46 protein-coding genes and 1 pseudogene are annotated in these 51,013 nt (G+C 62.3%); 22 read left to right on the forward strand and 25 right to left on the reverse strand.

Going from position 1 to position 51,013, the window contains the following annotated elements:
• The first annotated feature begins 365 nt into the window (after nucleotides 1–365).
• Complete coding sequence (locus tag VL202_RS18595) at nucleotides 366–887, forward strand: hypothetical protein (RefSeq protein ID WP_325465567.1); 522 nt, start codon at nucleotides 366–368, stop codon at nucleotides 885–887.
• 72 nt (nucleotides 888–959) lie between these two features.
• Here the strand turns inward: VL202_RS18595 and uxuA are convergent, their stop codons facing one another.
• Nucleotides 960–2,135, reverse strand: a complete 1,176-nt coding sequence (uxuA, locus tag VL202_RS18600; RefSeq protein ID WP_325465568.1) for a mannonate dehydratase — start codon at nucleotides 2,133–2,135, stop codon at nucleotides 960–962.
• 117 nt (nucleotides 2,136–2,252) lie between these two features.
• Here uxuA and VL202_RS18605 point away from each other — a divergent pair, with 117 nt between their 5' ends.
• From VL202_RS18605 to VL202_RS18615, 3 genes are read left to right on the forward strand one after another with little or no spacing between them, the layout of a single operon-like run.
• Nucleotides 2,253–2,969: a FadR/GntR family transcriptional regulator gene (locus VL202_RS18605; RefSeq protein WP_325465569.1), complete on the forward strand. Its 717-nt coding sequence runs from the start codon at nucleotides 2,253–2,255 to the stop codon at nucleotides 2,967–2,969.
• Between the two features lie 20 nt (nucleotides 2,970–2,989).
• Nucleotides 2,990–3,775 (forward strand): SDR family NAD(P)-dependent oxidoreductase, encoded by a 786-nt coding sequence (locus VL202_RS18610; protein WP_325465570.1) that lies wholly within the window; start codon nucleotides 2,990–2,992, stop codon nucleotides 3,773–3,775.
• 21 nt (nucleotides 3,776–3,796) lie between these two features.
• Nucleotides 3,797–4,483 (forward strand): D-lyxose/D-mannose family sugar isomerase, encoded by a 687-nt coding sequence (locus VL202_RS18615; protein ID WP_325465611.1) that lies wholly within the window; start codon nucleotides 3,797–3,799, stop codon nucleotides 4,481–4,483.
• 306 nt (nucleotides 4,484–4,789) lie between these two features.
• Here the strand turns inward: VL202_RS18615 and VL202_RS18620 are convergent, their stop codons facing one another.
• Nucleotides 4,790–5,698, reverse strand: a complete 909-nt coding sequence (locus VL202_RS18620) for an AraC family transcriptional regulator (RefSeq protein WP_325465571.1) — start codon at nucleotides 5,696–5,698, stop codon at nucleotides 4,790–4,792.
• A gap of 97 nt (nucleotides 5,699–5,795) precedes the next feature.
• Here VL202_RS18620 and VL202_RS18625 point away from each other — a divergent pair, with 97 nt between their 5' ends.
• Nucleotides 5,796–6,551, forward strand: coding sequence for an SDR family oxidoreductase (locus VL202_RS18625; protein ID WP_325465572.1), 756 nt, complete (start codon nucleotides 5,796–5,798; stop codon nucleotides 6,549–6,551).
• A gap of 86 nt (nucleotides 6,552–6,637) precedes the next feature.
• Here the strand turns inward: VL202_RS18625 and VL202_RS18630 are convergent, their stop codons facing one another.
• The 7 genes from VL202_RS18630 to VL202_RS18660 form a co-directional block, all read right to left on the reverse strand.
• Nucleotides 6,638–7,396, reverse strand: a complete 759-nt coding sequence (locus VL202_RS18630; protein ID WP_325465573.1) for a hypothetical protein — start codon at nucleotides 7,394–7,396, stop codon at nucleotides 6,638–6,640.
• A gap of 108 nt (nucleotides 7,397–7,504) precedes the next feature.
• Nucleotides 7,505–8,875: an alpha-glucosidase/alpha-galactosidase gene (locus tag VL202_RS18635; RefSeq protein ID WP_325465574.1), complete on the reverse strand. Its 1,371-nt coding sequence runs from the start codon at nucleotides 8,873–8,875 to the stop codon at nucleotides 7,505–7,507.
• Nucleotides 8,876–8,896: 21 nt separating this feature from the next.
• Nucleotides 8,897–10,567 carry an ABC transporter ATP-binding protein gene (locus VL202_RS18640; RefSeq protein WP_325465575.1) on the reverse strand — a complete coding sequence of 557 codons (1,671 nt, stop codon included), beginning with the start codon at nucleotides 10,565–10,567 and terminating at the stop codon, nucleotides 8,897–8,899.
• Nucleotides 10,568–10,577: 10 nt separating this feature from the next.
• On the reverse strand, nucleotides 10,578–11,699 hold the full coding sequence (locus tag VL202_RS18645) for an ABC transporter permease (RefSeq protein ID WP_325465576.1): 1,122 nt from the start codon (nucleotides 11,697–11,699) through the stop codon (nucleotides 10,578–10,580).
• On the reverse strand, nucleotides 11,696–12,709 hold the full coding sequence (locus VL202_RS18650) for an ABC transporter permease (protein WP_325465577.1): 1,014 nt from the start codon (nucleotides 12,707–12,709) through the stop codon (nucleotides 11,696–11,698). The genes VL202_RS18645 and VL202_RS18650 overlap by 4 nt, the downstream gene beginning before the upstream one ends.
• 87 nt (nucleotides 12,710–12,796) lie before the next feature.
• Nucleotides 12,797–14,884, reverse strand: coding sequence for an ABC transporter substrate-binding protein (locus VL202_RS18655; RefSeq protein ID WP_325465578.1), 2,088 nt, complete (start codon nucleotides 14,882–14,884; stop codon nucleotides 12,797–12,799).
• A 276-nt stretch (nucleotides 14,885–15,160) separates the two neighbouring features.
• Nucleotides 15,161–16,633 carry an alpha-glucosidase/alpha-galactosidase gene (locus VL202_RS18660; RefSeq protein WP_325465579.1) on the reverse strand — a complete coding sequence of 491 codons (1,473 nt, stop codon included), beginning with the start codon at nucleotides 16,631–16,633 and terminating at the stop codon, nucleotides 15,161–15,163.
• A 212-nt stretch (nucleotides 16,634–16,845) separates the two neighbouring features.
• Here VL202_RS18660 and VL202_RS18665 point away from each other — a divergent pair, with 212 nt between their 5' ends.
• Nucleotides 16,846–17,766, forward strand: a complete 921-nt coding sequence (locus tag VL202_RS18665) for an AraC family transcriptional regulator (protein WP_325465580.1) — start codon at nucleotides 16,846–16,848, stop codon at nucleotides 17,764–17,766.
• A 3-nt stretch (nucleotides 17,767–17,769) separates the two neighbouring features.
• On the opposite strand, the gene VL202_RS18670 is transcribed toward VL202_RS18665, so the two are convergent.
• From VL202_RS18670 to VL202_RS18680, 3 genes and pseudogenes are all read right to left on the reverse strand, one after another.
• Complete coding sequence (locus VL202_RS18670) at nucleotides 17,770–17,946, reverse strand: hypothetical protein (RefSeq protein WP_325465581.1); 177 nt, start codon at nucleotides 17,944–17,946, stop codon at nucleotides 17,770–17,772.
• A 335-nt stretch (nucleotides 17,947–18,281) separates the two neighbouring features.
• Nucleotides 18,282–19,408 (reverse strand): annotated as a pseudogene (locus tag VL202_RS18675) (NAD(P)/FAD-dependent oxidoreductase).
• 291 nt (nucleotides 19,409–19,699) lie between these two features.
• Complete coding sequence (locus VL202_RS18680) at nucleotides 19,700–20,956, reverse strand: Xaa-Pro peptidase family protein (protein WP_325465582.1); 1,257 nt, start codon at nucleotides 20,954–20,956, stop codon at nucleotides 19,700–19,702.
• 132 nt (nucleotides 20,957–21,088) lie between these two features.
• Between VL202_RS18680 and VL202_RS18685 the strand changes: the two genes are divergently transcribed.
• The 3 genes from VL202_RS18685 to VL202_RS18695 are packed head-to-tail and all read left to right on the forward strand — an operon-like array spanning nucleotide 21,089 to nucleotide 23,739.
• Nucleotides 21,089–22,276 carry an acyl-CoA dehydrogenase gene (locus tag VL202_RS18685; RefSeq protein ID WP_325465583.1) on the forward strand — a complete coding sequence of 396 codons (1,188 nt, stop codon included), beginning with the start codon at nucleotides 21,089–21,091 and terminating at the stop codon, nucleotides 22,274–22,276.
• 19 nt (nucleotides 22,277–22,295) lie between these two features.
• Nucleotides 22,296–23,468: a CaiB/BaiF CoA-transferase family protein gene (locus VL202_RS18690; RefSeq protein WP_325465584.1), complete on the forward strand. Its 1,173-nt coding sequence runs from the start codon at nucleotides 22,296–22,298 to the stop codon at nucleotides 23,466–23,468.
• A gap of 40 nt (nucleotides 23,469–23,508) precedes the next feature.
• The gene (locus VL202_RS18695) at nucleotides 23,509–23,739 is read left to right on the forward strand and encodes a type II toxin-antitoxin system VapB family antitoxin (protein WP_325465585.1); all 231 of its coding nucleotides are present in this window, start codon (nucleotides 23,509–23,511) and stop codon (nucleotides 23,737–23,739) included.
• 9 nt (nucleotides 23,740–23,748) lie between these two features.
• Here the strand turns inward: VL202_RS18695 and VL202_RS18700 are convergent, their stop codons facing one another.
• Both VL202_RS18700 and VL202_RS18705 read right to left on the reverse strand, forming a co-directional pair.
• Nucleotides 23,749–25,206, reverse strand: coding sequence for an NAD-dependent succinate-semialdehyde dehydrogenase (locus tag VL202_RS18700; RefSeq protein ID WP_325465586.1), 1,458 nt, complete (start codon nucleotides 25,204–25,206; stop codon nucleotides 23,749–23,751).
• A 138-nt stretch (nucleotides 25,207–25,344) separates the two neighbouring features.
• Complete coding sequence (locus VL202_RS18705; protein WP_325465587.1) at nucleotides 25,345–26,613, reverse strand: 4-aminobutyrate--2-oxoglutarate transaminase; 1,269 nt, start codon at nucleotides 26,611–26,613, stop codon at nucleotides 25,345–25,347.
• A 267-nt stretch (nucleotides 26,614–26,880) separates the two neighbouring features.
• Here VL202_RS18705 and VL202_RS18710 point away from each other — a divergent pair, with 267 nt between their 5' ends.
• Both VL202_RS18710 and VL202_RS18715 read left to right on the forward strand, forming a co-directional pair.
• Nucleotides 26,881–27,126, forward strand: coding sequence for a type II toxin-antitoxin system RelB/DinJ family antitoxin (locus VL202_RS18710; RefSeq protein WP_325465588.1), 246 nt, complete (start codon nucleotides 26,881–26,883; stop codon nucleotides 27,124–27,126).
• A gap of 27 nt (nucleotides 27,127–27,153) precedes the next feature.
• Nucleotides 27,154–27,981, forward strand: a complete 828-nt coding sequence (locus tag VL202_RS18715) for a MerR family transcriptional regulator (protein WP_325465589.1) — start codon at nucleotides 27,154–27,156, stop codon at nucleotides 27,979–27,981.
• Between the two features lie 626 nt (nucleotides 27,982–28,607).
• Here the strand turns inward: VL202_RS18715 and VL202_RS18720 are convergent.
• From VL202_RS18720 to VL202_RS18730, 3 genes are all read right to left on the reverse strand, one after another.
• Nucleotides 28,608–30,002, reverse strand: coding sequence for a sensor histidine kinase (locus VL202_RS18720; RefSeq protein ID WP_325465590.1), 1,395 nt, complete (start codon nucleotides 30,000–30,002; stop codon nucleotides 28,608–28,610).
• Nucleotides 29,999–30,673 carry a response regulator gene (locus tag VL202_RS18725; RefSeq protein ID WP_325465591.1) on the reverse strand — a complete coding sequence of 225 codons (675 nt, stop codon included), beginning with the start codon at nucleotides 30,671–30,673 and terminating at the stop codon, nucleotides 29,999–30,001. Before VL202_RS18725 ends, VL202_RS18720 begins: the two co-directional genes overlap by 4 nt.
• Before the next feature lie 148 nt (nucleotides 30,674–30,821).
• Nucleotides 30,822–31,436, reverse strand: coding sequence for a hypothetical protein (locus VL202_RS18730; RefSeq protein ID WP_325465592.1), 615 nt, complete (start codon nucleotides 31,434–31,436; stop codon nucleotides 30,822–30,824).
• Between the two features lie 204 nt (nucleotides 31,437–31,640).
• On the opposite strand from VL202_RS18730, the gene VL202_RS18735 reads away from it, so the two are divergent.
• The 5 genes from VL202_RS18735 to VL202_RS18755 all read left to right on the forward strand — a co-directional run bounded on the left by VL202_RS18735 (nucleotide 31,641) and on the right by VL202_RS18755 (nucleotide 36,291).
• Complete coding sequence (locus VL202_RS18735) at nucleotides 31,641–32,702, forward strand: ABC transporter substrate-binding protein (RefSeq protein WP_325465593.1); 1,062 nt, start codon at nucleotides 31,641–31,643, stop codon at nucleotides 32,700–32,702.
• Between the two features lie 294 nt (nucleotides 32,703–32,996).
• Nucleotides 32,997–33,941 carry a tripartite tricarboxylate transporter substrate binding protein gene (locus tag VL202_RS18740; RefSeq protein WP_325465594.1) on the forward strand — a complete coding sequence of 315 codons (945 nt, stop codon included), beginning with the start codon at nucleotides 32,997–32,999 and terminating at the stop codon, nucleotides 33,939–33,941.
• Entirely contained in the window at nucleotides 33,938–34,429 is a 492-nt protein-coding gene (locus VL202_RS18745) for a tripartite tricarboxylate transporter TctB family protein (RefSeq protein ID WP_325465595.1), read from the forward strand. The genes VL202_RS18740 and VL202_RS18745 overlap by 4 nt, the downstream gene beginning before the upstream one ends.
• A gap of 9 nt (nucleotides 34,430–34,438) precedes the next feature.
• Entirely contained in the window at nucleotides 34,439–35,956 is a 1,518-nt protein-coding gene (locus tag VL202_RS18750; RefSeq protein WP_325465596.1) for a tripartite tricarboxylate transporter permease, read from the forward strand.
• A 35-nt stretch (nucleotides 35,957–35,991) separates the two neighbouring features.
• Nucleotides 35,992–36,291 carry a hypothetical protein gene (locus VL202_RS18755; protein ID WP_325465612.1) on the forward strand — a complete coding sequence of 100 codons (300 nt, stop codon included), beginning with the start codon at nucleotides 35,992–35,994 and terminating at the stop codon, nucleotides 36,289–36,291.
• A gap of 97 nt (nucleotides 36,292–36,388) precedes the next feature.
• Here the strand turns inward: VL202_RS18755 and VL202_RS18760 are convergent, their stop codons facing one another.
• The gene (locus VL202_RS18760) at nucleotides 36,389–37,450 is read right to left on the reverse strand and encodes a DUF475 domain-containing protein (RefSeq protein WP_325465597.1); all 1,062 of its coding nucleotides are present in this window, start codon (nucleotides 37,448–37,450) and stop codon (nucleotides 36,389–36,391) included.
• Between the two features lie 512 nt (nucleotides 37,451–37,962).
• Here VL202_RS18760 and VL202_RS18765 point away from each other — a divergent pair.
• Complete coding sequence (locus tag VL202_RS18765; protein ID WP_325465598.1) at nucleotides 37,963–38,886, forward strand: DMT family transporter; 924 nt, start codon at nucleotides 37,963–37,965, stop codon at nucleotides 38,884–38,886.
• A 13-nt stretch (nucleotides 38,887–38,899) separates the two neighbouring features.
• Here the strand turns inward: VL202_RS18765 and VL202_RS18770 are convergent, their stop codons facing one another.
• The 6 genes from VL202_RS18770 to VL202_RS18795 form a co-directional block, all read right to left on the reverse strand.
• Nucleotides 38,900–39,811, reverse strand: coding sequence for an SMP-30/gluconolactonase/LRE family protein (locus VL202_RS18770; RefSeq protein WP_325465599.1), 912 nt, complete (start codon nucleotides 39,809–39,811; stop codon nucleotides 38,900–38,902).
• A gap of 102 nt (nucleotides 39,812–39,913) precedes the next feature.
• A complete protein-coding gene (locus VL202_RS18775; protein WP_325465600.1) occupies nucleotides 39,914–41,515 on the reverse strand; it encodes an ABC transporter ATP-binding protein in 1,602 nt (533 codons plus the stop codon).
• A gap of 1 nt (nucleotide 41,516) precedes the next feature.
• Nucleotides 41,517–42,653 carry an ABC transporter permease gene (locus VL202_RS18780; protein WP_325465601.1) on the reverse strand — a complete coding sequence of 379 codons (1,137 nt, stop codon included), beginning with the start codon at nucleotides 42,651–42,653 and terminating at the stop codon, nucleotides 41,517–41,519.
• Entirely contained in the window at nucleotides 42,646–43,569 is a 924-nt protein-coding gene (oppB, locus tag VL202_RS18785) for an oligopeptide ABC transporter permease OppB (protein WP_325465602.1), read from the reverse strand. Before oppB ends, VL202_RS18780 begins: the two co-directional genes overlap by 8 nt.
• A 57-nt stretch (nucleotides 43,570–43,626) precedes the next feature.
• Nucleotides 43,627–45,225 (reverse strand): peptide ABC transporter substrate-binding protein, encoded by a 1,599-nt coding sequence (locus tag VL202_RS18790; protein WP_325465603.1) that lies wholly within the window; start codon nucleotides 45,223–45,225, stop codon nucleotides 43,627–43,629.
• A gap of 147 nt (nucleotides 45,226–45,372) precedes the next feature.
• Complete coding sequence (locus tag VL202_RS18795; protein WP_325465604.1) at nucleotides 45,373–45,711, reverse strand: hypothetical protein; 339 nt, start codon at nucleotides 45,709–45,711, stop codon at nucleotides 45,373–45,375.
• 147 nt (nucleotides 45,712–45,858) lie between these two features.
• Here VL202_RS18795 and fba point away from each other — a divergent pair, with 147 nt between their 5' ends.
• Both fba and VL202_RS18805 read left to right on the forward strand, forming a co-directional pair.
• Complete coding sequence (gene fba / locus VL202_RS18800; protein ID WP_325465605.1) at nucleotides 45,859–46,905, forward strand: class II fructose-bisphosphate aldolase; 1,047 nt, start codon at nucleotides 45,859–45,861, stop codon at nucleotides 46,903–46,905.
• A 182-nt stretch (nucleotides 46,906–47,087) separates the two neighbouring features.
• Nucleotides 47,088–47,927 (forward strand): fumarylacetoacetate hydrolase family protein, encoded by an 840-nt coding sequence (locus VL202_RS18805; RefSeq protein WP_325465606.1) that lies wholly within the window; start codon nucleotides 47,088–47,090, stop codon nucleotides 47,925–47,927.
• 59 nt (nucleotides 47,928–47,986) lie between these two features.
• Here the strand turns inward: VL202_RS18805 and phnF are convergent, their stop codons facing one another.
• Nucleotides 47,987–48,724 carry a phosphonate metabolism transcriptional regulator PhnF gene (gene phnF, locus VL202_RS18810; RefSeq protein ID WP_325465607.1) on the reverse strand — a complete coding sequence of 246 codons (738 nt, stop codon included), beginning with the start codon at nucleotides 48,722–48,724 and terminating at the stop codon, nucleotides 47,987–47,989.
• Between the two features lie 86 nt (nucleotides 48,725–48,810).
• On the opposite strand from phnF, the gene phnG reads away from it, so the two are divergent.
• From phnG to VL202_RS18825, 3 genes are all read left to right on the forward strand, one after another.
• Entirely contained in the window at nucleotides 48,811–49,278 is a 468-nt protein-coding gene (gene phnG / locus VL202_RS18815) for a phosphonate C-P lyase system protein PhnG (protein ID WP_325465608.1), read from the forward strand.
• Nucleotides 49,278–49,907, forward strand: coding sequence for a phosphonate C-P lyase system protein PhnH (gene phnH / locus VL202_RS18820; RefSeq protein WP_325465609.1), 630 nt, complete (start codon nucleotides 49,278–49,280; stop codon nucleotides 49,905–49,907). The genes phnG and phnH overlap by 1 nt, the downstream gene beginning before the upstream one ends.
• 2 nt (nucleotides 49,908–49,909) lie before the next feature.
• Nucleotides 49,910–51,013: carbon-phosphorus lyase complex subunit PhnI (locus VL202_RS18825; RefSeq protein WP_325465610.1), on the forward strand; the 1,104-nt coding region annotated here is incomplete at its 3' end.

The following is a 51,013-nucleotide window of genomic DNA, read 5'->3' on the forward strand; positions in this document are numbered from 1 at the left end:
CCCTCCAGCAGCCGGGCGACAAAACGCAGACGTTCCTCCATCACCGAAGTCTCTCTCCACGGCATCAACACCTCCCGCAAAAAGCGAAAAGTGTTACCGATGTCTCCGGTACAAAACGTCACCTATCTCTCAGGTCGGACAGTGCTATCTCCACGTTTTGATTCAGCTGGCTTTCGGACTGTCGTGCGAACGGGTTCCGTCCAAAGGTGTTCTATGCGTTGTTCGCCGAATTTGCCGAAGTAGTTGGACGTTCGTGCTTCCAATCCCGGTAGACACTGCGCCGCTGGGCTATCCCATCGTATCCGCCAGGCTGCTTCGGACCGGCGCGCCCGGCTGCAAAGGCCTTCTTCTGGCCGGGCATGTCTATGCTCCCGAAATGGCTTCTCGTCCTCGGCCAGTCCGATATCGATTGCAGTCGCCCGTCGGTGAATGCGGATCTGGCCGGCTGGAGCATCGGCCTCGTCGATCTGCGCAACATTCCGCAGTCGGGCTGGTACAACAGCACGCATGCGCAGGTGACTGCCTCGCTCGATATTACCCGGCAACCCGGCGTGGTCGTTGCGTCGATCTTCATCCCGCTGTTCGCCCCGCTGCTGATACCGCTCCTGGCGATCTGGCTGAACCACATGGAAGACGGTGTTTTCCAGGTCGATACCCATGAGATGGTCAACATCATCATCGGCTGCCTGTTCGCGGTCATTGCGCTGAATTTCGCCGTCTACAGCACCTATGTCGTGCTTTCGAGCGGCGACAATACGGTCAACCGGCTGCTTGCGCTGAACTACCTGACGCAGCCTCAGCGCTGTTCATCAACATCCTGTTTGCCCGCAATTTCCTCAGCCGGGTTCTCGGCCCCTCTGTGCAGGAACAGGCCTATATGGTGCTGATGTGGGCGATCCCCGGCCTGATCCTCATCCTGGCGACGGCCTTCATGCTGGTCGCCCGGGTCTGATCTGGCGTCAGGTCAGCTGGTCGACAGCGGCGATGACGCCGCGCAGTTCGGCCAGCCCCTTGAGCCGGCCAATGCACGAATAGCCGGGATTGACCTTCTTCTTCTGGTCGTCGATCAGCAGGTGGCCGTGATCGGGCCGCATCGCGATGACGCTATCCGCCCGCCCCGCCTTTTCGCGCCGGCGCTCCTCCATCCGCAGAACCGAGATCAGCGACACCATGTTGACGTCGCCGCCCAGATGTTCGGATTCGATGAACGATCCGTCCGGCTGCTTGCTAACATTGCGCAGATGGGCAAAATGGATGCGGTCGGCGAAGCGCTTGGCCATGGCGATGACGTCATTGCCGGCGCGCGAACCGTAGGAGCCGGCGCAGAGCGTGATGCCGTTTGCCGGCTCATCAACCGCGCTCAGCAGCGTCTGCACATCCTCTTCCGTCGAGACGACGCGCGGCAGGCCAAACAGTGAAAAGGGCGGATCGTCGGGATGAATGGCGAGCCGGACACCGTTTTCCGCCGCCACCGGCACGACCTCTTTCAGGAAATCGATCAGGTTGGCGCGCATATCGGCGGGCGAGGTGTCATCGAAAGAGGCGATCTCGGCGCGAATCTTCTCGCGGGTATGGCTGTCCTCGCCACCCGGCAGGCCAGCGATGATGTTCTTTTCCAGCGTCAGGATGTCGGCTTCGCTCATCCCGGCAAGGCGCTGCCGGGCCGTCTCGATCACGGCCGGACCGTAGCTCTCCTCCGCCGCGCGCCGCTTCAGCACGAAGACGTCATAGGCAACGAAGTCGATCATGTCGAAACGCAGCGCGTAGCCGCCAACTTCGGTCGGATACATCAGGTTGGTGCGGGTCCAATCGACCACAGGCATGAAATTGTAGCAGACGACGGGCACGCCGCCCTTTCCGAGATTGGCAAGGCTCTGCTTCCAGGCATCGAGGTAACGGCGCCACTCGCCGTCGCGCCGCTTGATTGCCGAATGGATCGGGATGGATTCGCAGACTGCCCATGTCATGCCTGCCTTGCGGACGATCGCCATGCGCTCGGCGACGTCGTCCGGAGTCCAGATGCGGCCGTCATAGATGTGATGAAGGGCGGTGACCACACCGTGGGCGCCTGCCTGGCGCGCATCCGGCAGGGTGACCGGATCCTGCGGTCCGAACCAGCGCCAGCTTTCGAGCATATCCCTGTCTCCTGTTATAATGTTGGACAATTAAGCGATATTTTGTCGCTGTGACAAGATATTCCTGTTGAATGCAGCATTATGTGGGGCATATTACAGGCTTCCAACCCAAGGATCATGATGAAGACGGCTCCTGAAGACGGCAATCGCGCATCGGCGGTCGATGGCATGGTGGCGCATATTCGCGGGCTGATTCGCGAGCGCGGCCTGACCGTCGGCGATGTACTGCCGAGCGAAGCGGAACTGGCTGTCATGTTCGACGCCAGTCGCAATACGGTGCGCGAGGCCTTCCGGACGCTGAAGGCCTATGGCGTCGCCGAATCACGCCAGAAGGTCGGGGCGGTGCTGACCGACCAGCATCAATCGGCGATGCGCGACCTCTTCTCCTTCGCCATGGATATTTCCGTCGATGCTTTTCGCGATATCCAAGGCTACCGGCGGCTCACCGAAATGAACCTGTTCGATCTCCTGTCAGAGCGCATCGACGAGACGGTGCTCTGCGAAATGGAGACGCTCAATGCCGGGATCAGAGAGGCGGCGACGCCGGAAGAGGCCTCGGATCTGGATTACCAGTTCCACAAGCTGATGGTCGACGCAGCCGGCAACCGGACGCTGTCGGAAACCTATGGCATGCTGAAACCGGTGATCAGCCGCCTGATGCTGGCGGGGAAATCGCAGCGCCTTGTGCGCGAGGGCGTGACGGCGGAACATGCCGATATCATCCAGGCCCTGCGCAACCGCGACCGGATCGGCTTTGCCTTTTACATGAACCGGCATCTGGACGCCGGTCTGGAATTCATTCCGCCGGCTGACGCGAAACACGGCCTGAAATGATTTTGGATGTGGGAGACGTCATGAGTGAGTTTGCAGGCAAGGTCGCGGTGGTGACCGGAACGACGGGGATCGGGCGCGCCGTGGCGCTTCACCTGGCCCGTGCCGGGGCATCCGTTGCCTCGCTCGGGATCGACCGGGCGGCCAATGCGGAGCTAGAGGCGCTTGCCGCACGGGAAGGGCTGCCGCTTGCCGTCTTCCACACGGATGTCTCCGTCCCGGACAGCGTGCGAACCAGCGTGGCTGCTGCGGTCGGGCGTTACGGTGGTCTCGATATCATCGTCAATGCGGCGGCGGTCCATCCCTATGGCACGGCAGAATCGACGCCTTTCGCGACCTTCATGCATTGTCTGGCCGTCAATGTCGGCTCGATCCATCTGACGGCGGAATACGGCGTGCCGGAAATACGCAAGCGCGGCGGCGGCGTCATCGTCAATCTGTCGAGCGTGCAGGGACATGCCTGCCAGAGCGGCGTTTCCGCCTATGTCGCCTCCAAGGGCGCCATTCATGCGCTGACGCGGGCGATGGCGCTCGACTTTGCCGCCGATCGCATCCGTGTCGTCTCGATCAGTCCCGGCTCCGTGCGCACGCCGATCCTTGAACTGGCGGCCCGCACCTTCGAGGGCGAGGATGCCGATATCGACAGCGTCTTCCAGCGTTTCGGGGCCGCGCATCCGCTGGGGCGGATCGGTGAACCGGAAGAGGTGGCGGCGCTTGCGGCCTTCCTCGCCTCCGACCGGGCCGCCTTCATCACCGGCTCGGACCACCGTATCGATGGTGGGCTGACCGCCGGGATTGGCGTACGTTAGGAGAACAGCATGAGCACCGCGATGAAACGTTCGGCCATCAATGGCATCATGTCGGAAAGCGAAGCCTTCATGCGCTCCTTCGGCTATATCCTGCCGCCGTTTTCGCGCTGGTCGCCGGACGAGATGCGGGCGCGCGGGCAAGAGATCGACGGCATTACCGGGGCAGCACTCGGCTGGGATATCACCGATTTCGGGCTTGGCGATTTCGAGCGGACAGGCCTGTTCCTGTTCACCGTCCGCAACGGCCGTTTCGCCGATCTGCAGCGCGGCCGCGGCATGCTCTACGCCGAAAAGGCCATGATCGCCCGCAAGGACCAGGTGACGCCGATGCACCGGCATCTGCTGAAGGCCGAGGACATCATCAATCGCGGCGGCGGCACGCTGGTAATCGAACTGTTCGGCGACAGCGACGGGACGTGCGACCGCAGTAAAGGTGTGCGGGTGGCGACGGACGGCATCTGGCGCGACCTGGCGCCCGGCCACAAGCTGCGCCTGTCCCCCGGGGAAAGCGTCACCCTGATGCCCGGCGACTGGCACGCTTTCTGGGGCGAGGACGCCGACGTCTTCGTGGCCGAGGTCTCAACCGTCAACGATGACAATACCGACAATATCTTCGAGGACCCGGCCGTGACGCGCTTTTCCGGCATAGAGGAGGACGAGGCACCGCTGCATCTGCTGGTGCCGGATTATGCGGCGTGGCTGCGGTAGGGGCGGCGCTTGGAGGTGCCGGTGCTTGTTGGCGCCTGGCCAGCCCCCGCATCCCGTCCTCGCCCTTGAGGCGAGGATCCATAGTCCGCACGGCGGTTGGGCGCTTGCCTCCTTGCACCGTTGGCGTTGCCGCCTGGATCCTCGGGCGAGGACCGAGGATGACGAAGGTTGGGGACGTGATGGAACCAAGCAACGGTATTCGGAGCAGGGATGCGTCTTTCCTCAAGGGACCTTGCCGCGTTGCCATGGACCCCTGCTCTCGATTGTGCGAACTCGTCTTCACTCCAAAACTTCAGCGCACCAACCCTACGATCCCCGCGCCTCCGTCCGTGCATAATGCGTTGGCGACAGGCCGACGAAGCGGGTGAAGGCGACACTGAAGGTGCTGGCGGAACTGTAGCCGACACGTTCGGCGATCTCGGCGATGCCGGCTTGCCTGCGGCGCAGCAGGTTCTTGGCGAGCGCCATGCGCCAGGAAAGCAGATATTCCATCGGGGCAACGCCCATGGCGCGGCTGAAGCGCTCGAAGAAGGCGGAGCGGGAGAGCGAGGCTTCCTTGGCAAGCTCGACCACGGTCCAGGCGCGGGTCGGCTCTTCGTGCATAAGGCGGATGGCGGCGGCGAGGCGTCCGTCGGCGAGACCGCGCAGCAGACCCGGTGACGCGCCCGTCCCCGCCGACGAGCGTAGCGCCTCGATCAGCAGGACTTCGAGCAGTCGCGCCAGGATGACCTCGCGGGCGGGCCGCCTCGCCCGTGTTTCTTCCGCAACAAGCTGGACGATGGTCGAAAGCCGCCGTTCGCCGCCGACATGGATGAGTTCGGGAAGCAGCGAGACGAGCAGGGCTGCGTCCGGAGAGCCGAAGGTGAAATGCCCGACCAGCATGCGGACATCGGGCTCCGCATCGGGCTCGCCGAGCCGCACGCCGCCCTCGACCATGGTGACATGCAACGGATCGTAGTGACCGGCGCCATCCATATTTCGGCTCGACACGGTGAAATCATAGGCCGCCGGAATGAGCACGAAGTCACCCTCTTCGAGACGCACCGGCTGCATGCCGTTCGCTGCCAGGAAGCAGGAGCCCTGCAGCACCACATTGTAGAAGGGCTGGCCGGTCTCCGACCGCTGCACGCGCCAGGCGCCGGCGGCGCTGACAGTTTTTGCCATGGGCGCGCTCGGCTGCAGCAGCGCGACGACCTCGGCGAGGGGATCGATCATAACCGGACTCTTGCGGATGTTTTAAGGACTTTGAACTGTAGAGAGTACGGATCGCGATGTCTATGTTCCGTCATCGCAAACACATGAAGGAATCCCCATGAAAACCGTTCTCATCACCGGATGCTCGTCCGGCTTCGGCCTGGAAACCGCGAAATATTTCCTCGACCGGGACTGGGCCGTCATCGCCACGATGCGCGCACCGCGCCCTGACATCCTGCCGCAATCGGAGCGGTTGCGCGTGCTCGCGCTCGATGTCACCGATGCGGCCAGCATCCGCGATGCGGTCGCGGCGGCCGGGCCGATCGATGTCCTCGTCAACAATGCCGGGATCGGCTTCCTCAACGCGCTCGAGGGGACGTCCATGGCGACGGCGCGCGACATCTTCGAAACCAACACGATCGGCACGATGGCGATGAGCCAGGCCGTGCTGCCGCAGTTCCGGGAGCGGAGGGAGGGCGTCATCGTCAATGTCACGTCCATGGTCACCGTGAAGCCGCTTCACCTGCTCTCCGTCTATACCGCCAGCAAGGCGGCTGTGAACGCCTTCACCGAGGTGCTGGCACTGGAGCTCGAACCGTTCAATATCCGCGCCAAGGTCGTGCTGCCGGGCCGGGCGCCGGATACGCGCTTCGGTGACAATGCGCGCGGCCGGATCGAGGCTGCCGGTGGTTTTCCGGATGCCTACGCCGATCTGGTGCAGAGCGTGTTTGCCGGTTGGGCTGAGCAGTCGGCATCCGAGATCACGCAGGCCGTCGATGTGGCCGAAGCCGTCTGGCGCGCCGCGACCGATCCGTCATGCCCGGCCTTCCTGCCGGCCGGCGCCGATGCCGTCGCGGTTTATGGCGAGCGTTAATTTTTGGGATTTTCGCCGCTGGTCTTCGGACTGGCGGCGGCATCTGTTCGCATGAAAACGGCCTAGTGAGGCGGCTAACGACGCTCTCATCCCTCCCGCGTCGAGATCGCCGTGACGGCCAGTGTGGTAAACCCGCTGATGGCGATGGCGGCGCGGGGTGGGGTGGGGATGGCGCCGCAGAGGCTGCCGGTGGTGATGATCCGGCCCTTGGCGACGGTGTCGGTCAGCGTATTGGCAAACAGCAGGAAGGCTGCGACCGGGTCGTCGTTCGGATGCTTGCCGGGGCCCTCGAAGACGGTGTCGCCGTTGACGGTAATGGTCAGCGGATAGGATTGGCCGGGTTCGATCAGCTTGGCCGGCAGTTCCTCGCCGCGCACATAACCGGCATTGCCCAGCCGGTCGGCCAGGAAGAGCAGGGCAGGCGACTTGCTGCCGTCATCCAGCCTGTGGCCCAAAAATTCGACACCGGAATAGATGCCGGCGACATGGTCGAGCAGCGTTTCGCGCGTGTAGGGGGTGGTGCCCGGGGCAGGCAGGTCCTTGCCGAGCACGAAGCAGATTTCCACTTCCAGCGCATCGACGGCGGGACGCTCGAAACCGGCGGTTCCCGATTCACTGGCATGGGTAATGTGCGCCATCGGCGCCGAGACCGAGCTGCCGTCCGGGCGGATCGCCACCTTGTAACCACCGGTCAGCCAGCCGTTCAGAGACAGCGTCTCGTGTTGCACGGCAAAGGCGTCCGCCGGCGTCGCGGGTTCCGAAAGCGAAGCGGAGGTCAGGCGGCGTCCTGCCTTGTCCGCATCCGACAATTGGCTGGCGAGCGAGGTGGAACTGGCGACGGACATGGGAATCTCCTGAAGGTGAGTGTCCGTTCTTTCGATCACAATCGCGGACAAAGGAAAACCCCGGAATTGTTATTCCGGGGCTCCTTGTCGCATAACGGGGAGGGGACGTTATGCGGCCTGAACCTTGTGGGAGACGCGGGCCCATTCCGGGATCCAGGTGCCGTGGGCGGCGAGCAGGTCGTCGGTCAGCGACCAGATCTGGTCGAGGTCGAGTTCGGCGGCGGTGTGCGGGTCCATCATGGCGGCGTGGTAGAGGTGTTCACGGTTCTGCGTCATCATCGCCGCGACTGTCAGTTCCTGCACGTTGATGTTGGTGCGGATCAGCGCTGTCAGTTGCGGCGGCAGGGCGCCGATATAGGTCGGCTGGATGCCGTTTTCATCGACCAGACACGGCACTTCGGCGGCGCAATTGTCGGGCAGCGAGGTGATGCAGCCATTGTTGCGCAGATTGCCGTAGATGACCGAGGGTTCGCCGGTCCAGACCGAATTCATGATCGAGGAGGCGTATTCCTTCGACTGCGCGACTTCGATCTTGTCGGCCGAGCGGAAGGCCGCGGCCTGGCCCTTCCAGCGTTCCACCTGCTCGATGCAGCGCTTGGGATATTCGTCGAGCGGAATGCCGAACTTCTCGATCAGGTCCTCGCGGCCTTCCTTGATGAAATAGGGCGTGTACTCGGCGAAATGTTCGGAGCTTTCGGTGACGAAATAGCCGAGACGGGTGAGCATTTCATAACGCACCTTGTTGGGGCAGCGCGGGTTCCAGGTCGGTTTCGGCGCCCGGCCTTCGCGATAGCCGCGCACCAGGTCCGGATAGAGATCGCGGTAGGAACCGTCGGGCTGGCGATGCTCGAACTTCAGATAGAAGGCCATGTGGTTGATGCCGGCAGAGCGATAACGGATTTCCTCGTAGGGAATGTCGAGATCGGCGGCCAGTTCCATCGCGGTGCCCTGCACCGAGTGGCAGAGGCCGACCTGCTTGATGTCAGGGTATTTCTCCGAGATCGCCCAGGTGTTGATCGCCATCGGGTTGACATATTGCAGCAGGATCGCCTCCGGGCAGACCTGCATCATGTCCTCGCAGATCGCCCAGAGATGCGGCACGGTGCGCAGGCCGCGCATGATGCCGCCGACGCCGAGCGTATCGGCAATGGTCTGGCGCAGGCCGTATTTCTTCGGCACCTCGAAGTCGGTGACGGTGCAGGGCTCATAGCCGCCGATCTGGAAGGCGACGACGACGAAATCGGCCCCTTCCAGCGCCTTTTTCTGGTTGGAATGCAGCTCGATCGTCGCTTTGGCGTCGAGCGTCGAAATCAGCTTGCGGACGACGACTTCGCTTTCTTCCAGTCGTTGCGGGTTGATGTCCATCAGCGCGATCTTGGCGCCTGCCAGTGCCGGACGCTGCAGCACGTCGCCGATAATGTTCTTCATGAAAACGGTCGAGCCGGCGCCGATGAAGGTGATCTTGGGTTGTCTCGTCATGATATGCCTCTTGTCTGTCGGTTATGCGGCTACGTCGAAGGCGGCGCGGACGAGCCGTTCGGTGTAGGCGGTCTTGGGATGGGTGAGGACGTCTTCGACCGGGCCCTCTTCGACGATCCTGCCGTGCTGCATCACCACGACCCGATGGCAAAGCGCGCGCACGACTTTCAGGTCATGGGAGATGAAGAGATAGCTCAGTCCTTTTTCGTCCTGCAGCTTGCGCAGCAGTTCGATGATCTGGGCCTGAACGGAAAGATCGAGCGCCGATGTCGGCTCGTCGAGCAGGATGAATTCCGGTTCGAGCGCAACGGCGCGGGCGATGGCGATGCGCTGCCGCTGGCCGCCGGAAAATTCGTGCGGGAAGCGTGACAGGATATTGTTGGGCAGGCCGGCGCTGTTCAGGGCCTCCTTCACCCGTTCCAGCCGCTCGTTGCGGGTGGCGCCGAGCTTGTTGACGATCAGGCCTTCCTCGATGATCTGGCCCACCGACATGCGCGGGTTGAGCGACGAGAACGGGTCTTGGAAGACTACCTGCATGCGCGAGCGCAGCGGACGCATCTCGTCGCGGCTCTTGTTCTGGATTGGCTGACCGTCGAACAGGATTTCGCCGCCATCTGCCCGGAGCAACTTGACAAGCGCCTGGCCGAAGGTGGTCTTTCCTGAGCCGGATTCTCCGACGAGACCGAGAGTCTCGTGCCGGTGGAGCTTGAGGCTCAGGCTATCGACTGCCACCAGTTCGCGCAGCTGAGGCTTGAAGAAGCCGCCGGCCTTCAACATGAAGGAAACACGCACGTTCCGCCCCTCGAGGATGGCGGCGGAATCGACCGGCATCGGATTGGCGATACCCTTCGGCTCGGAATTGAGCAGGTGGCGGGTGTAGGGGTGCTGCGGATTTTCGAACAGGGCCGTGGTGGTGTTGTGCTCCTTCACCTCGCCGTTCTGCATGACGTAGACATAGTCGGAGAACTGGCGAACGACGGTGAGGTCATGGGTGATCAGGATCACCGCCATGCCGATCGTCTTCTGAAGATCGCGGATGAGGTTGAGAATCTGCGCCTGTACCGTCACGTCGAGCGCCGTCGTCGGTTCGTCGGCGATCAGAACGTCCGGGTTGTTGGCGAGTGCCATGGCGATCATGATGCGCTGGCGCTGGCCGCCGGACAGCTGGTGCGGATACTGGTTGAGACGGTTTTCCGGATCGGGGATCTGCACCTGGCGCAGCAGTTCCAGTGTCCGCTGTGTCGCCTGCGACCGGCTCATCTTCTGGTGGACGCGGATCGCCTCGATGATCTGGGTGCCGATCGTATAAACCGGGTTGAGCGAGCTCATCGGCTCCTGGAAGATCATCGAGATGCGGTTGCCGCGCAGCGCCCGGCGCTGGCGATCGGAGAATTTCAGGACGTTCTGGCCGTCATATTCGATGCTGGAACGTCCGGAGACCGAGGCGCGCTTGGTCAGCAGGCCCATGACGGTGCGCGCCGTCACCGATTTTCCCGAGCCGGATTCGCCGACGACCGCGATCGTCTCGCCGCGATAAAGCTGGAAGGACACGTCCTTGACCGCATCGACGGTGCCGTGCTCGACCTTGAACTTCACCCCGACATGGCGAGCGTCGATGATGGGCTTGCCGACGGCGGCGGCATGGTCGTGCCTTTGTTCGGGGGCGAGCAGGCTGATATCCACGAGTGCCATGGTCGTCTCCTCAGTACGGGTCGACGGCGTCGCGCAGGCCATCGCCGAGCGCATTGAACGCAAAGACGGTGATCAGCACGAAGGCCACGGGGGAAAGGATCCAGGGATAGGATCCGATGACGGAATAGGTGGCGGTATCCTGCAGCATCAACCCCCAGGACATCAGTGGCGGCTTCACCGCAAAGCCAAGGAAGCCGAGGAAGGATTCGAGCAGCACGACGTTGGGGATCGCCAGCGTCACGGCGACGATGACGTGGCTCATGACATTGGGGAAGATGTGCTGGAAAATGATGCGCCGGTCGGTCGCGCCGATCGCCATGGCGGCGCGGACATAATCGATCCGGGCGAGCGCCAGCGTCTTGCCGCGGACTTCCCGCGACATCTGCGCCCAACCGAGCGCCGACATGACGAAGATGACGAAGGCGAGGAAGACATTGGTGGGCGCCGTCACCGGGATCAGCGAGGTCAGCGCCAGGTAGAGCGGCAGTTGCGGAAAGGCGAGGACCAGTTCGACGAAGCGTTGCGTCCAGGCATCGAAACGGCCGCCGAAATAGCCTGACACCATGCCGACCGTGGTGCCGACGACGGTGATGATGAAGACCACCGTCAGCGCGATCATCAGCGAGACCCGGGAGCCATAAAAGATGCGCGAAAGCACGTCGCGGCCGAACTTGTCGGTGCCGAGGAAGTTGACCGGCGTGCCGTCGACAGCTCCGAAGAAGTGGCGCTCGGTCGGGATCAGCCCGAAGAGCCGGTATTTGAAGCCCTTGACGAAGAAACCGAGATTGTGCGGGTTTGCATAGTCGGGACCGATGATCGGCTGGAAGGTGATCGGATCAAGCTCGGTGCCTTCACCGACAGTGTAGGTACGCGGCCAGACGAGGCTGCCGTCCTGATCGGTGATGCTGATCGTCTGCGGCGGGGCAAAGCCGACGCCGGTCAGCTTCGGATCGACGGGTGAGAAAAATTCGGCAAAGATCGTCATCAACATCAGCAGGCAGACGAGGATCAGGCCGGCCATGCCCGTCCAGGAGTGTCTGAGGCGGCGCCAGACCAGCGACAGATAGGTCTCGTTGCCATGATGGGATGCTGGAACCGGAATGGTGGCGGCTGTTTGAACATCTGCTTTCATGCGTGTGCTCCTCCACCAAGCCGGACGCGGGGATCGAGCATGGCGAGCAGCATGTCGGCGATGATGTTGCCGACGATCAGCGTTGCCGACAGGACCAGCATGAAGGTGGCGGTGACATAGACGTCGCCCACCCACATGGAACCGACGATGGCCGGACCGACCGTGGGCAGCGCGAAGATGATGGCGGTCTCGATCTCGCCCGTCAGCATGTAGGGCAGGACGACGCCCTGGTACATGATGAGAGGGTGAAGCGCGTTCGGCACCGCATGGCGCATGATGACGGCGCGTTCGGACAGGCCCTTGGCGCGGGCGGTCTCGACATATTGGGCGTTCAGCGTATCGAGCAGATTGCCGCGCATCACCCGCATATTGTAGGCGAGGCCGCCGAAGGTGGCGATGGCGATGACGGGCCAGACGTGTTTCAGGAGATCGACGAACTTGCCCCAGGACCAGGGCGCGCCGCCATATCTGGCGGAATTGAAGCTGTTGATCTCGCTGACGTTGAAATGGAAGACCAGCACATAGACGATGATCAGCGCCATCAGGAAGCGCGGCACCGTCATGCCGAGAAAGGAAATGCCGGACAGGAGGCTGTCGACCCAGGTGTATTGGCGGGTGGCGGCGAGAATGCCGAAGGTGATGCCGATGACGGACGCCAGGATATGGCAGACGAGCGCCAGGGCCAACGTGCGCGGCAGACGTTCGCCGACGACATCGGCGACGGGCTTGTTGTAATAGAGGCTGTGACCGAAATCACCGCGGGTCAGCATGCCGGTGATCCAGTTGACGTATTGCATCGGCAGCGGCTTATCCAGCCCGTTGGCGATCTTGTAGGCCTGGGCCTGGGCGTCGGCCTGCTCGAAGCTGGCGCCGCCCTGGTTGATCGCCTGGGACCGGATGTAATCGCTGTAGTCCCCCGGTGGTGCCTGGATGATCGCGAAGGTCACGACGCTCAGTACGAAAAGAACGGGTATGGCGGACGCTATGCGCACAAGCAGAAATCGGAACATGGCTGTTAGGTTCTCTTGTGTGTTTCGGGGTGTCCGTCTCCGGCCGTCTTGAGGGGACGGCCGGAGGGAGGGGTCAGATCGATCGGATCAGTTCGACAGGCCCTTTTCGCCCGGCTTGCCGGGGAGCTGGTCCTTGAACAGTTCGTAATCGGCCTGCTTGTCGGCGGCGACGAAGACGCGCTCGCGGATGATCGTGTCTTCGGCCCAGTTGAACATGTAGATCGGCGCGCCGACCGGGATGTTCGAGAAGCGCTTGTTGATCATCAGGGCACCCGGATATTCGGTCAGGCCGACAGCATCGATATTTTCCGTCGAGACCTTCTGGTACTGCTTCATCAGATCGGCGCGCTCGTTCACATCGTTCGAGGTCACGAACCTGTTGACGATATCAACCATCTCCTGCTCGAACGGCATCAGGTCGAGGGAGCCGTCCGTGCCGCCACGATGATGCCAGCTGGTGCGGGGGCCAGTCGCGGCGAGCTGCGGCGTGTTCTGCACCACGGAGGCGATTTCCGAACCGTTGCGCAGCACCATCCAGTCGAAGCGGCCGGCGTCGCGGGCCGCGTCACGCTTGACGCCATCGATGGAGTTCAGAACGACCTTGACGCCAAGCTGTTCCATCTGGCCGATCACGCCTTCCGCAAGGTTGCGGTCCGTCGTGTAGTCGGAGCTGGCGAGCAGCACGACCTGCACGTCCTGGCCACCGAGCGTTTCGGCCGGGAAGTTGACGAAGCCGTTGCCGTCGGTGTCTTTCAGGCCGGCCTTTTCGAGCAGGGCCTTGGCGCCATCGAGGTCGAACGGATAGTAGACGGTCGACTGGCGGTCGTAGAAGCTGGTGCCCGATGACAGGCCGCCCGGATAGATGGCGGTGAACGGACCCTTGACAAGCGAATCGCCGATCTTCTTGCGGTCGAGCGCCATGGAGACCGCCTTGCGGAAGTCGAGGTTGCGGTTGAGCTCGCGGACCGCCTTGCCCCGTTCGTCGGGCTCGCCCCAGCCGTTGCCGGAGAAGTTCAGGTGCAGGTTATAACCGATCAGGCGGGCGCCGAAGGCGAGGCGGGCCGGTGCGCTTTCCTGCGCGGCGCGCTTCAGCGATTCGACGAAGTTTTCTGGCTGCTCGAGGTTGGAGATGTCGCCGGAGCCTGCGATCGTCTGCACGTCGCGGTCGGCCCAGGTCGACAGCTTGTAATGCAGTTCGTTCAGATAGGGCAGCTGGTTGCCGTTCTCGTCCACCTTCCAGTAGTAGGGATTGCGGCGCAGCACGATGATATCGTCCGGGCGATATTCGACCGGAATCCAGGCGCCCATTGCGGGAATATTCATGTATTCCGGCGGAAAACCATTCTTGTACTGGTCGTAGGTGAAGTCCTTGGCGTATTTCGGATGCTTGGTCTTCAGGATATGCGCCGGGCCGGGGCAGAACGTGCCGTAGGCCATCGAGTAGAGATACTGGCGCGGGAAGGCTTCCTTGAACGTCCATTCGACCGTGTTGGCGTCGATCGCCTTCAGCGTCGTGCCTTCGCCGAAAGTTTCAGGCGAAGCGCCGTTCAGCGGCGTGACATTGGGATCGACGATATTGTCTTCCCAATGGAACATCACGTCTTCGGAGGAGAAGGGCATGCCGTCTGACCATTTGGCGCCTTCGATCAGGTGCATGGTCAGCTTGTGGCCGTCTTCTGACCATTCCCAGCTCCTGGCGAGGTTCGGCAGTGGTTCGACGTCCTTTGCCTCGACCTGATACAGCGGCGCGGTGCGCGTCAGGCATTCCGAGATGCCGATGTCGATGCCGCCCCAGCCTTGAGTCTGGCCGGCGGAATAGTTCCAGCCTTCCGGGCGGCCGCCGATCACGTGGCGCATCGTGTCGCCGTAGACGCCGACGCCATCCGGCATGTTGCCTGTCTTGAAGACCATCGGCTCCTTGGGCAGGCGCTCGGCCACCGGCGGCAGCTTGCCGGTCTTGACGAATTTCTCGGTGACCCATTCCGGCTCGTGATATTCCGGCAGAGCCTTGAATTCCAAGATGGAATCGCGCGGGACATAGGTAATCTTGCCCTGCGCCGGAAATGGCGGCTGCTCGGGCACTTCGGTCGGCTCGGAAGCCCAGGCATGCAACGCGAAGGCGGAAACGCCGAGCATCAGCGCGGCTCCCAGCTTCATACGGCGATTGGTTCTCATCGTTTCTCTCTCCCTCATGCTTCATGCCGTACCGAGATGGAACGGCTTGCTCCTCAAGCATTTTCTCTGCAGCTTCCGCCTGACGCGACGCCCGGTCTACAACCTTGGTAAATTCACTTCAGCGAACCATACAGTCAGATCATTGTTGTTCACGCGACGGGTGGCCCACTCTCCGTCATCCCTGTGCTCGCCACAGGAACGACGGAGGAGGTGGCGGCTCCCGTTTTTCGGCAAACACTGACAGGAAGCCACACAACCACGATCTCCAAACTCGGCTCAGCTCGCGGCCTTGAGCTTCGTTGCTTCCTTTTCGGCACGCAATTCGTCAATCGAGCGAACCTCGCGGCGGGCAACGCCCTTCCAGTCGCGGGTCTTGACCGTCGATTTGCTCAGGCGCTCCTTGGCGGCCGGGACGGCATGGGCATATTGCGGCAGCCACTCGGACTGGGCCACGACCATCTCGTCGACCATCTGCCAGACTTCTTCCGGCGTGCAGATGGCGCCGACCAGCGGGTCATGCAGCACAGCCAGTTTCAGGAGATCGATATCGCCGGAAATGGCCGCGTGGACCGACATGCGCTGGACATTGATCGAGGAAATGCAGGTGGCGGCGCAGGCTTCCGGCAGGGTGATGCCGGCAACCATGTTGATGCCGAAGCGATCGACGAAGCCGGGCGATTCGATGATCGCATCCGCCGGCAGGTTGGTGATGACGCCGTTGTTCTTGACGTTGAAATGGCCACGATAGACCCGCCCGGTTTCCAAGGCTTCCAGGATATGGCTGGCATGCTCGTTGGAGCGGCGGGCCGGATCGATCGGCTTGCCGGCATCTTCGAGGAACTGCGGGAACTCCGTCTCGAACCAGTTGCGGGTCTCGGTGGAGTAGCGCAGATAGCCGCCGGTTTCGCCGTGGATCCAGTCGGACATGTCGATCCAGCGGGTAATTTCCTCCGGCCGCTTGCGGTACCAGGGCAGGTATTCCGACAGATGGCCGTTGCTCTCCGTGGAATAGACGCCGAAACGCTTCAAAACGTCGATGCGCAGCTTTTCCTGCTGCGAGAAAACCGGGTGCGTCTCGAAGGCTGCGATCAGTTCTTGCCTACCGATCTTGCGGCCCTTGACGCGGACATCGGTGAACCAGGTCTGGTGGTTGATGCCGGAGCAAATGTAATCCAGCTCGCCATCCTTGGCACCGAGGATCTCGGCGATCTGTTCGGCGCCGTGCTGGACGCCGTGGCACAGGCCGATCGTGTCGACCTTGCCATATTCGATCGCTGCCCAGGTGTTCATCGCCATCGGATTGGCATAATTGAGGAATTTCGCGCCGGGCTCGGCCAGCTCGCGGATGTCCTTGCAGAAGTCGAGGATGACCGGGATGTTGCGCTGGCCATAGAGAATGCCGCCGGCGCAGATCGTATCGCCGACGCACTGGTCGACACCGTATTTCAGGGGGATGCGGATATCATCGGCGTAGGCGGCGAGACCGCCGACGCGCACGCAGGAAATGATATAGCGGGCACCCGTGATCGCCTCGCGCCGGTCGGTCGATGCGGTGACCTTGGCGGGCAGATTGTTGGCTTCGACTATTCTGTCGAGGATCGCCTTGATCATGCCCAGATTGTGCTCGCTTAAGTCGGTGAGCGCGAACTCTACGTCGCTGAACTCCGGCACGCAGAGAATATCGGTGAAGAGTTTCTTGGTGAAGCCGACGCTGCCGGCGCCAATAATGGCTATCTTGAAGCTGCTCATGCTGTCCTCGTCGCTAGGTCGTTGGCCGGGAAGAGCGGGCAGGGTAAAATCAATGCGCGACAAACGAAGCATTTCAATGCTTTTGGCCGCCCGCCTCTCCCTGTTGATGCCGCTTCAGCCCCGCTTATTTTCCCTTATTGAAGGGTATCTTGCTTTGTTGAGGGGCATTATGCGTATAATACCGGCCGTCGCCAGAGAGGTATTGTGCTTTCGTGGGTAATTCTGTGCTGAAAAGACTGATCGAAAATGGGCCGGTGATGCGGACGGTTTCGTTGCCGCGCGGACGCCATAGCCTGCACACTATGCCAACCAGCACGGGCTACGAGATTCGCACCGATGCGAGCTATGACTGGGACGGCAGAAAGCGCGGCCAGACGCCGTTTACCGTGCTGCAGCACACGATCGCCGGGGCTGGGAACCTGCGTTATGAAAGCCGCAATTATCGTGTGCGCGAAGGCGAAACCCTGCTCGTGCTTGTGCCGCACAATCACCGTTACTGGCTGGAGCAGAACGGCCGCTGGGAGTTTTTCTGGATTTCCATGAATGGCGAGGAGGCGCTGCGCATCCACCGGGCGATCCTTGCGACCACTGGTCCGGTGCTCAACCTGAAGCCGGAGACGGTCGAACGGCTGGCCGATTGCAGTTTGCGGCTCATATCCGGCGGCGCCGATGCGCCGGGCAGCGCGTCGGCCATCGCCTATGAGGCGGCGATGGTGCTCTATGACGATGTCTTCGGTTCCCATCCGGTCTTCAGCCAGGAATACCGGACGATGCAGCACGTGCTCGACCATATCAATACCCATCTCGAACAGCCGCTGCCGGTCGAGAAGCTGGCGGAGGTGTCGGGCCTCAGTCGGGCGCATTTTTCGCGGGTCTTCGCCATCAGCGAGGGTATGCCGCCGGCGGAATTCGTTCTGCGCAAACGGTTGCAGCGGGCAACGAAGCTTTTGACCAAGGCGGCGCATCTTTCGGTGAAGGAGGTGGCGATCATGTCCGGGTTCGAGGACCCGAACTATTTCGCCAAGGTATTTCGCCGCTATTTCGGCGCCAGCCCGACGGAATTCCGCACGACGGGCATGTATTCCAGCATTGCGACCGGCAGTCGGACCTCGGTGAGTTCGGCCGCCGGATAGGCTTCAGTAAAATAGATGCCAGGGTGTGATGAAGGTCTGGCTTGCCTGCTGATCGCGTTCCTGGTCGATTGCGATCGCCTCTTCCCGGGCCTTGCGCGCTGCGATGTCCACCCGAACCGGCTTTTCCGCCTTCGGCGGAGGCGTGAGGTAACCAAGCGTCATTCCACCGTGATAAAACATTCCGTTCTCCGACTTGAGCCAGTGACCTGTTACCCGGTCTTGGCCACAATCCTGACATAATCGGCGCCGGTGTCAATAGTCTATCAAATCTATGCCTTATTCACCTTTTGTTTGCTATCCGGCCGCTGTCCGAGTTGGTGTAGAACCAGATCGAATTGCTTTCCTTCTCGACGAAGGGCGCCATCGGCTGCATATGCTGGCCGGATTCCTCCACGCCGAGGCGGGGCGACGAGCCGAAGAAATGGCGCGGTTCCGGGCGGACTTGGCCAAGGTTGCCGCATTCAGTCGAACGGCGCAGACAGATGTGCAGCCGAACCGGCCCGTGTCAGCAGACCTTATCCGGGGAACCGGAGCGGGCTGAAGGTCTGCGGATCGAGCGCCCGCGTCTTGAATTCATCGGGCTCTGGATTTCCGGTCAGAAGGCTTGCCGCCAGAGTGCCAAGTGCCGGGGAGGTCAGGATACCGAAGCCACCCTGCCGGCCAGCCAGAAGAAATCCGAGTGGTCACGGGCAGGGCCGATCACCGGCAGCTTGTCGGGCGAGAAGCTGCGCATGCCCGCCCAGCTCTTGGCGATGCGGTGGACCGGGATTGTCGTGGCTTCCTCGACATAATGGGCGGCCCAGGCGATATCGATTTCCTCCGGCTGCACGTCGCCCGGTTCGCACGGTGTCGCGTCGGCTGGGCATGCCAGCAGGCGGCCGGCATCCGGTTTCATGTAGAAATCCTCGTCAAGCTCGTTGATCTCCGGCATGGCCGAGATATCGATGCTCGGGGGCGGATCGATGAGGATGGCGGTGCGGCGATGTGGGACGATGCCGAGTGGCTTGACCCCGAACAGGGCCGCCGTCTGGTCCGCCCAGCCGCCAGCGGCATTGACGACGGTTCTGGCACGGATGGTGCCGGTGGGCGTTTCGATCGTCCAGACGCTGCCGTCGTGGCGGGCCGAGAGGACGCCGTGGCGTTCGCGGATGTCCACACCGCTTCGGCGCGCGCCCCGAACATAGCCCTGCAGCAGGCTCTCGACCTCGATATCCCAGAAATTCGGATCGTGAAAGCCTGCAGCCGCGTAACCGGGCTTCAGGATCGGCAGGCGTTCCAGCAGTTCTTCCTCATCCAGGGGTAAGAGTTCCGGCGTGAAGGCGAGTTCGGAGCGAAAGACCGCATCCAGCCTCGCTGCTTTTTCCGTCGTTGCGATCGTCACGCCGCCGCGCCGCTTCAGAAGTGGGGTATCCGAAAATCCGTCAGGGGGACTGTCGAAGAAATCCTTGGTGATGGCAGCAAGCTGGCAGACCTCCGGCGCGTTGTAGCGCAGCACGAATTCGGCGGCGGAACGGCCGGTGCTGTGATAGCCGAGCGTCGTTTCGCGTTCGAGCACGACGGTGGAGCGGTGGGACCTAAGGAAATAGGCCAGCGACAGGCCGGCAATGCCGCCGCCGATGATCGCCACGTCGAATGTCTGCATGTCGCCCTGCCTTTCGCGGTGTTGCGGACGTGACCGTAGAGGCGAGCCGGTTTGTGTTCAAATTTATAGTCTCGAAGTGGACTATAAGCCGGATTGATCGGCGACGCCTGTAATCAAGAGCCTCGCCAGCCGCTTCAGCGCCATGCTGACGGCGGGTTGCTGCACAGGAGAAGCCGGTTGGCGGCGGCCGTGATGCTGCCTCCTCGATGAGCACGACGATGGTACGCAACAGGTTTCAGTCGAGATTGTGGGCGAAGCATTCGAGGCGATTGTCGGGCATGGGAATCGTCATCAGAGGGAAACGAGGCCGGACGGTAGCCGGTTCATGATCTCATGGCCATCGGCCGTGACCAGCAACTGGTTCTCGATGATCATGCCGCCGACGCCATCGACATACCAGGGCGTCTCGAAGGCCAGCACCATGCCGGGCTCGATGATCACGTCGGATTGCCGCGACACGAACGGCCATTCCTCGCTGCCGAGCCCGGCGCCCAGCCCATGGCCGAAATGGCCGCGCGTGTAGCCGGGGAATCCCGCCTTGCCCATCGCTTCGGTGGTGATCCGGTGGACCTCGTGCATCGCCACGCCGGGTCTGATCACGGCAATCCCCGTATCATAGGCTGTCTGTAGCGCATCGAACAGCCGGCTCTGCAGCGGCGAGGGATTGCCGCAGACGAAGGTGCGGCCTGTATCGGATGTATAACCGGCGATGAGGCAGCCGACATCGACCTTGATCAGGTCTCCGGGCGCAACCATGCCGCCGCGCGTCCATGGATTCTGGCCGACAGAGACATATTCCCAGAGGCCTGTGAGGTTGTCGACCTTGCGCCGTTTGGCTTCCGCGTGTGCGCCCGCCTCCCACGCGGTAGCCAAGGCATCACGGCTGACGCCGACAGCAATTTCTTCCCGCAACGCGACGATGCCGGCTTCGGCCAGTTGCACGGCCATGCGCAGGTGGGCGATTTCGGCCGGTGACTTGATCATCTTCAACCGGCGAACCAAATCGGTCGTATCGATCAGCGTGGCGCCCGGCAGGGCGGATGCCAACAGTTGGAAATCGGAGACCGAAAGGCTGTCGAATTCGACGCCGATCCGGCCCTTGTCCAGCCCGCGATCCCGCAGGAGCGATGCTGCAAGGCTGAAGCCATGGGTGGCATCGAAGGTTTCCGGACGCTGGAAGCCGGCGGGGCGACGTTGGCGTGTCCATGCCGCCTGGATAAGCTCTTCCGGCGATGCGGCCTCCATTCCGCGGATATCGCCGGTCTCGACCCAGATCGGGTTGCTGCGGATATCGGCAATCGTGCTTGCGGCGCGAAAGGCGGCTTCGAACAGGTCGGTGACAACGGCTGCGGCATCTTCAGCGGGATCGGCGGGAATGATGGCCACGACCGCGCCTGCCCGCCGCCACATCGTCGCGACCCCGGCTGGTGCACCGGTGGCATAGGTAAAGCTTTCCGGCGACAGAAGCAGGAGGGCGTCCAGTCCCGCCGCCTGCATCATCCGCGCCGCGCGTGCCCTGTCGAGATGAGCCCCATCGAGGTGAGTCATGCTGTTTTCCGTTCACCGCCGGACCGCCGTCTTCCATTCCCGGAATGCATGAGGCAGTGCCGCATTTTCGTTTGTATCGCTTCGACCGGCTTGCCATAACGGGCACAAGAAGGAAAGCAACGGGAGGACGCCATGGCTCAAAGACAGGAATTCCAGTGGGACGATGCTTTCCTGCTGGAGGATCAACTTTCCGAAGATGAGCGGATGATCCGCGACACGGCGCGCGCCTATGCGCAGGACAAGCTGCAGCCGCGCGTCATCGACGCCTATCGCAATGAGACATCCGATCCCTCGATTTTCCGCGAAATGGGTGAACTCGGCCTGCTCGGCGTGACGGTGCCGGATACCTATGGCGGCGTCGGCGCGTCCTATGTGGCTTATGGCCTGATTGCCCGCGAGGTCGAGCGCGTCGATTCCGGATATCGCTCGATGATGAGCGTACAGTCATCGCTGGTGATCTATCCGATCCATGCTTACGGCTCCGAGGAGCAGCGCCAAAAATACCTGCCGAAGCTGATCAGCGGCGAATGGATCGGCTGCTTTGGCCTCACCGAGCCCGATGCCGGTTCCGATCCGGGCGGCATGAAGACCCGTGCCGTAAAGACCGATAGCGGTTACCGTTTGAGCGGTTCGAAGATGTGGATTTCGAACGCGCCGATCGCCGATGTCTTCGTCGTCTGGGCGAAGTCGGAAGCGCATGGCAATGCCATTCGCGGTTTCGTGCTGGAAAAGGGCATGAAGGGCCTTTCGGCGCCGAAGATCGGCGGCAAGCTGTCGCTGCGCGCCTCCATCACCGGCGAAATCGTCATGGATAATGTCGAAGTCGGCGAAGACGCGTTGCTGCCGAATGTCGAGGGGCTGAAAGGCCCGTTCGGTTGCCTTAACCGTGCCCGTTACGGCATTTCCTGGGGCGTTTTGGGTTCGGCGGAATTCTGCTGGCATGCGGCCCGGCAATATGGCCTCGACCGCAAGCAGTTCGGCAAGCCGCTGGCGCAGACGCAACTGTTCCAGAAGAAGCTCGCCGACATGCAGACGGAAATCACTCTTGGCCTGCAGGCATCGCTGCGCGTTGGCCAATTGATGGATGCCGGCCGCATGGCCCCGGAAATGATCTCGATCGTCAAGCGCAACAATTGCGGCAAGGCGCTGGATATCGCCCGGCAGGCACGCGACATGCATGGCGGCAACGGCATTTCCGAGGATTACCAGGTCATGCGCCACATGGTGAACCTCGAGACGGTCAATACCTACGAGGGCACCCATGACGTGCACGCCCTCATCCTCGGCCGCGCCCAGACAGGGCTGCAGGCTTTCTTCTGAGCGGGATAAGGGATCAGGCATGGAAACGCCGCTGCAGGGTCTGAAGGTTCTCGAGCTTGCTCGCATCCTGGCCGGCCCATGGATCGGCCAGACGCTCGCCGATCTCGGCGCCGATGTGATCAAGGTCGAAAGCCCGGCTGGCGACGACACCCGCACCTGGGGTCCGCCCTTCATCGAGGGCGAGGGCGGCGAACATCTGGACGCCGCCTATTTCCATGCCTGCAATCGCGGCAAGCGTTCCGTCGTGCTCGATTTCACTACGGAAGAGGGGCAGGAGGCCGTGCGGCGCCTCGCCGCGCAGTCGGATGTCCTGCTCGAAAACTTCAAGGTCGGTGGCCTCGCCAAATACGGGCTGGATTATGAAAGCCTGAAGAGGATCAATCCGCGGCTGATCTATTGTTCGGTCACCGGCTTCGGGCAGGATGGTCCCTATGCCCATCGTGCCGGCTACGATTATATCATTCAGGGCATGAGCGGCATCATGGACCTGACGGGCGATCCGGAGGGCGAACCGCAGAAGATCGGCGTTGCCTTTGCCGATATCTTCACCGGTCTCTACGGTGTCATCGCCATCCAGGCCGCATTGCACATGCGCGAACGGACGGGCGTCGGCCAGCAGGTCGATATGGCACTGTTCGACAGTATGACCGGGGTGCTTGCCAACCAGGCGCTGAACTTCCTCGTCTCGGGCAAGTCGCCGCGCCGGCTCGGCAATGCCCATCCGAACATCGCGCCCTATCAGGTCCTCCCCGTCGCCGACGGCCATCTGATCGTCGCCGTCGGCAATGACCGGCAGTTCGTCAAGTTCTGCGCGCTTCTGGGGCTGGATGAGCTTGCGACCGACCCGCGTTATCTCACCAATGCCGGCCGGGTGAAGCATCGCGATACGCTGACGCCGGAACTGACGGTGCGGACCCAGACATTCGACCGTGACACGCTTCTCGCCATGCTGGAGGCGGCCGGTGTACCGGGCGGACCGATCAACACGGTCGCGGACGTCTTCTCTGACCCGCAGATCATCCACCGCGGTATGCGGGTCGATACACCGCATACCGGGTCAGCCACCGGAACGGCGCCCGGCGTGCGCACGCCGGTGACTTTTTCGGACGCGGAACTGGCTCTGGAGCGTGGTTCTCCGAGGCTGGGGGAGCACACGGATGAGGTTCTGGCCGAGATCGGGATGAAAGCCTGAGGCATGCAAACAACGACCCTTTGATGATAAATCTGCATCGTTGTTTAAGGAGATCGGATCGATCTGTGTCACTGTCGTTCTGGATGGCGAAATGTTGAAGAGGGCGCAGATCTATACAGGGCTGACGACGAAGTCGGCCGTTATCCGGCACGCCTTGCAATCGCTCACATACCTTGAAGCCGGAAAAAAGCTCGCGGAACTTGGCGGCAGCCAGCCGGATCTGGAAGATATTCCACGACGGCGCCCGTGGGCTGATGGCGAATCCGAGTAGCCTCCGCCCTCAAATATTCCCCATGCAGAGATATTTCATCTCCAGATAGTCCTCGGCGCCGTGGCGGGAGCCTTCGCGGCCGATGCCGGATTGTTTGAGACCGCCGAAGGGGGCGGCTTCGGAGGACATGCGGCCGGTATTGATGCCGATCATGCCGTATTCCAGTGCTTCGGCGACCCGCCAGACCTTTTTCAGCTCGGTCGCGTAGAAATAGGCCGCAAGGCCGTAGATCGTGTCATTGGCCTGCAGGATAACGTCTTCCATCGTTTCGAAGCGGATGATCGGGGCGACCGGACCGAAGGTTTCGTCGCAGGCGACTAGCATGCCCTTGCTGACATTGGAGAGAACCGTCGGCTCGAAGAAGGTGCTGGAGACGCGCTTGCCGCCGCTCAGCAGGGTCGCGCCTTTCGAGGTCGCGTCGTTCACATGGGCCTCGACCTTCTCGATGGCCCGGCTGTCGATCAGCGGACCGATGGTGACGCCCTTGGAAAAGCCGTCGCCGACCTTGAGATTGGCGACCTCGGCGGCCAGCTTGGCAGCGAATTCGTCATGGACCGCGCTCTGGACATAGATACGGTTGGCGGAGGTGCAGGTCTGGCCGGCATTGCGGAATTTCGCCTGGATCGCGCCATCGACGGCCGCGTCGATATCGGCGTCATCGAAGACGATGAAGGGCGCGCTGCCGCCAAGCTCGAGGCTCACCTTCTTGATCTGGTCGGAACATTGCCGCATCAGGATTCGTCCGACTTCGGTCGAGCCGGTAAAGGAGATCTTGCGCACGCGCGGATTGGCGCAGAGTTCGCGGCCGATCGCATCGCCTTCCGAAGCAAGCACGAGATTGAGCACGCCCTTTGGAAAGCCTGCCCGAACCGCCAGCGCATACATGGCGAGCGCCACCAGCGGCGTCTGTTCGGCAGGCTTGAGGATGACCGTGCAGCCGACCGCCAGCGCCGGCGAAATTTTTCGCGCCACCATGGAGGCAGGAAAATTCCACGGCGTGATGGTGCCGACCACGCCGACGGGCTGCTTGATCACCAGCATGCGCCGGTCCGTCGAAGGGGCGGGGATGGTCTCGCCGTAAACCCGCTTGGCTTCTTCCGCATACCACTCGATATAGGCTGCGGCGTGCTGCACCTCGGAACGGGCCTCGTTCAGCGGCTTGCCCATTTCGGCGGTGAGGATGGCGGCAAGATCGTCGAGATGCAGGATGACCAGATCGTGCCAGCGGCGCAATATTTTGCTGCGGTCGCCGGCCGGCCGTTCGGCCCAGGGGAACTGCGCCGCATAGGCATTGTCGATCGCGGTGCGGGTTTCCGCCAAGCCCATGTCGGGCAGGGTCGCGAGCAGGGCGCCGTTGGCGGGATTGAGGACGTCGAAGGTCTGTGCGGCGGGATCGAGCGGCGTATTCACCAGGCCGAGTAGATCTGGCTCCTTCACGTGAGCGATCAGCGTTTCCGTAAAGATCATCGATGATCCCTTCTGGCGAGCCGGACGGCAAAGGCGGTGACGGTAGTGACGACCGCAGGCGATGCCGTTAGCCGATAAAGACAGCCGGGTCCACCGGGCAGCGAGCCGCCCGATGGAGAAATCAATGATAAGCGCGGCTCAGCCCCGGGCTTCCAGGATCGACGCTTCGAGGATGTCGAGGGCCTCGGCGAAGACGCCGTCCTGGATGGTGATCGGTGCCAGGAAGCGGATGACATTGCCGTGCACGCCGCAGGTCAGCAAGATCAGGCCCTTTTCAAGGGCTTTCAGGCGTACGCTGTTGGCGAAATCGGCGCTCGGCAGGTTGGTCGTGACGTCGTTGAACTCGACGGCGTTCATGAAGCCAGGGCCGCGGATATCGACGATCTCCGGTACCTTGTCGCGGATCGCCGCGAGACGCTGCTTCAGGCGGCCACCGAGCTGTTCGGCGCGGTTGCAGAGGTCCTCGTCCTTGATGACGTCGAGAACGGCATGCGCCGCCGCGACGCCGATCGGGCTGCCGCCATAGGTGCCGCCGAGACCGCCGGGGCCGGGGGCATCCATGATTTCCTTGCGGCCGGTGACAGCAGCGATCGGGAAGCCGCCGCCAAGGCCCTTGGCCATGGTGGTCAGGTCGGCGGTGACGCCGTAATGTTCCATCGCGAACAGCTTGCCGGTGCGGGCAAAGCCGGTCTGCACTTCGTCGGCGATCAGCAGGATGCCGTGCTGGTCGCATATGTCGCGAAGCGCCTTCATGAAGCTGACGGGAACGGGATAGAAGCCACCTTCGCCCTGCACCGGCTCGACGATGATGGCGGCGACGCGGTTCGGATCGACATCGGCAGCAAACAGTTTCTTCAGGACAGCAAGTGACTGCTCGACGGTCGTGCCGTGCATCTCGACCGGGAAGGGGGCATGGAAGACGTCGCCCGGCATGGCGCCGAAGCCGACCTTGTAGGGCACGACCTTGCCGGTCAGCGCCATGCCCATGAAGGTGCGGCCGTGAAAGCCGCCCGAGAAGGCGATGACGGCTTGGCGGCCGGTGGCGGCGCGGGCGATCTTGACGGCATTTTCGACTGCCTCGGCGCCGGTGGTGACGAAGATGGTCTTCTTCTCGAAATTACCGGGGACGATTGCGTTCAGGCGCTCGGCGAGCTCAACATAGTTCTCGTAGGGAACGACCTGGTGGCAGGTATGGGTGAAGCGATCGAGCTGCGCCTTGACGGCCTCGATGACGCGCGGATGGCGGTGACCCGTGTTGACGACCGCGATGCCGGCGGCGAAATCGATGTAGCGATTGCCGTCCTTGTCCCAGATTTCAGCGTTCTCGGCCCGATCTGCATAAATCTGCGTTGTCATGCCCACACCGCGGGAAATGGCTGCATTCTTGCGATCGGTCAAACTGGTCACGGCTATCATCCTGAAAAGCGAGGGAATTGAATTTGTAAATCCTATATTTTTTCTGTAGGTTTGCAAATTAATTATAGTGATCGGAAATGCAGCTTTTGTGATGCTTTTTCTTGTGCGTCGCGACGATGTGTGGCTACGTTGGCGCCTTACACGCCGAATGCATATTTTTTGATACTTCGAACATGCTGGATTTTGCGGCTGACGCCCCGATGGGCTTCGTGGTTTTCCCGCACAGTTGTAACGCGCAGCCATCAGGAGAATGATGCAATGACCGCAGATGCCATTATCCGTGCCCGCATTGATTCCGCCACAAAGCAGAAAGCGATCGCGGCCCTCGATGCCATGGGTCTGTCCGTTTCCGACGCCATCCGCCTCCTGATGCTGCGCATTGCCGAGGAAAAGCGCCTGCCTTTCGAACTGAAAGTCCCGGAAGTCGAGACCGTGCCGGCAATCGAGCGCGATATGCGCCGCCGCGACACCGGCGAAGATCTCTTCCGCGACCTGGAACATTGATGACATGACGCTTTCGTGTGGCCTCCGATGAGCGATGCCATGACCGTTCGATACAAGGTCGCCGAGGCAGCCAGGCTCGCCGGCGTGTCAGCCTCGACCTTGAGGCTCTGGGAAACGCAGGGGCTCGTCGTGCCGGAGCGCTCCGCCACCGGCCACCGGCAATATAGCGAAGGCGATGTCGCCCAGCTGAAGCGCATTTCGTGGTTCCGGGCCGAACGCGGCCTCAATCCCGCAGCCATTCGCGAAGCGCTGGAGGCCGAGGCCGGCGAGCAGGATGATCCCGGTTCGGCCGTGAACACTGAATCCACCCCGATCTCGCAGGTTGGCCGCAAGCTCAGGAGCATGCGGCACGCGGCAGGCAAGACGCTGGAGCAGGTCGCCGGTGATGTCGGCATTGCAGCCTCTGTCCTTTCGACGCTGGAGCGGACATCGCAGGGTGTCTCGGTGGCGGTGCTGCACAATCTCGCCGAATATTTCGGAACGACGGTCTCCAGCCTTTCGGGCGAAGACGAGCCGGAGGTTCGGACATTGGTGCGCGCCGGCGAATGGCGAGCCTGGCCGCGCACCACGCCGGGTGTCACCGTCCAACTCCTGGCTGAAGGCCGCAACCAGATGGATTGCCATCGTTTCGTGCTGGAACCCGGCGCCTCCAGCGAGGGCGCCTACAAGCACGAAGGCGAGGAATTCGTCTATGTCCTGTCCGGCCGGGTCGAGTTCGTGCTGGATTCCGATCAGTTCCACGATCTTCATCCCGGCGACTCGCTCTATTTCGAAAGCCGCCGGCATCACGCCTGGTCGAACCGGCACGATGGCGAGACCGTGCTTTTGTGGATCAATACACCTCCGACATTCTGAAGAATTCCTCTTCCCGCCGCTCGTCGTTTGTTTCATCGGCATCGCGGTGCGCCGGGAAGACAACGATCTTCGTGTAAAGCTGAACAAGGCGTTCGCCATATCCGCACTGACAAGACGATCACCGACAAGTATTTCACGGTTGACGTCTGAAGTCGGCCATCGAAAACGGAGGCCGTCGTGCCGGCGTCGAAAAGAGGTCGATGGAGCGGTGTGGATGCCGAATTTCCCAAGACGGCGCCAACGTGCATCAAGTCACTGAATCGACGAAGGAATATCCAGAAATTCCATGAACTATATCGCGCATTTTACTTTGGTTAATATCCGATAAAGCAAATAGAAATGCGTCAAAATTGCCATGTGCGCCGCGCAGAGCTGACTTGTTTCTATCGCTACTTCCAAAGTGGAGCGGGAAGTGCTATCTGACGCTCGTAAACAACCTTATGGAGCTTATCATGTTTTCGCAGCGCAAGCTGTCGAGCCCGTCTGATCGCGGCTTTGTCCAGATGATCTGGAACGCGATCCTTCTCGTTCAGACCCGTGAAACGAACTCTCTCATGACAGGGCGCAATCGCTAGGACCAATCGCCATTCAGCCCATTCCGGCCTGCGCTGAATCTCGCTCGATCCTTAGGCAGATATAGCGGCCGGAAAGATGACCGAGGCTTTCAGTCCCTTGCCATCCGGCCCTTCGCCCAGCGTGAGATGTCCGCCGAACAGTCCGGCGATTTCTTCGACGATCGGAAGACCCAATCCCATTCCCGGAGCTTGCCCGCGTCCGCCGCGCGCAAAACGCTGGCGCGCGACCTGCCGACTGTCCGGCGGGATGCCCGGGCCGTTGTCTTCGACGTCGAGCCTAATTTCTGCCGGCTGCGCGGCGACGCGCACCGTCACTTCCGCCCCCGTGCCGGCATAGGCAATCGCGTTCTCGATCAGATTGCGCAGCAATTCGCCGATCAGCAGCGCTTCCGCCCGGATGGTTGCCGTGCCCTCGCCCTCGAAACCGAGATCGATGCCGGCGTCGCGCGCGCCGGGCACGTGATCCCCCGTCAATTCCTGCGCCAGAGCCGTCAGGTCGATGGTCGCCAGCGGCTGCGGTTCGCTTGAGCCAGCCGCGTCGATTTTCGCCATGAGCAGCAATTGCGCCAGGATGCGCTCGGCATGCGCGACGGCCTCGTCGCCCTTGCGGGCAGCGCCCTGCGCTTCCTCCAGCGTCGTTGCGCGGGCGGAAAGCGCGAGCTGGGTGCGGATGATTGCCAGCGGCGTGCGCATCTGGTGGCTGGCATTGCCGGTGAAATGGCGCAGCGCATCCAGCGCCGATTGCAGGCGAACCATGAAGGAATTGACGGTCTCGACGAGTCCCTGGACCTCGCTCGGCACCTGCTGGTCGATCGGATGGAGATCATCCGGATTGCGCTCGGCGATCGCATCCCCAAGCCGATAGAGCGGGCGCAGCGAAAACGTGACCGCGATCCAGACGATCACCGCCGCTCCGAGAATCATCATGCCGAGGCGAAAGGCCGAGCGCAGCAGGATGGCCTGCGTCAGTTGCCGCCGGGCGATGGTCGTTTCGGCGACGGTGACGACGAAAGGCACGGAATTGATGCCGGTCGAGGCGGATCGTTCGAGCGCCGCGACCCGGATTGGTTCGCCACGGAATTGTGCATCGGCATAGACGGCCGACTGGCCCTCCATGTCGGTGATCGATGGCAGGTTCTGGTAGCCGGTGATGAACCGGCCGGGCGGACCGTCGACGCGGTAGAATACCCGGTCCTGCGCCGCCGAGGTCAGCATTTCCAGCGCCACATAGGGAATATCGACTTCGAGCGAACCGTCCTCGGCCACCACGACACGCTCGGCGATCGCCAGCGCCGAGCCGGCGAGCACCCGATCGGAGACGACATTGGCGGTTTTTACCGCCTCGCGATAGGTGTCGATCAGGGCGAGCGCGCCGATCACCGCCGTGGAGATCAGAAGCCAGGCAAGCAGCCGGCGGCGCAGCGAATAGGCGGCGGCAACCATCATCCGCCTGCCGTCTTGTCGAGATAATAGCCGATGCCGCGCGCCGTGCGCACGGTGAGCCCATGCGGCGCCAGGCGCTTGCGCAGCCGGCTGACATATTGCTCGATGGCGTTGGCGCTGAGATCGTCGTCAAAGGCGGTCAGCGACTGGATGATCGCCTCCTTGGCGACGACCTTGCCGGCCCGCATGAACAGGATTTCCAGCAAACCCAGTTCGCGGGCGGGAATATCGACGGTGATACCATCGGCGGAAAATGTCCGCGAGTTGAGGTCCAGCGACACGTTGCCATAGCTGACCAGAGAGGATCGCAAGCCCGCCTGGCGCCTCAAAAGCACGCGGACGCGGGCTTCGAACTCGCTGACGTCGAAAGGCTTGATCATGTAATCGTCGGCGCCGAGATCGAGCCCCTTGATCTTTTCTTCCTGCGTGCCGCGTGCGGTCAGGATGAGCACCGCGGCCTTGTTCTGCCGTGCCCGCATCGAGCGCAGAACGTCGAGCCCATCCATTTCCGGCAATGTCAGGTCGAGGATGACGAGATCGAAGGTTTCGGTCGATGCCACGGCATCGGCAGAGGCGCCGTCGGAGACGATATCCACGGCATAGCCGCTGCCGCGCAATATCGCCGACAGCCCCTGCGACAGCGCCAGATTGTCCTCGACCAAAAGAATGCGCAATTCCGTGTTCTCCCTTGGGGCATAATATTGCATGGGGCGGGAAACGGAAGCCGGATTTGCAGGGATTGGTCCGGGGATTCAAGGCTTTATGATGCCTTTGGGCAAGGATACCCAAAGGCTGCGTGACGGATGGGAGAATTCGGCCCGATCAGGCCGCGGGCTTTGCCTGCGGCCAGGTCAGATAGACATATTCGGAGCCGACCGTGCCGAAATAGGCATTGTCGCCGGTGGTCTTGTCGACATAGCTGCCCTCGGCCGTCTTGGTGAAGGCGGCATCGGCGTCGCGCGACAGATGCGCCTTGAGGAACGCGCTCCAGCCGGATTTCTCGATTGCCGCGCCCGCCTTGCTGTCGGTGTCCTTCTCGTCGGCGCTGCCGGTATCCCAGGCCTTGATGGTGACGCCGCTCAGCGGATCGGCGACGGTGAGCGTTCCGGCTTCCAGCGCCGCCAGCATGGATTTTCCCTGCGCGCTCGTTCCGGCCGTCTCCGCCATCGCTTCCAGTGATTTTTTGAGCCCGGCCATGAACGAGGCCGTCGTGACATCGTTGGAAATGGCCGGCTCCTCCGTCTCGGTCGTCGCCGGCGACAGCGAGGACAGGAGCGCGGACAGCGTCTGCGAGGAGGAGCTTGACGTGTCTATTCCGTAGCGCTGCAGCAACGCCGTGCGGCTGTTGCCGGTGTCGGACTGCTGCTCGGTCTCCTTCAGCGCTTTCAGAAGAAACTGCGCGGACTGAAGACGAACGGACTGGAGGGGCGTAACCATGGAAAATCCCGTTATTGTGATCACCGCTTCCGGTTCATCCGGTGCTGCAGGGCGAATACGAACTGGCCGCGTGATCATCCCCGGCGGTCGGACCCTAGGCCGCGAAACCTGTGCGGGCCTATCTCGATGGGTTCTGTCCCAAAGCCCATCGCTTGTGCAGGCCCGTCCCTTGTGCAGGTGCGGTCGCTGCTGCAAGATGGTTCCATGCGGTTCCTTCTTCCCTTTCTCGGTCTCCTTGCCTTTCCGGCCATGGCCCAGCCGGTCATGTTTCCGGCCCTCTCCGGCAAAGCAGCCGCGCAGACAGTCGTCGTCTATTCGTCGCTTGACGAGCCTTTGGCCAAGCCGATGATCGCCGGCTTCCAGGCTCAAAATCCCGATGTGGCGGTGCGCTACGAGGACATGCTGACCGGCGAGATATACGACCGGATCGTCAAGGAGACCGATGCCGGGCAAAAGACCGCGGATTTTGCCTTTTCCTCGGCCATGGACCTGCAGGTGAAGCTCAGCAATGACGGCTATGCGCAGCGCAGCGACCTGCCGATGTCGGGCCGCTGGCCATCCTGGGCGAACTGGCGCAACACTGCCTATGCCCTGACCTTCGAGCCGGCGGTCTTCGTCTATCACAAGCCGAGCTTCACCACGCAAAAGCCGCCCTCGACCCGTGCCGAATTCGTCGATTACCTCAAGCGGCAGGGAAGCGCCGTCTACGGCAAGATCGGCACCTATGATATCGAGCGCTCCGGCGTCGGCTTCCTGTTCATGGCGCGCGACCAGGAGCAGTTCGGCGATATCTGGTCGGTAATACAGGCGATGGGTGCCGCGGGGGTGAAACTCTATTCCACCAGTTCGGCCATTCTCGAGCGGGTGTCGGACGGGCGTTTCGTGCTCGGCTACAACATCCTCGGCTCTTATGCCGCCGACTGGGCCTCGCGTCATCCCGATGTCGGCATCGTGCTGCCGCGCGACTATACCGTCGTCATGTCGCGCATCGGTCTCGTGCCGCAGGCGGCGGCGTCACCGGATCTCGGGCGACGTTACCTGGAATTCTTCATGTCGACGGAAGGCCAAACGATCATGGCGCGGGAATTGCAGATCCCGGCTGTCAGCCCCGACGTGGCAGGGGTCAATACGGCCAACACCCTGCGCGAAATGCTGGGCGCGCAGTTGCGGCCGGTTCCGGTCAGCCCCGGACTGATGGTCTATCTCGACCAGGTCAAGCGCGCCCGGCTGATCGCGCGCTGGAACGAGGTCTTGCGCCTGCAGTGATCCTTGCCGGAAGGGGAAGTTTCGGCCTGCCGGTAGACGGGGCGTGAAAATTAAGGGACATTGCATCCGGCAAGGTTTCCACCGATGTCAGGTAAATGACAGCTTGCTGTGGTGCCTTGGAGTTCTTCATCGTCCGTGGAGGCGGACGATCGAGGCGTATGGGAGGAGTTTCACCAGACCCGCGCAACGGCGAGCCCTGAGGCCGCCGCGGTCGAATCTGCCGGTGAATCGCTCCCCTGTTCGCAAAGATGAACAATGCGCGCCGAAAACAGCGCGCCTGACGGAGGACTTCTCTTGAAACAGTTTTTCCTGGCAACCATTCTCGCCGGCGCTCTCGCCCTGCCGGCCGTCGCTGCCGACTACACCATCATCGCTCCTGCCAATCCGGGCGGCGGCTGGGACCAGACGGCCCGTTCGATCCAGACCGTGATGCAGCAGGAAGGCATCTCCGGCAACGTGCAGGTACAGAACGTACCGGGCGCCGGCGGCACGATCGGTCTTGCCCAGTTTGCCAGCCAGTCGGCGGGTAACGCCAATGCCCTGATCGTCGGCGGCTACGTCATGGTCGGCGCCATCCTCACCAACAAATCACCGGTGACGCTCAACGACGTGACGCCGATCGCGCGCCTGACCGGCGAATACGAGGCTATCGTCGTTCCGGCGGATTCGCCGTTGAAGACCATGGGCGATCTGGTTGAGGCCCTCAAGAAGGATCCGGGCGCGGTCTCCTGGGGCGGCGGCTCCGCCGGCGGTACGGACCATATCGCTGTCGGCCTGATCGCAAAGGCGGCCGGCGTCGATCCGACCAAGATCAACTATATCGCGTTCTCGGGCGGTGGCGAAGCGCTTGCCGCCATTCTCGGCAGCCAGGTCACGGCCGGCATTTCCGGCTATGGCGAATTCGAATCGCAGATCAAGTCCGGCACGCTGCGCCTTCTCGCCATGTCGAGCCCGGAGCGCCTGCCAGGCATCGATGCTCCGACCATCAAGGAAGGCGGTCTCGACGTCGTGGTTGAAAACTGGCGCATGGTTGCCGCCGCTCCCGGCTTGACGGATGAGCAGAAGGCCGCCGTTTCGGCCGATATCGAGAAGCTGGCCAAGTCGGCCGGTTGGCAGGAAACCTTGAAGACCAAGGGCTGGACGGACACCTATCTCGCCGGCGACGCCTTCAAGGAACAGTTGGCCAAGGACGTCTCATCCACTGAAGCCGTCCTCAAGGACATCGGTCTCGTTCAATGAGCCAGGGTCACACCCCTTCAACGGAAAAGCGCCGCCCCGACAGGGTGGCGCTTGCCATTGCCGTCTTCCTGGCGGCGCTTGCCGGCGTGATCTTCTGGGACACATCACGGCTGGCCAAGATCGCCAGCTATTCGGGCATCGGCCCGGCCACCATTCCCTTCGTCATCGCCTGCGGCCTGCTGCTTCTGGCAGCCTGGACGGTTTTTGAAGCGATTCGGGGTGATTTCCCGGTGCGCGAACGCCAGCAAGTCGCACCCGTCGTCTGGATCGTCGGCGGTCTCGTCGCGCAGATGCTGCTTTTGAAGCCGCTTGGCTTCTCGATCGCCACCGGTCTGTTGTTTGCCCTGACGGCTGCCGGTTTCGGCAAGCGCAAGCTCTGGTTCACCATCCCGATCGGTGTCGCGATCTGTCTTGTCGTCTGGCTGATCTTTGCAGGCCTCCTGCAGTTGTCGCTGCCCGCCGGTCCGCTCGAACACCTGTTTTGGTAAGGCCCTGACATGACCACATTCGATTTCCTGCTGCAGGGCATTTTCATCGCCGCCCAGCCAATGAACCTGCTCTATGCCCTGATCGGCGTGACCCTCGGCACGGCCGTCGGCGTTCTGCCGGGTATCGGCCCGGCGCTGACGGTGGCGCTGCTGCTGCCCGTCACCTACAAGCTCGACCCGGGCGGCTCGCTGATCATGTTCGCCGGCATCTATTACGGCGGCATGTATGGCGGCTCGACCACATCCATCCTGCTCAACACGCCGGGTGAGAGCGCCTCCATCGTCACGGCGCTCGAGGGCAACAAGATGGCCCGGGCCGGGCGAGGTGGCCCGGCATTGGCGACGGCGGCCATTGGCTCTTTCGTCGCCGGCCTCATCGCCACGCTGGCGCTGGCCTTCATCGCCCCGTTCGTCGTCAAGCTGGCCCTGGTCTTCGGCCCGCGTGAATATTTCGCGCTGATGGTACTGGCCTTCGTTACCGTTTCCTCCGCCTTCGGGGATTCCACGCTGCGGGGCCTGACCTCGCTGTTCATCGGCTTCGCGCTCGCCATCATCGGCATCGACCAGTTGACGGGACAGGCGCGCATGAGCTTCGGCATTCCCGACCTGCTCGACGGGGTCGAGGTAACGACGCTCGCCGTGGCCATGTTCGCCATCGGCGAATCGCTCTACATCGCGGCCCAGGGCGACCAGGGGCCGGACAAGGTCGAAGCGGTCAAGGGATCGGTCTGGATGACCGGTCAGGACTGGGCGCGTTCCTGGAAGGCCTGGCTGCGCGGAACGGCGATCGGCTTTCCGATCGGCGCCATGCCGGCGGGCGGTGCCGAGATTGGCACTTTCCTGTCCTACGCGACTGAAAAGCGCCTGACCAAACATCCGGAAGAATTCGGCAACGGCGCCATCGAAGGCGTCGCGGGGCCGGAAGCGGCCAACAATGCGTCTGCCGCCGGCACGCTCGTGCCGCTGTTGACTCTCGGCCTGCCGACGACCGCGACGGCGGCGATCATGCTGGCCGGCTTCCAGCAATACGGCCTGCAGCCCGGCCCGCTGCTGTTTGCCACCAATCCGCAATTGGTCTGGGGCCTGATCGCCTCGCTTCTGATCGCCAATTTCATGCTGCTGGTGCTGAACCTGCCGCTGGTCGGCCTGTGGGTGAAGCTTTTGACGATCCCAAAACCCTGGCTCTATGCCGGCATCCTGCTGTTTGCGACGCTCGGCACCATCGGCGCCAATCCGTCGGTGTTCGAACTCGGGATGCTGCTGGCATTCGGCCTGCTGGGTTATGTCATGCGCATCTTCGGCTATCCGATCGCACCCGTCGTGGTCGGCCTGATCCTCGGCCCCCTGGCAGAGCAGCAACTGCGCCGGGCGCTGTCGATCAGCCAGGGTGATGTGACGGTGCTGTTTACTTCGCCGGTGGCCGCCGTGCTGCTGGTCATCGCGGCACTGGCGCTGATCGTGCCCCTGATCCTGCGTGCAAGGGGCCGTGGCGAAGTGCTGTCGCAGTTGGCGGCAAGCGAAGACTGACGACGTTCCTCCCCAGACCGTCATAGAAGACCCGGTTGGCATGCGTCGGCCGGGCCTTCTCCATTTTGCATGGCTGGGGTGAATTCCTGTGCGTTGTAAACGGGGATGGTGGGGCTCATATTCCCGTTATCGAACAACGCAGCAACCAACACAGGAAAGTGAGCAAAGAGATGAGTGCCCGTAAATCTGCCCGAGGCTTTTTCGGTACTGCCATCGCCATTTTCGGCGCGGCTTCGGCCGCCGCCGCAGCAGTCGAAGGCAACCGCCGTCCGCTGGACCGCGACCTCCATACGCTCGGTATCAACCCCGCGAACTTTCATTCCACGAAGCGCTAATGGCCGGCCGTTAAGGGCGGGCCTTGCGGCTTCTCCAAGGCATGAAAAAACCCGCCGATCACGCGATCGGCGGGTTTTTTATTGGCTGGTCGAGGGCTTAAGCCTCGATATGTCTGTGGTTTCGATTATGCCGGATCGACGACCAGAGCGAGACGCCGATCAGCGCCGCGCCGCCGAGGCCGGTAATGACTTCCGGAATATGGACCAGCGTCTGGCAGTACATGATCACTGACAGGATCAGGATCGCGTAGAACGCGCCGTGTTCCAGATAGCGGTATTCGGCCAGCGTGCCCTTTTCCACCAGCATGATGGTCATCGAGCGGACATACATGGCACCGATGCCAAGGCCGATGGCGATGACGAACAGGTTCTGTGTCAGGGCGAAGGCGCCGATGACACCATCGAACGAGAAACTGGCATCGAGCACTTCGAGATAGATGAAAGCGCCGAGACCACCCTGGGCCGCAGCGGTCATCGTCTTTTGCGAGGCATCGAGCAGTCCGCCGATCACTTCCACCAGGAGGAAGGTCAAAAGACCATAGATCGAGCAATAGACGAAGGTGGTGGCTTCCGCGCCCTCAAGGAAGGACGAGAAGATCAGGATCAGGATCAGGACGAAGGCGATCTCGACACCCTTGACGGTCGCAAACCGCGACATGTTGCGTTCCAGAACCTTGATCCAATGCACATCCTTCTCATGGTCGAAGAAGAATTTCAGGCCGACCATCATCAGGAAGGTGCCGCCGAAGGCCGCGATCGGCAGATGGGCCTCGTTCATGATCCGGGCATATTCCTCCGGACGGGAGGCGGCGAGTACCAGGGCGTCGATCGGGCCGATGCCGGCGGCAATGACGACGATCAGCAGCGGGAAGACGATGCGCATGCCGAAGACGGCGATGATGATGCCCCAGGTCAGGAACCGGTGCTGCCAGACCGGCGTCATTTCCTTCAGCTTGTTGGCATTGACGATGGCATTGTCGAAGGAAAGCGAGATTTCGAGGACGGCCAGAACCGCACAGACGAAAAACACGGTGGCCATGCCGCTCAAGGTGCCGGTCGAAGACCAGCCGAGCCAGGCACCGGCTGCAAGACCGGCGGCTGTAACGATGAAGGCCCATTTGAAATAGCCGAGCGTCGAGGTCTGGGAAGCGGGCGTCATGGCCGCACCTCCGATCCGTCGATGCTGGAAAGGGCCTGAAAATAGACGAAGAAATCCCGCATGCCAGGATAGGCATGCGAAGAACGCATGAGGTGGAGTGTCATTGGACTATATCCGCCGGCTAACTTGCGGGTGATACCGACATCACGAGAGCGCCGTAAAACTCTCGCCAGAGGGGCCCGGTATCAGGTTCACTCCACAGGCGTCTAGAAATGCCCTGCACTGCGAAGTTATGGCTTATTTAGATAGGATAGGGAGAAGGTCAAGGATAACGGCCGTCATTGTCTCGTCTTTTACCGTAAGCTGGACGTGCCTTCACCGGAGCTTGCGCTCCCGCGGCCGATTTCATCGGCACGTTCGGTGCGCTCACGAGAATGATCGCACGCAAAATCCATGTTTCGGCGAAGGATCAGCACTGCATTCCGATCGCTGATCAACCCATCAGTTTTCGGGGATGGATATCGACGGGAGAATATGCGACTGGCAGCCATCTTGGCCGGAAACCCGAAATCATGACGATCCAGACAGCCCCCATCGTTCACTCGGCGAATGCCGCGCGCACCGGCGTGCTGTTCATGCTGCTCGGCATGCTGATGTTTTCGCTCAACGACGTCATGGGCAAATGGCTGGTATCGACCTATTCGGTCAGCCAGCTGATGACGATCCGCAGCATCGCGGCGCTCATCGTGCTGGTGCCGTTCTTCATCAAGCTGGGCTGGCGAAACCTTTTCCTCGTGGATCGGCCATGGCTGCATGCCTTGCGCGCGCTTCTGTTTGCGATCGAGGCATCGGCCTTCTATTTCGCGGTTGCCTATATGCCGCTGGCCGACGCCATGACCTACTGGCTGGCCGCGCCGATCTATGTGGCGGCGGCCTCGCCTTTCCTGCTTGGTGAAAAGGTCGGATGGCGTCGATGGACAGCTATCCTCATCGGTTTTGCCGGCGTGCTGGTGGCGCTGGAACCATCGGCCCAGAGCTTTTCCCTGCCGGCGCTGATCGCGCTGGCGGGCAGCGCTTGCTTCGCCTTCGCGCTGCTTCTCGGCCGGGCCTTGCGCTCAACCCCGGACACGACGCTGATTCTCTGGCAATTGACGGGCGCGCTGATCTTTTCGCTGGCCGGCGTGGCTGCCAATCCGGCCGGCTGGGCACCGATGGACCTTCGCGGCGTGCTGTGTCTCTGCCTGCTCGGGATCGTCGCCATGCTCGCCCATGTCCTGGTCAGCCGCTCGCTAAAGCTGGCGGACGCGGCCACCGTCGTGCCATTGCAATATACCTTGCTGTTCTGGGCCGTCGTGTTCGGCTGGATTTTCTTCGATGATACGCCGCGCTGGACGGTGATCGCCGGCGCGGCGCTGATCGTCGCGTCCGGCCTGTTCATCTTCTTCCGCGAGCAGCAGTTGAAGAAACCGCTCGGCGAAGTCACTGAAGTCGTCTGATCCGGAAGCGCTCTTAGGGGCGCTGCACGCCCGTTGCCGTCACATAGATCGAATAGAGCGACTGCGTGGCGGTGATGAACAGCCGGTTGCGGCGCGGGCCACCGAAGGTGAGGTTCGCAACGCCCTGCGGAACGCGGATCTTGCCGAGCAGCGCTCCATCCGGTGCGAAACAATGCACGGCGGGTCCGCCGCTCGTCCAGACATTGCCGTTCGTATCCAGCCGGAACCCGTCCGGGCGCCCCTCGTCGAGGCGGCAGAAAATACCGGGATTGGTGAGCCGGTCACCGTCGACATCGTAGACGCGGATATGGGCCGGCGCGGTATCGTCGGGATTGGTGCCGCTGTCGGCCACATAGAGCTTCGTTTCATCCACCGAGAAGGCAAGGCCGTTGGGCTGGAGGAAATCGCTGGCAACGGCGGCGAGTTGACCGGTCACCGGATCGAGGCGGTAGATGCTGCGTTCCGTTTGCTCCGGCTCGGCCTTGTAGCCCTCGTAGTCCGACAGGATGCCGTAGCTTGGATCGCTGAACCAGATGCTGCCATCGGAGCGCACCACGACATCGTTGGGCGAGTTCAGCCGCTTGCCCTGATAGCTGTCAGCGAGAACGGTGATCGAGCCGTCGACCTCGGTGCGCGTCACGCGCCGCGTCCCGTGTTCGCAGGAAACGAGCCGGCCCTGCCGGTCGCGGGTGTGGCCATTGGCGAAATTCGAGGGCGCGCGATAGACCGAGACGCCGCCATCCGGCACCCAGCGCAGCATCCGTTGATTGGGAATGTCGCTCCACAGCAACTGTTGCGCATCATCGAACCAGACCGGCCCCTCCGCCCAGCGGCAGCCGGAGTAAAGCTCCTCCAGCACGGCGCTGCCGACGATCAGCGAGCGGAAACGGGGATCGTGAATCTCGTATAGCGACGGGCCGGTCATGTTCGTGCTCCGATGTGGGGTATGGCTCGGACGCTGCGTCCGAATCTGGGGCAGAGTATCGGATAAAGTTCGGGACTGGAATCTGCAGCCGGAATGACCGGTTTACGCCGTAAATGCCGCACTCATCAGCGTCTGCGTGTAGGTCTCCCGCGGCGATTCGAAGATGGCGTCGGTCTCGCCTTCCTCGACGATCTTGCCGTTCTTCATCACCACGACATAGTCGGACATCGCCTTGATCACCGAGAGGTCGTGGCTGATGAAGATGTAGGAGAGGCCATGGGCCTTTTGCAGGGTGCGCAGGAGGTCGATGACCTGACCCTGCACCGAACGGTCGAGCGCCGAGGTCGGTTCGTCGAGGATGACGACGCGGGGCTTGAGGATGATGGCGCGGGCAATGGCGATGCGCTGGCGCTGGCCGCCGGAGAATTCGTGCGGATAGCGGTTGCGTGCCGCCGGGTCGAGCCCGACTTCCTTCAGCGCCTCGATGGCGCGCTTGTCGCGATCGGCGCGGCTGAGCTGCGGCTCGTGGACATAGAGCCCCTCGGTGATGATCTCGCCGACCGTCTGGCGCGGCGACAGCGAGCCGTAAGGATCCTGGAACACCAGCTGCAACTGGCGGCGCAGCGGCCGCATCGCCGAGCGCCCGAAATCGGAGATATTGGTCGAACCGAACCGGTAACGGCCGCTGCTCGGCACCAGCCTGAGAAGCGCGCGGCCGAGCGTCGACTTGCCGGAGCCGGATTCGCCGACGACGCCGATCGTCTGGCCTTCCTTCAGCCGGATGGATACCCCGTCGACGGCCCGGAACACACCGGACGACGAGCCGAACAGGCCGCCGCCGGTGGCATAATCGACGGCAATGTTCGAGCCTTCAAGGATAATCGGGGCGGTGTCGGCGGGCGACAGCTTGCGGCCATGGGGTTCGGCGGCAAGCAGCATCTTCGTATAGTCTGCCTGCGGCCTCTCGAAGATGTCGGCGGTCGTGCCCGTCTCGACGACCTCGCCCCGGCGCATCACGGCGACACGGCTGGCGAAGTGCTTGACGATGCCGAGGTCATGGGTGATCAGCACCACCGCCATGCCGAACCTGGCTTGCAGCGTGTTGAGCAGGTCGAGGATCTGCGCCTGGATGGTCACGTCGAGCGCCGTCGTCGGTTCGTCGGCGATCAGGATGTCGGGATCGTTGGCGAGCGCCATGGCGATCATCACACGCTGGCGCTGGCCGCCGGACATTTCGTGCGGATAGCTGTCGATCCGGCGCTTGGCATCGGGAATGCCGACCAATTCCAGCAGTTCAAGCACGCGGGCGCGCGCCTGTTTGAACGTACCACCGCGATGCTGGACGATCGGTTCGGCGATCTGCCGGCCGATCGTGTAAAGCGGATCAAGCGATGTCATCGGCTCCTGGAAGATCATGGTGATCCTGGCGCCACGCACCTTGTTCAGCGCCTTCAGCGGCAGCCCGACCAATTCCTGGCCGCGATATTTGGCCGACCCGGTGACCCGGCCGTTGCCGGCCAAAAGGCCCATCATGCTCATCATCGTCTGGCTCTTGCCCGAGCCGGATTCGCCCACAACGGCCAGCGTTTCGCCGGCCTTTATGTCGAGATCGATGCCCTTGACCGCCTGCACGTCGCCATCCGGCGTGGTGAAGGTGACCTTGAGATCGCGCACGGCGAGAATTGTTTCCCGTGAATCATTCATATCAGCGGTCCTTCGGGTCGAGCGCGTCGCGCAGGCCGTCACCGGCGAAATTGAGCGAGAACAGGGTGAGGACGAAGAAGATTGCCGGGAAGATCAAAAGCCAGGGGGCCGACTGGATGTTGTTGGCGCCTTCGGCGATCAGCGCCCCCCAGCTCGTCAGCGGCGCCTGGACGCCGAGGCCGAGGAAGGAGAGGAAGCTTTCGAGCAGGATAACCTTCGGCACGACGACAGTAACGAAAACCACCACAGGTCCAATGGTGTTGGGGATGATGTGGCGGCGGATGATCTGCCAGTCGGTCAGGCCCAGAGCCTGTGCCGCGCCGATGAATTCACGCCGCTTCAGGGCCAGCGTCTGACCGCGCACGATGCGGGCCATGTCCAGCCATTCCACCGCGCCGATGACGAGGAAGATCAGGATGAACGAGCGTCCGAAGAACACGACGAGGACGACGACGAGGAAGACGAAGGGCAGCGAATAGAGGATTTCGACGAATCGCATCATGACGTTGTCGACGCGGCCGCCGATATAGCCGGAGGTGGCGCCGTAGAGCACGCCGATGCTCAAGGAGACAAGGCTGGCGAGCAGGCCGACAGCAATCGAGATCTGGCCGCCGAGCATGACGCGGGCCATCAGGTCACGGCCATTCGAATCCGTGCCGAACAGGAAATATTCGCGCGAGACGCTGCCGGTGAGCTTCAGCACCTTGCCGTCATCCTCGGTCGCAACGACCTGCGTGCTGTCGAATTCGTTGGCCCGGTCAAAGTAGCGGGTGGTGCGCGGATCGATCGGCTCGTCTGAGCTCGAGGTCACGGTGGCGGTGAAGGTCTGGCCCTCGACCGCGAATTCCTTGAGCTCGACGCGGGCGCGTCCGGCCACGCCTTCCATCACCTCCTGGAGGCTGGATGCATCCGGCCGTGGCTCGAGGTTCGGCGGGATCGTGACATAGGACGGGAAGACCTGGTCGTAGCTGTGGCTGATGAAATAGGGGCCAAGGAACGAGAACATGGCAATCAGCGCCAGCACGACGCAACCGGCCATGGCGGCGCGGTTGCGGCGAAAGCGCAGGGCAGCGAGCTGGAACAGGCTGCGGCTCTGGGTTTCGGGCGGCAGAACCGCGGGGGTGAGGATATCAGTCATGGCGAACCCTCGGATCGAGAAGGCCGTAGAGAATGTCGACCAGAAGATTGAAGACGATGACGAAGATGGCGACGAGCACGACCGTGCCCATGACCAGCGTGTAATCGCGATTGATGGCGCCCAGCACGAAATAGCGGCCGACGCCGGGAATGGTGAAGATCGTCTCCACGACGGCGGAGCCGGTGAGGAGAGCAGCCGCGCAAGGGGCAAGATAGGAGACGACCGGCAGCATCGCGGCGCGCATGGCGTGGGTGATGACGACGGTGCGGGCCGGCAGGCCGTAGGCCCGGGCGGTGCGGATATGGTCGGTGTGCAAGGCCTCGATCATCGAGCCGCGCGTCAGCCGGGCAAAAACCGCCAGTTGCGGCAGGGCCAGCGCGATCATTGGCAGGATCAGGAAACGAAGCGAACCATCACCCCAGCTGCCGGCCGGAAGCCAGGCGAGGGTGATGGCAAAGATGAGGGTCAGGACCGGGCCGACGACGAAGTTCGGTACCGTGACGCCGATGGTGGAAATCGACATGATGGCGAAGTCGAGGGCGCTGTTTTGCCGGAGCGCCGCGATCGTGCCGGCGAGCACGCCGCCGATCAGCGCAAGCATGAGGGCATAAAAGCCGAGTTCCATCGAATAGGGCAGGCCTTTGCCGATCAGCTCGGCGACGGTGTTGTCCTTGTAGATGTAGCTCGGACCGAAATCGCCTGTCACGGCATTGCCGATATAGGTGACGTACTGGTTCCAGAGCGGCTGATCGAGGTGATAGGTGGCCATCAGGTTGGCCATGGTCTGCGGCGGCAGGGGGCGTTCCAGGTTGAACGGGCCGCCGGGGGCGAATCGCATCAGGAAGAATGAAATCGTGACGACGATGAACAGGGTCGGCACAGCGCTCGCCAGGCGACGCAGGACAAAGGAGATCATGGGTTTGCTCTCTGACCGTGACGCGCGGCGGTAAAGACCGCCGCGCGTCAAAATCCGTTATTCGGAAACGCTCAGGAAGCGGCTCAGATGCGCGTTGACGGCGTTATCCTGCCAACCCTTCACCTTGTCGGATACCAGCCAGAGGTCTGCCTGGGTGAGGAACGGAGCGATCGGCTGTTCCTTCATCAGAAGCGTTTCTGCTTCATGAAGCGTCTTGGAGCGGACAGTCGGATCGATTTCCTCGTAGGATTTCTTCATCAGTGCGTCGAAGTCGGCATTCTCGAAGTGGCCGTAGTTGAAGGTCTTGTTCGAGGAGACGCTGAGCGCCAGGAAGTTCTCGGCATCTGCATAGTCGGCAACCCAGCCGGCGCGGGCAACGTTGAACTTGCCGCCTTCCTGCAGGTAGGCGTAGTGCGAGGAGACGTCGAGATTGACGAGCGAGACCTTGGCGCCGAACGTGTTCTTCCACATGTCGGCCACGGCGGTGGCGACGCGCTCGTGGTTCGGGTTGGTGTTGTAGCGGATTTCGATGTCGAGCGGCTTGCCGCCTTCGCCGTAACCGGCTTCCTTCATCAGCTTGAGCGCTTCGTCTTCTCGGTCGAGCTGGGATTTGTCGGCAAAGTCGGCCTTTGCCGGGTCGCCGTAGCTGGCCATGCCCGGGGGCACCATGGAATAGGACGGCAGCTGCGAGCCCGAGTAGATTTCCTTGGCCAGGAAGTCGCGATCGACGGCCATGGAGAGCGCGCGGCGGACGCGCACGTCGCTATAGGGCTCCTGGCGGGTGTCGAAGGCGTAGTAGTAGGTCGCCAGCGTCGGCGAAACATGGACCTGTTCGCCATGGGACGCGCGCAGGCGGTCCAACTGGTCAGCCGAAAAGTTATAGGCGAGGTCCATTTCCTTGGCCTCAAACCGGCGGACGGAGGCCGCCTGGTCGTCGATCGGGTAGAAGATCACCTTGTCGATCTTGACGTTGGCGGCATCCCAGTAGGATGGGTTCTTTTCCGTGGTCAGGCTGTCGTTCGGCGTGTGGGAGACGAGCTTGTAGGCTCCGTTCGAGACCATGATGCCGGGCTTGACGAAATCGGCGCCGTTCTTTTCAACGCTGGCCTTGGAGACCGGCAGCGCGGTCTGGTGCGCGAGCAACTCGAGGAAGAAGGGCGTCGGGCGCTCGAGCGTGATTTCGAGCGTCTTCTCGTCAACGGCTTTCATACCGAGCTGATCGACCGGCACTTCGCCCTTGTTGACTTTTTCGGCATTCTTGATCGGGAAAAGAATATTGGCGTAACCGGCTGCGGTCTTCGGATCCTCGACGCGCTGGAGCGAGAACACGAAGTCCTCGGCGGTTACCGGCGAGCCGTCCGACCATTTGGCGTCGGCGCGGAGCTTGAAGGTGTAGACGAGGCCGTCGTCCGAGAGGTCCCAGCTTTCGGCCGCGCCAGGGACGACCTTGCCGGCTGCATCATAGATTGTCAGACCCTCATAGAGGTCCTTGAGGATGAACTCTTCGATGTTGATCGAGGTGTGGGCCTGGTCGAGCGTCTGCGGTTCGCCGGCATTGCCGCGATGCAGGACGGTTTCGGCGAGCGCCGGGCTTGCGCCGATGAGAATCGATCCCAGCAGCATGGCTGTGCGGAGGTTGATTTTTGCCAATGTCATTTTTGTTATCCTTCCCCTCTTTTAGGTTGTGAAGCGGCGAGAGAATGCCAATTTTCGGGCAAAGGCAAGGCTCTTTGTCATGCAATGAAGGCCGCAGGAACCATGACAGGCCTGTAACTATAGCGTCGCGGTTGCATTTCAATCGCGTCATTTTTCGGTGGGTTTGCGGCAGTTGCGGACAATGCTCGTGCGGGTATCGACCGACTGTCGCGCAAGATTGGAAAGGATTTCAAGCACCTTACGTAATATGTATTCCGGCTGGATTTGCCTGCGGAAAGGATCGTTCGCGGCGGGCGCGGCAAACCGAACTGCACGATACCTGGAAAGGCGTCGTGCATGCCAGCCGGCGTTCAACCAAAAGCTGTTTCGTATTTTTTGAGAAAAAAATGCGCGAAACTTTGTCCACAGCCGGCGATCTGCAACGTTACCGGTCCTGAACTGCGGCCATTTCCGTTTTTGCGGCGGTTGCCAAACTCGGATCATCATCTAAGGTGCGGACAAATCCGTCCCGCGTTTGCCAGGAGGGCTGGTCGAAAGACCGGTTGGCGTGTGTGGCGAGCAGTTCTGCTCAATCGGAGAATAACGGTGGATGCCGCATGTTCATGGCGGCGCGAGAAACGGGAGACCTCTTGAATGGCATTGATCACCTTGCGTCAGTTGCTGGACCACGCCGCTGAACACAACTACGCCCTGCCCGCCTTCAACGTGAACAATCTGGAATATATTCAGGCCGTCATGCGAGCCGCCGATGCCACGGATTCCCCGGTTATCCTGCAGGCCAGCCGTGGTGCCCGCGCCTATGCCGGCGATGCCTTCCTGCGCCACCTGATCCTCGGTGCCACCGAAGAATATCCGCATATCCCGGTCTGCCTGCATCTCGACCACGGCGACCAGCCGTCGACCTGCATTTCCGCGATCACCAACGGTTTTACCTCCGTCATGATGGACGGTTCGCTGCTGGCCGACGGCAAGTCGATCGCGTCCTATGACTATAATGTCGGCGTCACCGCCGAAGTCGTGAAGATCGCGCATGCGGCCGGCGTTTCGGTCGAAGGCGAGCTTGGCTGTCTCGGCAACCTCGAAACGGGCGCCGGCGAAAAGGAAGACGGCCACGGCTTCGAAGGCAAGCTGTCGCGCGAGGAACTGCTGACGGATCCGGAGCAGGCCTTCGATTTCGTCGAGAAGACTCGCGTCGACGCGCTGGCCGTTGCCATCGGCACCAGCCACGGCGCCTACAAGTTTACCCGCGCGCCGGACGGCGAAATCCTGTCGATCGATACGATCGCAAGGATCCACAAGCGCCTGCCGAACACCCATATGGTCATGCACGGCTCGTCGTCGGTGCCGCAGGACCTGCAGGACCTGTTCAACGAATTCGGCGGCAAGATGAAGCAGACCTGGGGCGTTCCGCTCGCCGAGATCCAGAAGGCTATTCCGCTCGGCGTGCGCAAGGTCAATATCGATACCGACCTGCGCCTCGCCTTCACGGGCATGATTCGCAAGCATTTTCAGGAGAATCCGGACAACTTCGATCCGCGCAACTATCTCAAGCCTGCAACGGCGCGCATGGCCGAACTCTGCAAGGAGCGCTTCATCGCGTTCAACGCCGCCGGACAGGCCTCCAAGATCCGCGTCATGCGCCTTCCCGACATGGCGAAGGCCTATTCGAAGGCTGCCTGAGCATGCCATGTGGCGGGGCTTGGGTTCCGCCACATGCCGCCGGCTTCGAATGCCGCGACTTTGGCGAACATGCCACCCCTCACAAGATTTGCCCACGCCCCGACCGGCAAAAGCGCTTTACAATGAGGCCTGCCTTTGATTTGTCAGGTCGCATCATTGTTTGCGTTTGAGGGAAGAGGAACATGAAACTTCTGCGGTATGGGCCGATCGGCTCGGAAAAGCCGGGCGTTCTCGGCACGGACGGCCAGATCAGGGATTTGAGCGGCGTAATCGGCGATGTCGGCGGCGTTGCGATCAGCGACATGGGCTGGGCCAACGGGCTCGATATCGACAGCCTGCCGGTTGTCGCCGGCTCTCCGCGTCTCGGCGCCTGCGTCGCGGGAACCGGCAAGTTCATCTGCATCGGTCTCAACTATGCCGACCATGCCGCCGAGACAGGCGCGACCGTACCGCCCGAACCGGTGATCTTCATGAAGGCGACCTCGGCCATTGTCGGGCCGAACGACGACGTGCTCATCCCGCGCGGTTCCGAAGCTACCGACTGGGAAGTCGAACTGGGCGTCGTCATCGGCAAAAAGGCGAAATATGTCTCCGAAGCCGATGCGCTCGATCACGTCGCCGGCTACTGCGTCATCAACGACGTCTCCGAACGTGATTTCCAGACCAAGCGCGCCGGCCAATGGACCAAGGGCAAGTCCTGCGACACCTTTGGCCCGACCGGTCCCTGGCTGGTGACGAAGGACGAAGTCGCCGATCCGCAGAACCTGAAGATGTGGCTGACGGTGAACGGCGTCAGCAAGCAGAACGGTTCGTCGAAGACGATGGTCTATGGCGTCGCCCATGTCGTCAGTTATCTCAGCCAGTTCATGACGCTGCATCCCGGCGACATCATCTCGACCGGCACCCCGCCCGGCGTCGGTATGGGTTTCAAGCCGCCGCAGTATCTGAAAGCGGGCGATGTCGTCGAGCTCGGCATCGAAGGCCTCGGAACCCAGAAGCAGACCTTCATCGCTGACATCTGAGTTTAAGGTGTTTTGATCGAGGGCGCGTGTTTCGGCATCGCGCCCTTTTTTTGTTGCGTTCAGGTTTCGATCTTCAGCTTGACGCGGTCGGCGGCGAAGCGGGTGCGGGCGAACTGTACCGGCGCGCCGTCCGGATCGGCATTGATCGCCGTCGCCTCGATGACGATTGCACCGGGCGAAAGCCGCAACAGAGAGAGTTCATTGGCATCGGCATGCCGGGCGACAAGTTCCGTCGAAGCGCGGACATAGTCGGCGAGGCCTTCCGCCGCAAACGCCTTGGTGATCGAGCCGAGCTTGTCGAAATGTTCGGCGATGCGGGGAAATCTGGCTTCCGGAAAATAGCTGGTCGAACAGGATACGGGCCGGCCGTCGGCGCTGCTCAGCAATTTCAGCTGGATACAGGACGCTCCTGGTGCGATGCCGAGCCCGGCGGCGACTTCGCCGGCGGCCGGCAGCGTCGCATGCGCCAGCAATCGGGCTTCGATATCGCGTGTCTGGTCGCTCAGGCCTCGCGAAAAGCGGGTGCGGCGGGAGATCGGAAAGCTCAGGCGTTCCCTGCGCTGGATGATGGTGCCGCGCCCCTGGATCGCCTGGACCAAGCCCTCCTCGGCCAGCGCCGCAAGCGCGCTCCTCACCGTATGGCGGTTGACACCGAACTGGCCTGCCAGCATCATCTCCGGCGGAACCATACCGGTCTTGTCGTATTCGCCATTGCTGATCGCAAGCCGGATCAGGTCGGCAATCTGCCGCCAGAGGGCGACCCCGGTCTGCCGCTCGACGGTCTTTTTCGAATTCATGTCACAGGCCCGTCATGTTGTCGTTCTAGAAGTGGGTCATCAGATGTATGGTTGTCTATATCAATAGACATTTCGGACGGAAAGCAATGGACTCGATCAGAGAAAAACGAGACGCCTCGGCGGATCAGCGCAAACGGACCATGGGCCTTCTGGCGCGCGCCACCGTCGCGGAGCTGCAGGCCGGATGGCAGGCCGTCGCGCCGAAGCCGGACGTGCACCCCGTGCGTGGTCCCGAAACCGGGTTGATCATGGTGCGTGGCCGTGTCGGCGGTGGCGGCGACGCCTTTAATCTGGGCGAAGCAACGGTCAGCCGCGCCACCGTGCGTCTCGCCTCAGGCGAAGTCGGCCATGGGCAGTTGCTCGGCAATGACCGGGAAAAGGCCCGCCTCGCCGCCATCTTCGATGCGCTCCAGCAGCGGCCGGAATATCGGCAGACCGTCCTGCGGATGGTCGAGGCCATCGAGGGCCGAATCGCGGTTGAAGACCGCCTGCAGGCCGAGCAGACGGCGGCGACGCGGGTCGATTTCTTCACCATGGTGCGAGGAGACAATTGATGACCATCCAGAACGAACAGCGCTCGGACGCAGCCAGCGCCTATGCCGGCGCCTTTGCGGATCCGGTGTTCCAGTCGCAGTCCGTGTTCAAGGCGCTGATGGATGCCATGGCGCGACCCGGCACGATCCTGCCGCTCGGCGCCGCGGCCCACCCGCCGGCCCCGCTCGGCGCCGGTGCCGGTGCGATCGCGCTGACGCTCTGCGACGACGGCACGCCCGTGTGGCTCAGCACCGCGCTCGCCGCATCCACCGTTCCCGCCTGGCTGTCGTTCCATACCGGCGCACCGCTGACGGATGTCCGGCCGGAAGCCCGCTTCGCTTTCGTTGAACAGGGTGGGCTCGTGCCGGGCTTCGACCAGTTCGCACTCGGAACGCAGGAATATCCGGACCGTTCCGCGACGCTGGTGCTGGAAATCGCTGCCCTGCAGGGCGGCCCGGCCTTCACCGCGACCGGCCCCGGCATTCGCGAGGAGATCACCGTCGCGCCTGCCGGCCTGCCGGATATCTTCCTGACGCTGTGGAATGAAAACCGGGCGCTGTTCCCGCGCGGCGTCGATCTGATCCTCGTGGCCGGCACCGACGTCCTGTGCCTGCCGCGCACCACCAAACTTCGCCGCCGGGAGATCTGACCATGTATGTTGCCGTCAAGGGGGGCGAAGCCGCCATCGCCAACGCGCACCAGCTGCTCGCCGATCGCCGCCGTGGCGATCGCTCGCTGCCCGCCATCTCGATCGACCAGATCGTCGCCCAGCTTGGCCTTGCCGTCGATCGCGTCATGGCCGAGGCCTCGCTCTATGACCGTGAACTCGCGGCGCTCGCCGTGCGGCAGGCGCGGGGCGACATGATCGAGGCGATCTTCATCCTGCGGGCCTATCGCACCACCCTGCCGCGCTTCGGCATGTCGGTGCCGGTCGATACCGCGGCCATGAAGATCGAGCGCCGCGTCTCGGCGACCTACAAGGACCTGCCCGGCGGCCAGCTGCTCGGGCCGACGTTCGACTATACTCACCGCCTGCTCGATCCAACCCTCTTGACCGACACGCCGGTTGCCGAGCCGCTGCGCCGGCCAGCCGACGAAGGGTCGATGATGCGCGTCTCCGATATTCTCTCCGGCGAAGGGCTGATCGAAGGCGATGGCCAGATGCCGCAGGACCATGTGCCGGGCGACCTGACGCGCGAACCACTGGAATTTCCGCTGAACCGCGACCTGCGCCTGCAGGCCCTGGCACGCGGCGACGAGGGCTTCCTGCTGGCGCTCGCCTATTCCACCCAGCGCGGCTATGCCCGCAGCCATCCCTTCGTTGGCGAAGTGCGCATCGGCGCGGTCGAGGTGGAGCTGGATATTCCCGAGCTCGGGTTTGCTGTTTCGCTGGGGCGTGTCCAGGTAACCGAGTGCCAGATGATCAACCAGTTCCAGGGCTCTGCCAAGACGCCGCCGCAATTGACCCGCGGCTACGGCCTCGTCTTCGGCCAGAGCGAGCGCAAGGCAATGGCCATGTCGCTCGTCGATCGGGCCTTGAGGGCGGAAGAATTCGGCGAGGATATCGTCGCGCCGGCGCAGGACGAGGAATTCGTCATCTCGCATTCCGACAACGTCCAGGCGACCGGCTTCGTCGAGCACCTGAAACTGCCGCACTATGTCGATTTCCAGGCTGAACTCGATCTCGTCCGCCGCATGCGCGCCGAATACGAGGCAAGGCAGGCCGGCGACACATCCACCGATCTGCTGGAGGCC

The sequence above is a fragment of the Pararhizobium sp. genome, assembly GCF_035497515.1.
In the GTDB taxonomy this organism is placed as follows: domain Bacteria; phylum Pseudomonadota; class Alphaproteobacteria; order Rhizobiales; family Rhizobiaceae; genus Pararhizobium.

Bases quoted from the DNA above. Each gene is read 5' to 3' on its own strand.
- VL202_RS18595 (WP_325465567.1), top strand. From the start codon at position 366: ATGCTCCCGAAATGGCTTCTCGTCCTCGGCCAGTCCGATATCGATTGC.
- uxuA (WP_325465568.1), bottom strand. From the start codon at position 2,135: ATGCTCGAAAGCTGGCGCTGGTTCGGACCGCAGGATCCGGTCACCCTG.
- VL202_RS18605 (WP_325465569.1), top strand. From the start codon at position 2,253: ATGATGAAGACGGCTCCTGAAGACGGCAATCGCGCATCGGCGGTCGAT.
- VL202_RS18610 (WP_325465570.1), top strand. From the start codon at position 2,990: ATGAGTGAGTTTGCAGGCAAGGTCGCGGTGGTGACCGGAACGACGGGG.
- VL202_RS18615 (WP_325465611.1), top strand. From the start codon at position 3,797: ATGAAACGTTCGGCCATCAATGGCATCATGTCGGAAAGCGAAGCCTTC.
- VL202_RS18620 (WP_325465571.1), bottom strand. From the start codon at position 5,698: ATGATCGATCCCCTCGCCGAGGTCGTCGCGCTGCTGCAGCCGAGCGCG.
- VL202_RS18625 (WP_325465572.1), top strand. From the start codon at position 5,796: ATGAAAACCGTTCTCATCACCGGATGCTCGTCCGGCTTCGGCCTGGAA.
- VL202_RS18630 (WP_325465573.1), bottom strand. From the start codon at position 7,396: ATGTCCGTCGCCAGTTCCACCTCGCTCGCCAGCCAATTGTCGGATGCG.
- VL202_RS18635 (WP_325465574.1), bottom strand. From the start codon at position 8,875: ATGACGAGACAACCCAAGATCACCTTCATCGGCGCCGGCTCGACCGTT.
- VL202_RS18640 (WP_325465575.1), bottom strand. From the start codon at position 10,567: ATGGCACTCGTGGATATCAGCCTGCTCGCCCCCGAACAAAGGCACGAC.
- VL202_RS18645 (WP_325465576.1), bottom strand. From the start codon at position 11,699: ATGAAAGCAGATGTTCAAACAGCCGCCACCATTCCGGTTCCAGCATCC.
- VL202_RS18650 (WP_325465577.1), bottom strand. From the start codon at position 12,709: ATGTTCCGATTTCTGCTTGTGCGCATAGCGTCCGCCATACCCGTTCTT.
- VL202_RS18655 (WP_325465578.1), bottom strand. From the start codon at position 14,884: ATGAGAACCAATCGCCGTATGAAGCTGGGAGCCGCGCTGATGCTCGGC.
- VL202_RS18660 (WP_325465579.1), bottom strand. From the start codon at position 16,633: ATGAGCAGCTTCAAGATAGCCATTATTGGCGCCGGCAGCGTCGGCTTC.
- VL202_RS18670 (WP_325465581.1), bottom strand. From the start codon at position 17,946: ATGTTTTATCACGGTGGAATGACGCTTGGTTACCTCACGCCTCCGCCG.
- VL202_RS18680 (WP_325465582.1), bottom strand. From the start codon at position 20,956: ATGACTCACCTCGATGGGGCTCATCTCGACAGGGCACGCGCGGCGCGG.
- VL202_RS18685 (WP_325465583.1), top strand. From the start codon at position 21,089: ATGGCTCAAAGACAGGAATTCCAGTGGGACGATGCTTTCCTGCTGGAG.
- VL202_RS18690 (WP_325465584.1), top strand. From the start codon at position 22,296: ATGGAAACGCCGCTGCAGGGTCTGAAGGTTCTCGAGCTTGCTCGCATC.
- VL202_RS18700 (WP_325465586.1), bottom strand. From the start codon at position 25,206: ATGATCTTTACGGAAACGCTGATCGCTCACGTGAAGGAGCCAGATCTA.
- VL202_RS18710 (WP_325465588.1), top strand. From the start codon at position 26,881: ATGACCGCAGATGCCATTATCCGTGCCCGCATTGATTCCGCCACAAAG.
- VL202_RS18715 (WP_325465589.1), top strand. From the start codon at position 27,154: ATGAGCGATGCCATGACCGTTCGATACAAGGTCGCCGAGGCAGCCAGG.
- VL202_RS18720 (WP_325465590.1), bottom strand. From the start codon at position 30,002: ATGATGGTTGCCGCCGCCTATTCGCTGCGCCGCCGGCTGCTTGCCTGG.
- VL202_RS18730 (WP_325465592.1), bottom strand. From the start codon at position 31,436: ATGGTTACGCCCCTCCAGTCCGTTCGTCTTCAGTCCGCGCAGTTTCTT.
- VL202_RS18735 (WP_325465593.1), top strand. From the start codon at position 31,641: ATGCGGTTCCTTCTTCCCTTTCTCGGTCTCCTTGCCTTTCCGGCCATG.
- VL202_RS18745 (WP_325465595.1), top strand. From the start codon at position 33,938: ATGAGCCAGGGTCACACCCCTTCAACGGAAAAGCGCCGCCCCGACAGG.
- VL202_RS18750 (WP_325465596.1), top strand. From the start codon at position 34,439: ATGACCACATTCGATTTCCTGCTGCAGGGCATTTTCATCGCCGCCCAG.
- VL202_RS18760 (WP_325465597.1), bottom strand. From the start codon at position 37,450: ATGACGCCCGCTTCCCAGACCTCGACGCTCGGCTATTTCAAATGGGCC.
- VL202_RS18765 (WP_325465598.1), top strand. From the start codon at position 37,963: ATGACGATCCAGACAGCCCCCATCGTTCACTCGGCGAATGCCGCGCGC.
- VL202_RS18770 (WP_325465599.1), bottom strand. From the start codon at position 39,811: ATGACCGGCCCGTCGCTATACGAGATTCACGATCCCCGTTTCCGCTCG.
- VL202_RS18775 (WP_325465600.1), bottom strand. From the start codon at position 41,515: ATGAATGATTCACGGGAAACAATTCTCGCCGTGCGCGATCTCAAGGTC.
- VL202_RS18780 (WP_325465601.1), bottom strand. From the start codon at position 42,653: ATGACTGATATCCTCACCCCCGCGGTTCTGCCGCCCGAAACCCAGAGC.
- oppB (WP_325465602.1), bottom strand. From the start codon at position 43,569: ATGATCTCCTTTGTCCTGCGTCGCCTGGCGAGCGCTGTGCCGACCCTG.
- VL202_RS18790 (WP_325465603.1), bottom strand. From the start codon at position 45,225: ATGACATTGGCAAAAATCAACCTCCGCACAGCCATGCTGCTGGGATCG.
- VL202_RS18795 (WP_325465604.1), bottom strand. From the start codon at position 45,711: ATGATGATCCGAGTTTGGCAACCGCCGCAAAAACGGAAATGGCCGCAG.
- fba (WP_325465605.1), top strand. From the start codon at position 45,859: ATGGCATTGATCACCTTGCGTCAGTTGCTGGACCACGCCGCTGAACAC.
- VL202_RS18805 (WP_325465606.1), top strand. From the start codon at position 47,088: ATGAAACTTCTGCGGTATGGGCCGATCGGCTCGGAAAAGCCGGGCGTT.
- phnF (WP_325465607.1), bottom strand. From the start codon at position 48,724: ATGAATTCGAAAAAGACCGTCGAGCGGCAGACCGGGGTCGCCCTCTGG.
- phnG (WP_325465608.1), top strand. From the start codon at position 48,811: ATGGACTCGATCAGAGAAAAACGAGACGCCTCGGCGGATCAGCGCAAA.
- phnH (WP_325465609.1), top strand. From the start codon at position 49,278: ATGACCATCCAGAACGAACAGCGCTCGGACGCAGCCAGCGCCTATGCC.